General features: G+C 73.4%; 30 protein-coding genes and 1 riboswitch. Of the genes, 9 read left to right on the top strand and 21 right to left on the bottom strand.

All coding sequences use genetic code 11. The features are described from left to right. Positions 1 to 234: 234 nt before the first annotated feature. The 10 genes from fxsT to KUM32_RS10645 form a co-directional block, all read right to left on the bottom strand. Positions 235 to 4,836 (bottom strand): FxSxx-COOH system tetratricopeptide repeat protein, encoded by a 4,602-nt coding sequence (fxsT, locus tag KUM32_RS10690; protein WP_217141602.1) that lies wholly within the window; start codon positions 4,834 to 4,836, stop codon positions 235 to 237. Further along, a complete protein-coding gene (locus KUM32_RS10685; protein ID WP_217141601.1) occupies positions 4,837 to 5,955 on the bottom strand; it encodes a MoxR family ATPase in 1,119 nt (372 codons plus the stop codon). It abuts the gene before it with no gap. Continuing rightward, a complete protein-coding gene (locus tag KUM32_RS10680; protein WP_217141600.1) occupies positions 5,952 to 7,499 on the bottom strand; it encodes a hypothetical protein in 1,548 nt (515 codons plus the stop codon). Before KUM32_RS10680 ends, KUM32_RS10685 begins: the two co-directional genes overlap by 4 nt. A gap of 166 nt (positions 7,500 to 7,665) precedes the next feature. Continuing rightward, positions 7,666 to 10,218: a polynucleotide kinase-phosphatase gene (locus KUM32_RS10675; protein WP_217141599.1), complete on the bottom strand. Its 2,553-nt coding sequence runs from the start codon at positions 10,216 to 10,218 to the stop codon at positions 7,666 to 7,668. After that, positions 10,215 to 11,684, bottom strand: a complete 1,470-nt coding sequence (locus KUM32_RS10670; protein ID WP_217141598.1) for a 3' terminal RNA ribose 2'-O-methyltransferase Hen1 — start codon at positions 11,682 to 11,684, stop codon at positions 10,215 to 10,217. The genes KUM32_RS10675 and KUM32_RS10670 overlap by 4 nt, the downstream gene beginning before the upstream one ends. 159 nt (positions 11,685 to 11,843) lie before the next feature. Further along, positions 11,844 to 12,767, bottom strand: coding sequence for an LLM class F420-dependent oxidoreductase (locus KUM32_RS10665; protein ID WP_217141597.1), 924 nt, complete (start codon positions 12,765 to 12,767; stop codon positions 11,844 to 11,846). A gap of 124 nt (positions 12,768 to 12,891) precedes the next feature. Next, entirely contained in the window at positions 12,892 to 13,416 is a 525-nt protein-coding gene (locus tag KUM32_RS10660; protein ID WP_217141596.1) for a DUF6099 family protein, read from the bottom strand. Between the two features lie 237 nt (positions 13,417 to 13,653). Then, complete coding sequence (locus KUM32_RS10655; protein WP_217141595.1) at positions 13,654 to 14,007, bottom strand: nucleotide pyrophosphohydrolase; 354 nt, start codon at positions 14,005 to 14,007, stop codon at positions 13,654 to 13,656. Continuing rightward, positions 14,004 to 15,167, bottom strand: coding sequence for an ATP-binding protein (locus KUM32_RS10650; protein WP_217141594.1), 1,164 nt, complete (start codon positions 15,165 to 15,167; stop codon positions 14,004 to 14,006). The genes KUM32_RS10655 and KUM32_RS10650 overlap by 4 nt, the downstream gene beginning before the upstream one ends. Before the next feature lie 621 nt (positions 15,168 to 15,788). Then, on the bottom strand, positions 15,789 to 16,178 hold the full coding sequence (locus KUM32_RS10645) for a cell division protein SepF (protein ID WP_217141593.1): 390 nt from the start codon (positions 16,176 to 16,178) through the stop codon (positions 15,789 to 15,791). A gap of 199 nt (positions 16,179 to 16,377) precedes the next feature. On the opposite strand from KUM32_RS10645, the gene KUM32_RS10640 reads away from it, so the two are divergent. The 5 genes from KUM32_RS10640 to KUM32_RS10620 all read left to right on the top strand — a co-directional run bounded on the left by KUM32_RS10640 (position 16,378) and on the right by KUM32_RS10620 (position 23,062). After that, positions 16,378 to 19,512, top strand: coding sequence for an FAD-binding and (Fe-S)-binding domain-containing protein (locus tag KUM32_RS10640; RefSeq protein ID WP_217141592.1), 3,135 nt, complete (start codon positions 16,378 to 16,380; stop codon positions 19,510 to 19,512). Positions 19,513 to 20,233: 721 nt separating this feature from the next. After that, positions 20,234 to 20,419: riboswitch (cobalamin riboswitch) on the top strand. Positions 20,420 to 20,448: 29 nt separating this feature from the next. Beyond that, entirely contained in the window at positions 20,449 to 21,141 is a 693-nt protein-coding gene (locus KUM32_RS10635) for an energy-coupling factor ABC transporter permease (RefSeq protein ID WP_217141591.1), read from the top strand. Beyond that, a complete protein-coding gene (locus KUM32_RS10630; RefSeq protein WP_217141590.1) occupies positions 21,138 to 21,476 on the top strand; it encodes an energy-coupling factor ABC transporter substrate-binding protein in 339 nt (112 codons plus the stop codon). Before KUM32_RS10635 ends, KUM32_RS10630 begins: the two co-directional genes overlap by 4 nt. Further along, entirely contained in the window at positions 21,477 to 22,226 is a 750-nt protein-coding gene (gene cbiQ / locus KUM32_RS10625) for a cobalt ECF transporter T component CbiQ (RefSeq protein WP_217141589.1), read from the top strand. Then, positions 22,223 to 23,062, top strand: coding sequence for an ATP-binding cassette domain-containing protein (locus KUM32_RS10620; protein WP_217141588.1), 840 nt, complete (start codon positions 22,223 to 22,225; stop codon positions 23,060 to 23,062). The genes cbiQ and KUM32_RS10620 overlap by 4 nt, the downstream gene beginning before the upstream one ends. Positions 23,063 to 23,086: 24 nt before the next feature. Here the strand turns inward: KUM32_RS10620 and KUM32_RS10615 are convergent, their stop codons facing one another. Then, positions 23,087 to 24,700, bottom strand: coding sequence for an MFS transporter (locus KUM32_RS10615; protein ID WP_217141587.1), 1,614 nt, complete (start codon positions 24,698 to 24,700; stop codon positions 23,087 to 23,089). Between the two features lie 135 nt (positions 24,701 to 24,835). On the opposite strand from KUM32_RS10615, the gene KUM32_RS10610 reads away from it, so the two are divergent. After that, complete coding sequence (locus KUM32_RS10610) at positions 24,836 to 25,513, top strand: TetR/AcrR family transcriptional regulator (RefSeq protein ID WP_308408632.1); 678 nt, start codon at positions 24,836 to 24,838, stop codon at positions 25,511 to 25,513. A gap of 228 nt (positions 25,514 to 25,741) precedes the next feature. Here the strand turns inward: KUM32_RS10610 and KUM32_RS10605 are convergent, their stop codons facing one another. Continuing rightward, a complete protein-coding gene (locus KUM32_RS10605) occupies positions 25,742 to 26,398 on the bottom strand; it encodes a TetR/AcrR family transcriptional regulator (RefSeq protein WP_217141585.1) in 657 nt (218 codons plus the stop codon). Positions 26,399 to 26,557: 159 nt separating this feature from the next. Between KUM32_RS10605 and KUM32_RS10600 the strand changes: the two genes are divergently transcribed. Beyond that, positions 26,558 to 26,992 (top strand): hypothetical protein, encoded by a 435-nt coding sequence (locus KUM32_RS10600; RefSeq protein WP_217141584.1) that lies wholly within the window; start codon positions 26,558 to 26,560, stop codon positions 26,990 to 26,992. Positions 26,993 to 27,227: 235 nt separating this feature from the next. Here KUM32_RS10600 and KUM32_RS10595 read toward each other — a convergent pair whose 3' ends face one another. From KUM32_RS10595 to KUM32_RS10585, 3 genes are read right to left on the bottom strand one after another with little or no spacing between them, the layout of a single operon-like run. Then, positions 27,228 to 28,343, bottom strand: coding sequence for an aromatic acid exporter family protein (locus KUM32_RS10595; protein ID WP_217141605.1), 1,116 nt, complete (start codon positions 28,341 to 28,343; stop codon positions 27,228 to 27,230). A gap of 34 nt (positions 28,344 to 28,377) precedes the next feature. After that, on the bottom strand, positions 28,378 to 29,811 hold the full coding sequence (zwf, locus tag KUM32_RS10590; protein ID WP_217141583.1) for a glucose-6-phosphate dehydrogenase: 1,434 nt from the start codon (positions 29,809 to 29,811) through the stop codon (positions 28,378 to 28,380). Positions 29,812 to 29,833: 22 nt separating this feature from the next. Further along, entirely contained in the window at positions 29,834 to 31,297 is a 1,464-nt protein-coding gene (locus tag KUM32_RS10585; RefSeq protein ID WP_217141582.1) for a sugar porter family MFS transporter, read from the bottom strand. Positions 31,298 to 31,797: 500 nt separating this feature from the next. On the opposite strand from KUM32_RS10585, the gene KUM32_RS10580 reads away from it, so the two are divergent. After that, positions 31,798 to 33,933 (top strand): RICIN domain-containing protein, encoded by a 2,136-nt coding sequence (locus KUM32_RS10580; RefSeq protein WP_217141604.1) that lies wholly within the window; start codon positions 31,798 to 31,800, stop codon positions 33,931 to 33,933. Positions 33,934 to 34,031: 98 nt separating this feature from the next. Next, complete coding sequence (locus KUM32_RS10575) at positions 34,032 to 35,063, top strand: LacI family DNA-binding transcriptional regulator (protein WP_217141581.1); 1,032 nt, start codon at positions 34,032 to 34,034, stop codon at positions 35,061 to 35,063. A 68-nt stretch (positions 35,064 to 35,131) separates the two neighbouring features. Here the strand turns inward: KUM32_RS10575 and KUM32_RS10570 are convergent, their stop codons facing one another. The 6 genes from KUM32_RS10570 to KUM32_RS10545 form a co-directional block, all read right to left on the bottom strand. Beyond that, positions 35,132 to 37,501 (bottom strand): glycoside hydrolase family 3 N-terminal domain-containing protein, encoded by a 2,370-nt coding sequence (locus KUM32_RS10570; protein ID WP_217141580.1) that lies wholly within the window; start codon positions 37,499 to 37,501, stop codon positions 35,132 to 35,134. Between the two features lie 78 nt (positions 37,502 to 37,579). Further along, positions 37,580 to 38,491, bottom strand: a complete 912-nt coding sequence (locus KUM32_RS10565; RefSeq protein ID WP_308408631.1) for a carbohydrate ABC transporter permease — start codon at positions 38,489 to 38,491, stop codon at positions 37,580 to 37,582. Continuing rightward, positions 38,488 to 39,405: a carbohydrate ABC transporter permease gene (locus KUM32_RS10560; RefSeq protein ID WP_217141579.1), complete on the bottom strand. Its 918-nt coding sequence runs from the start codon at positions 39,403 to 39,405 to the stop codon at positions 38,488 to 38,490. Before KUM32_RS10560 ends, KUM32_RS10565 begins: the two co-directional genes overlap by 4 nt. Beyond that, the gene (locus KUM32_RS10555) at positions 39,405 to 40,673 is read right to left on the bottom strand and encodes an extracellular solute-binding protein (protein ID WP_217141578.1); all 1,269 of its coding nucleotides are present in this window, start codon (positions 40,671 to 40,673) and stop codon (positions 39,405 to 39,407) included. Before KUM32_RS10555 ends, KUM32_RS10560 begins: the two co-directional genes overlap by 1 nt. Positions 40,674 to 41,026: 353 nt before the next feature. Next, positions 41,027 to 42,046, bottom strand: a complete 1,020-nt coding sequence (locus tag KUM32_RS10550; protein WP_217141577.1) for a cytochrome d ubiquinol oxidase subunit II — start codon at positions 42,044 to 42,046, stop codon at positions 41,027 to 41,029. 21 nt (positions 42,047 to 42,067) lie between these two features. Next, a complete protein-coding gene (locus KUM32_RS10545) occupies positions 42,068 to 43,486 on the bottom strand; it encodes a cytochrome ubiquinol oxidase subunit I (RefSeq protein ID WP_217141576.1) in 1,419 nt (472 codons plus the stop codon). Positions 43,487 to 44,187 lie beyond the last annotated feature (701 nt).

Below are 44,187 nucleotides of genomic sequence, written 5' to 3'. Positions count from 1 at the left end.
CGCCCGCGCCCCCTTCGCGCCCCCGCCCTCCCAGGACGGCACGACGACGGCACCGGCGGACGTGGGCTGAGGACCTGTCGTTCGGATCAGGCCGGCTGCGTGTGACTCCGCTTCGCCGCCGACCCGGGCCCCGCGACACCGGCATGATCGTGGCGACAGGCCTGGAGCCGGGCGCCCGGCATGGCCCCGGCCGGCGACCGGGCGAGGCTCCGTGCCCCGCCCGGCCGCCGGAGGCTACAGCGGCATCGGAGCCATGTCGCACTCGATGCGACGACGGCGGCGGGCCGCGGTGAGCCAGGGGTGGTCGGCGCGGACGACCTCGGCGAAGCCCTCGACGGCCCTGCGCTGAAGCTGGTCCGCCTCCGCGCCCCGGCCCAGGCCGCGCAGGTCGAGGGCGAGGTTGGCGGTGCAGGACAGGGTGAGCGGGTGGTTCTCACCGGCGACCTGGGCGAGCAGCGGCAGGTTGGCCTCGTCGATCTCCCGGGCCCGTTCGAAGTCCAGCCGGGCGTAGGCCGTGTTCGCCCGTCCGATCGCGGTGGTCAGCGCGGTGACGTGCCGCTCCCCCACCGTCTCGGCCAGGCGGCGGGCCGCCTCGTCCTCCTCCTCCTGCGCGGCGTCCAGCGCCCCGAGCGTACGCAGCGTGGCGGCCAGGTTGGCCCGGGTCAGCAGGGTGTACAGGTGGTTCCGGCCGAGCCGCTGCTCATAGCGCCGCACGGTCTCCTCGGCCAGTTGCCGCGAGCCTTCGAGGTCACCGGCCAGGCGCCGGTCGACCGAGAGGTTGGCCGCCGTCGCCAGCGAGTCGGAGTGGTCGCTCCCGTAGCGGTTGACGAAGCGCCGCAGCGTCTCCTCGGAGAGCTTGGCCGCCTCGGCGAGCGCGCCGTCACGGCGCCGGCACACCGCGAGGTTGCGGGCGATGCGCAGGGTGAGCGGGTGCTCGTCGCCGAACGCGGTGCGCGCCCGGCGGTACACGTCCTCCTGGAAATCGCGGGCGCCGGGGTAGTCACCGCTCTCGCGCATGTCGATGGACAGGCCGTTGAGGGTGTTCAGGGTGAAGAAGCTGGACGGGCCGAACAGCAGGTCGCGCAGCCGGGCGTTCTCCTGGTCCAGCGGCAGCGCCTCGCGGAACTCCCCGACCAGTCTGAGGTCGACGCCCCACGAGTGCGTCGCGCGCAGGGTGGCGGGGTCGTCGGAGCCGAACAGGGACCGGGCCAGCTCGGTGGCCTCCCGGCTCACGCGCCGCGCCTCTTCCATCCTGCCCTGGTAGCGGCGGGCGTCGGCCATCTCGCACAGGGAGTCGATCAGTTCCTCGGGTTCGACCTCCAGCCGGCGGGAGGTCTCCAGCGCCTTCTCGATCAGCGGGATCGACTCGGGCACCTGCCCGGTCTGCCGCAGCAGGAACGAGAAGCTCTTGGTCATGCGGATGACGTGGATGTCCTCCTCGCCGGAGGCCGCGAGCCAGCGGCTCCAGGCCTCGCGCGCGAAGTCCGCGGCGCCCTGGTGGTCGCCCCAGTAGTAGAGGAACCAGGTGGTGTCGGCGACCAGGTCGCGCACCCAGGTGTCGGAGCTGGTGACGGCCTGTGAGGCCAGTACGTGGGGCAGGAGCGCCTGGTAGGCGGGCCACTCCAGGGAGGAGCCGTACGGGCCCGGCTTGGCCGCCGACAGCAGCTGGTGCGCGGCGCCGCGCATACGCTCGCGTTCCCCCTCGCTCAGCTTGGCCAGGAGCACGGTCTGCAGCAGGCGGTGCATCTGCAGGGTGTCGGCGCGCGGGTCGACCTTGATCAGGGAGAACTGGCTCAGGTCGCGCACGGCGCGGTTCAGCCGGATCGACTGGCGCAGCAGCGGGTCGACCTCGGGGGTGATGCTGACGCCCCGGCTGCCGCGCAGGATCGAGCGCGGAATGGGCTCCGGGGCCATGCTGGCGCAGATGTCGAGGAGCTGGCGGGCGCCCGGGTTGTTGCGCTGGATGCGTTCCAGCGAGAGGTCCCAGGCGGCGGCGACGGAGACCGGGTAGTCGGGTGTCGGGTCGAGTTCCAGGATCTCGGGGCTGCGCTGGGCGAGCAGGTCGAGGTACTCGTCGACGAGCATGCCGGTGACCGCGCGCCAGGCACCGGCCTGCTCGACGGCGAGCGGCAGGTCGCCAAGGGCGTCGGCGAGCCGGTCGGCGTCCGCGACGCTCAGGTCGGGCGAGCGCTTCTGGAGCAGTTCGATGGATTCCGACCGCTCGAAGACGTTCACCGGCAGCGGGGTGGCCACGCGTTCCCAGGCCCGGTTCCGGGAGGTGACGATGACCTTGCCCGGCCCGTTGGTCGGGAAGTACTGGCGCACCGCCTCGACGTCCTCGGCGTTGTCGAAGACGAGCAGCCAGTCGTTGTACGGCGCACCGTTGCGCAGTGCCTCCAGTACGGCGGGGACGGCCGTGTTGGCGGCGGGTGCGCCCAGGCGGTCCGTGCTGGAGGGGGCGACGCCCAGCTGGGCGGCCAGGGTGCCCAGCGCGGCCAGGATGAGGCTCTCGCGTTCGGCGGGGATCCAGCAGATGACCTTGTAGTCGTGCTGGTGGGTGTAGATGTACTCCAGGGCGAGCTGGGACTTGCCGACACCGCCCAGTCCGTGCAGCGCGTGCGGGAGCACCGCGGCCGTGTCCTGGGCACCCAGTTGCTCCTCCACGGCCCTCAGCAGCCCCTGCCGGCCGACGAACGAGGTGTTCCGCAGGGGAACGTTCACCAGTAGGGCGGGCGTCGCGGTCGTGGTGCTCTGCATGAGCTGCTCAGCCTCCGGGGCTTCGGGTGGGGTGTCGTCGGTTACCAGGGGCGGCACGTGGTCTCCAGGTTCGTCGGGATGGTCCGGCCCTGGATCACTGCCTTCTCGGCCGCCGGATGATCCCCCGCCGCCCACAGGGTTCACCTCAGTGGGTGTACCCGCGGGCAAACCGGCGCCCACCCGTTCGGCCGCACCGGGCGGCAGGCGCCCGGAGAGCTGCGGTTCGATGCGCCTGGCCCGTTCGGAGTAGGGCCCCGAGAGGGCGCGCATCACGGCCAGTTCGCTGCGTGCCCAGCCGCGTTCGGCCGGGTCGGGCAGGGCGGCTCCGGCCGGGTCGTGCAGGGCGGCGCGCAGGGCGACGCCGCGCCGTCCGGCGGCCGGGAGCTCGCCCACCACGCTGATGGTGCGGGCGAGTTGGCTGCGGGTCGTGGTGGCGAGCAGCGCCTCGCGGACCCCGTCGGCGAACTCGGGGCGGCCTTCGCCGCCGCTGTTCCAGTCGATCAGCCCGCCCATGAGGATTTCGGCGAGGTGGTCGGGGCCGGTCTCCGGCATGGTGCGCCGCCGCATCTGTTCCACGAGGTCGAACTCGAAGGGGATGGCCGCCAGTTGGGTGGCGAGCCGGCGCGCGGCGGGGGTGGCGAGGGTGAAGAAGCGGCGGACGGCGGCGGTGGCGGCGCGCGGCAGGCGCGGGGCGCGCAGTCCGGGTGCCGGGGCGCCCTTGGCGAGGGCGCCGGCGAGGACGACGGGCAGGGAGCGGCGTACGCCCCGCTCACCGGTGACGAGGTCGGCCCAGGTGCCGAGGGAGCCGGGCTTGAGGGAGAGCACGGGCACCGGCACGGAGCCGTCACCGGCCTCGGGCAGCGGGCGCAGCGGGTCGGGGCCGCCGGGCGGCGTCCAGTGCCCGAGGCCGTCGTTGGGGGCGCCGAACCCGCCGGCCTCCAGGACCGCCGGGTACGGGTAGAGGGAGGTGCGGTGGCGCAGGTGCGGCGGCAGCAGGTGGACGAGGGCCGTGGGGCCGGCGTGGCCGAGGCGGCCGAGCAGGTCGTCGGCGGCCGGGGCCGCCCAGCCGTGGGCGAGCCCGTCGGTGACGACGAGGAAGACCCGCCCGCCCCGGCCGTCCAGGAGTTCACCGGGGTCGGCGGTGGCGCGGCCGGCGGGCCGGCACAGGGTGGCGGTGCCGGTGCGCGGCACGTGCACCCGGACGGCGCGGACGCCGCGGAAGGCGCCGCTGTGCTCGGCGGCCTCGGTGAGGCGGGCGCAGGTCTCCTGCCAGATCCGCATGGTCGGGGCGTCGTCGACGAGGAGTACGAGGTCGAAGGCGGTGGCGCGGGCGGGCCGCAGGAAGGGCAGCCACAGGCCGTCGGAGACACCCTGCTCGGCGGTGGTCTCCTCGTCGAGTTCCAGGGTGTGGCGGGAGGGGATGCGCCGGGCCAGTTGGTGCAGGGCGCGGGCGAGCAGCGCGGTGGCGCGGCCGGGGCCGGGCTGCGACCGCTCCTCGGCGGGCAGCAGCGGTCGCCCGATGTGCAGCGTGAAGGTGCCCGCGGTGTCGGGTAACAGCCGGCGCGAGGCGGCCGGTTCGGTGGGGGCGCCGTCCGGGTGGCCGGTGTCCCGGGGCCGGTCCGCGGGGTCGCGTGGCGGCACGGCCGGCTGGGCGGGACCGCCTGCGTCGGAGCCGGGCGGACGGGGAGCCGGTGCGGGATCGGCGGCGCGGGGGCCCTCCTCGGCCGGGGGCGGGTCCGGGGGCCGTACGTCCTCGGTCGCGGCCGGCTGGGCGGGCCGTGGGCGTGCGGGCGCGGGAGCCGTGTGCGGACGGCCGCCGCCCGGGCCGCCGTGGCGGTCCCAGTACGCGGCGAGCCAGACCGCTTCGGCCACTTCCCGCCAGTCCGGGTCCGAGGGCCCCGGCTCGTCGGGGCGCGGCCCGCCGCGGGCGGGCGCGTCCGGGGCCGGGGCAGCGGTCGGTGCGCCTCCGTACCCACTCGCGCCTTCGACGGACTCGGGGAACACCGAGGGAGGCGACGTCCCCGATACGGGGTCACCGTCGCCCGGTCCGGATGCGCGCTCCCTGGGAAAGCCGGTCATTCAGCGGCCCTTCGCGAGGTCGCGGAGGAGCATTTCCACGAGCTTACGCCCGTCACCGTCCGCCTGGAAACCACCCGCGGTAGTCATCTGGACAGCGTTGAGCAACTGGTCCAGGGAGTGGGTGCCGCCGGACTGGATCTGCCGTACGAACTCGTCCACCAGGGCCTCGGTGCCCTCGGGCCGGACGCCCAGGTGCCCTTCCACCAGGGCGAGCAGCTGCTCACGGCCGGGGGTGCGCATCTCCAGCGGCAGACAGCGCCGGCGGAAGGCGGCGGGGAACTCGCGTTCTCCGTTGCTGGTGATCACCACGACCGGGAACTCCCGGCACTCGACGCGCCCGTCCCGCACCAGCGCCCGGCCGGCGGGGTCGCTGGTGTGGACGTGCGCGGTGTCCGCGGCGTCGCGCACCAGTTCCGGGACCTCATAACTTCCGTTCTCCAGGACGTGCAGCAGGTCGTTCGGCAGGTCGATGTCGCTCTTGTCGAGTTCATCGACAAGAAGTACCCGGGGACGATCGTAGGGCAGTAGAGCGGTGCCCAGAGGACCGAGGGTGATGAAGTCCCCGAGGACGGGCGGAAGTTGACGGGGCGTTGACGCGGCCGCGGGATCGGCGGCACCCCGTCCGGCCGCCGGGCCCTGCGCGTCCGCCGCCGGTTCGGCGCCGTCCGGTCCCCGGGAAGCGGTGCGCAGTCCGGCCTGCCAGGCGGCGATGGCCTGTGCCCGGCCCATGGCGTCGTGGACGTACAGCCCGTCCCGCAGCGTGGTGCGGCTGACGATGCTCCACTCCAGGACCCGGCCGAGGCCCAGTTCCCGGGAGATCACGTAGGCGAGCGTGGACTTGCCGATTCCGGGCGGGCCGGTGATCAGCAGCGGCCGGCGCAGCAGCAGGGCGGCGTTGACGGTGTCGATCTCGTCGGGGCCGAGCTGCGGGGTGACGTCGCCGGGGCCGAGCCGGCGCACCGCGGCCTCCGGCTCGTCCGGCGGGGCGGGCTGGGACGGCGCGCCGAGGAACCGCCGCCAGGGCGGTGCCTGGGGCAGCGGGGGCGGGACGACCGGCGGGCGGCCGGTGCCGTGGAACACGCGCCAGCCGTTCGGGGACGTCTGCTCGTGCGCGTTCATGCCGGTGCCTCCTCGCCGGCGAGATCGCCGGGGTCGATGGTGTGCATGTCGACGATTCGGGTGGGATCGTCCCAGAAGAATCCTATGTGCCGCCCGAGGAGCCGTCCCGGGCCCTGCTGGTTCAGTTCGGCGTTCTGCCGCAGGCGGTGGATGGCGAGCGGGATCTGTCCCGGGGTCGGCACCGCGGCGAACACGGCCGTCACCACCTCCCTTCGCTCCTCGGGGAAGGTTCCCCTCCTGTCCCACACCGCCAACCCGATGCCCTCCGCTATCGCGGCCTTGAGCGCCTCCATGGCCAGGACACCGGCCGGGGCGTCCAGCACCACGGCCGTGTGCCTGGTGTCCCCGGCGAGTGTCGCCTGCCACGCGTCGAGCCGCCGCGCGTCCGACTCGCTCCAGCCGTGCACGCCGACCCCGTGCTGCCGCAGCGCGTGCCAGCGCTCCTGCCACTGGTGTCTCACCAGTGCGTCGTCGGTGCGCATCCGTTCCAGACTCCGTAGATGGACCCCGTACTTCAGCCCGAGCGGCAACGGCCGCCCGTCGCCGACCTGGTACGTCAAACCCGCCACATCGTGGTTGAGCAGGTCGTACGGAAGGACGAACTCCACGTACGCCGACGGCTGCCGGTGTCCATCCGAGGGGGGCTCCCCGGACCCGGCCCAGAGCCGGGCGCCCTGCCGCAGCGCGTCGTCGACGGCCGGGCCCAGCGCGTCCAGGGTGGTCACGGCCGGTGCGCCGGGCTGGGGGTTCCAGTGGCCCGGCACGGTGTTGAGCCAGGGGCGTACGACGACGTCCTCGGACCCGTCCCGGGCGGGCTCGACGGCGACGATCAGGCAGCGGGGGATGTCGGGGTCCCGCACCACCCGGGTGCGCGCCTCGCGGCGGCGCTTCAGCTCCTGGGCGAGGCCGGCCCGCTGTGCCCAGTCGTCGACCCAGCCGGACAGGGCGGTGCGGTGGCCGTGCGTGGGGGCGAGGAGGGCCGCCCGGTCGAGGAGCAGGACGGCGGGCGGCAGGCCGTCCGGCTGGGTGTTCCAGGCGAGGACGTGGAGGAAGAGCTGGTCGGGTGTCAGGCCGGTGGGCAGGTCGAGGCCGTTGAGTTCCTCGGCCAGGTCGTCGCGCAGCCGGCCGGCGTCGAGGTCGCCGCCGGCGAGGACGGCCCGCGCTCCGGTCTCGTCGCCGGGGTCGAGCGGGCCGGGCGGTGCCCCGGGGGCGGCGGGCGGGCCGGGGCTGATGAGCCGGTCCAGTTCGTCGCCGGCGGGTGTCCCTTCGAGGATGCGCACCACCGTGACGAGTACGTGTTCCCCGCCCGCCACGTTCAGCGCGGTGCGGACCAGGGTGACCACGTCCTCGCGCTGCTTGACGCCGCGCAGGTCGACGGGGCGGCCCAGCTGTTCTCCGAGCACCGCCGCGAACTGGCCGCGCCCCTGCGGGTCCTCCGTGCAGCTGAGTCTGCACAGGGCCTCGGTCAGCTCCAGCAGCAGTGCCAGCCCCCGCGCATGCCGGGAGTCGTCGTCGGCTCCGCCGAATCCCGCGCCCGTCTCCACCGACTGTCCCCCATGAGTCGGTACCTCTGCCTGACCGACCTGCGAAGTTAGCACGGCAACTGACGGTTAACCAGGGACCTGTGGGGTCTGGGGGCACAGCGTCCGGCCGAGACGCCCCCTGCGGGGCAACTCGGCCGAAAACGTGTGCCCCGCCCGACGACAGGGCCTACAGCCGCGGGTCCACCGGCTCCGACTCCAGCGCCAGCACGCCGAACACCGCCTCGTGCACGCGCCACAGCGGCTCGCCGTCCGCCAGGCGGTCCAGGGCCTCCAGGCCGAGGGCGTACTCGCGGATCGCCAGGGACCGCTTGTGGTTCAGGAACCGCTGCCGCAACCTGGCGAGGTTGTCCGGGCGGGTGTACTCGGGGCCGTAGATGATCCGCAGGTACTCGCGGCCCCGGCACTTGATGCCGGGCTGCACCAGGCGGCCCTTGTGATCGCGCACCAGCGCGCAGACCGGCTTGACCACCATGCCCTCGCCGCCCCGGCCGGTCATTTCCAGCCACCAGTCGACGCCCGCCGCCACCGACTCGGGGTCGCCGGTGTCCACGTAGAGCCGTCGGGTGGTCTGGAGCAGGCCGGTGCCGTCGTGCTCGACGAGCCGGTCGATGAGGGCGAGCTGCTCGTCGTGCGGGAGGGCGGCGAGGCTGCGGCCCTGCGCGGCCAGGATCTGGAACGGGGCCAGGCGGACGCCGTCCAGGCCGTCGGTGGGCCAGCAGTAGCGGCGGTAGGCGTCGGTGAACGCGGCGGCGTCGGCGGACCGGGCGCGCTGGCGGGCCAGCAGCTCGGTGACGTCGACGCCGCGCGCCGCGGCGCCCTCCAGCGCGGCCAGCGCGCCCGGGAACACCGCGCCGGAGGCGGCGCCCACGGCGGCGTACTGGGAGCGCAGGAGTCCCGAGGCCTTCAGGGACCAGGGCATCAGCTCGGTGTCCAGCAGGAGCCAGTCGGTGGCCAGTTCGTCCCACAGGCCGGCCTCGCCGATCGCGGTGCGCAGCCGGTCGAGGACCGCCTCGGTGACGGACCCGTCGTCGAGGAAGGGACGGCCGGTGCGGGTGTAGAGGGATCCGGTGGGGCCGTCCACCCCGAAGCGGGCACGCGCCGCCTCCGCGTCGCGGCACACCAGCACCACCGCCCGCGAGCCCATGTGCTTCTCCTCGCACACGACCCGCGCCACGCCGTCGGCCGCGTACTGGGCGAAGGCCTCCTTCGGGTGCTCCAGGTAGCCGTCCACTCCCGAGGTGGCGGTCGGTGCCATGGTCGGCGGAAGGTACGGCAGCAGCCGGGGGTCGGTCGCGAAGCGGCTCATGACCTCCAGGGCCGCCGCCCCGTTCTCCTCGCGCACGGTGATCCGGCCGGCGTGCCGGGTCTCCACGGCCCGGCGGCCCTGGACGTCCGCCAGGTCCAGCGGCCGGCCGTCGTGCCCGCCGGGGGCCTCGGTGCGCAGCGGCCTGGCCGGCTCGTACCAGACCCGCTCGGCGGGGACGTCGACCAGCTCGCGCTCCGGCCAGCGCAGCGCGGTGAGCCTGCCGCCGAAGACGGCGCCGGTGTCCAGGCAGATGGTGTTGTTGAGCCAGGTGGCTTCCGGGACGGGGGTGTGGCCGTAGACCACGGCCGCGCGGCCCCGGTAGTCCTCGGCCCACGGGTAGCGCACGGGCAGGCCGAACTCGTCGGTCTCGCCGGTGGTGTCGCCGTACAGGGCGTGGCTGCGGACCCGGCCGGAGGTGCGACCGTGGTACTTCTCCGGCAGACCGGCGTGGCAGACCACGAGCCGGCCGCCGTCGAGGACGTAGTGGCTGACCAGGCCGTCGATGAACTCCCGCACCTCGGCGCGGAACTCCTCGCTCTCGCCGTCCATCTGCTCGATGGTCTCGGCGAGTCCGTGGGTGTGCTGGACCTTGCGGCCCTTGAGGTAACGGCCGTACTTGTTCTCGTGGTTGCCGGGGACGCACAGGGCGTTGCCCGACTTCACCATGGCCATCACGCGGCGCAGGACGCCGGGGCTGTCCGGGCCGCGGTCGACCAGGTCGCCGACGAAGACGGCGGTGCGGCCCTCGGGGTGGACGCCGTCGGTGTAGCCGAGCTTGCCGAGCAGGGTCTCCAGTTCGGCGGCGCAGCCGTGGATGTCGCCGATGATGTCGAAGGGGCCGGTGAGGTGGGTGAGGTCGTTGAACCGCTTCTCGGTGACGACGGTGGCGTGCTCGACCTCCTCGGTGCCGCGCAGGACGTGCACCTTGCGGAAGCCCTCGCGCTCCAGGTGGCGCAGGGAGCGGCGGAGTTCGCGGGTGTGGCGCTGGATGACCCGGCGGGGCATGTCGGCCCGGTCGGTACGGGTGGCGTTGCGCTCGGCGCAGACCTCCTCGGGGACGTCGAGGACGACGGCGATCGGCAGGACGTCGTACTTCCTGGCGAGGTCGATCAGCTGCCGCCGGGCGTCCTGCTGCACGTTCGTCGCGTCGACGACGGTGCGGCGGCCGGCGGCGAGCCGCTTGCCGGCGATGTAGTGCAGGACGTCGAAGGCGTCCCGGCTGGCGCTCTGGTCGTTCTCGTCGTCGGCGACCAGGCCCCGGCAGAAGTCGGAGGAGATGACCTCGGTGGGCTTGAAGTGGCGCCGGGCGAAGGAGGACTTGCCGGAGCCGGAGGCGCCGATCAGCACGACGAGGGAGAGGTCGGTGACGGGGAGGGCACGGGCCCTCGGGCGGGTGTCGGTGGTGGTGCTCATGCGGCCTTCGCCTCCTTCTCGGTCACGGCCTCGGTGGTGAACACGGCCATCTGGGTGGGCGGGCCCACCTCGGGGTCGTCGGGGCCGACCGGGCGGAAACCGACGTCGTAGCCGTGGCGTTCGGCGACCGTCCGCGCCCAGGTGCGGAACTCCTCGCGGGTCCACTCGAAGCGGTGGTCGCGGTGGCGGACGTGGCCGGCCGGAAGGGTCTCCCAGCGCACGTTGTACTCGACGTTCGGCGTGGTGACGACGACGGTACGGGGGCGGGCGGAGCCGAACACGGCGTACTCCAGGGCGGGCAGCCGGGGCAGGTCGAGGTGCTCGATCACCTCGCTGAGCACGGCGGCGTCGTAGCCCGCCAGTCGCTTGTCGGTGTAGGCGAGGGAGCCCTGGAAGAGGTGCACGCGCGCGGCCTGCCGCTCGCCCATGCGGTCCAGCCTGAGCCGCCGGGCGGCGATGGTGAGCGCGCGCACCGACACGTCCACGCCGACGATCTCGGTGAAGCGCGGCTCCTTGAGCAGTTCGCGCACCAGGTGTCCCTCACCGCAGCCGAGGTCGAGGACGCGGGCGGCGGCGTGGTCCCGGAGCGCGGTGAGGATCGCCTCCCGGCGCTGCACGGCGAGCGGCGTCGGCCTCTCCTCCTGCTCGGCCTCCGCCTCGACGGCGTTGTCGATCTCCTCGACCTCGCTGTCGTCGGTCTCGGCCAGCCGGACCAGCTCCAGCCGCTCCATCGCCTCGCGCGTCAGCGACCAGCGGCGGGACAGGTAGCGGCTGGTGATCAGCTTCTGTTCCGGGTGCCCGGGCAGCCAGCCCTCGCCGGCCCGCAGCAGCTTGTCGACCTCGTCCGGGGAGACCCAGTAGTGCTTGGCGTCGTCGAGCACCGGGAGGAGGACGTAGAGGTGGCGCAGGGCCTCGCCGAGGGTGAGCGTCGTCGACTCCAGTGCCAGCCGGACGTAGCGCGAGTCGCCCCACTCGGGGAACTCGGTGTCCAGCGGCACGGTCTCGACGGTGACCGTCCAGCCGAGCGGCTCGAAGAGGCGCCGTACGAGGGCGGGGCCACCGCGGGCGGGGAGCGCCGGCACGTCGACACGCAGCGGCAGCGGCGCGGCGGCGCGCTCGGGGCGTGCCTTGCACACGCCGCGCATCGCGCTGGAGAAGACGTTGCTCAGCGCGACGGCGAGGAGCGAGGAGGCCGCGTAGGGGCGGTCGTTGACGTACTGCGCGAGTGCCGCGTCGGGGGCGCCGCCCCGGCCCTTGCCCTTGCCGCGCCTCACCAGCGCCACCGCGTCGACCTCCAGCAGCAGCGCGGCCGTGCAGCGCTGCTGCTCCGCCTCCGGGTAGAACACGTGGGCCGTGCCGAAGGAGGTGGAGAACGCCTGCGCGTTGTCGGGATGCTTGTGCAGCAGGTATCCGAGGTCGGTCGCGGGGTTCTCGGGGGTGCCTGTGGTGGTGAGGGTCAGGAACATGCGGAGGGCCTCTCCGGCTGGGTGGTCGGTGACGAGGTGCCGTACACACGGGAGCCCCCAGGGCGGCTGATCCCGGGGGCTCCGGCAGGACGACGGTCACACCATCGCACAGGGCGGGTGACCGGCGCCTTCGGTTATTCGGCGGACGGCGTCACGGCGTCACGACAGCTGGGTCCGGACCTGGGAGGAGATCAGCTCCAGGTGGTCCAGGTCGTCGAGGTCGAGGATCTGGAGGTAGATGCGCTGCGCTCCGACGGCGGCGTAGCGGCCGATCTTGTCGACGACCTCGGCCGGGGAGCCCGCCAGGCCGTTGGCCTTCAGCTCGTCGACCTCGCGGCCGATCACGGCGGCCCGGCGGGCGACCTCGGCGTCGTCCTTGCCGACGCAGGCGACGAGGGCGTTGGAGTAGGTGAGGGCGTCGGCGCCGCGGCCGGCCTCCTCGGCGGCGGCCCGCACGCGGCCGAACTGGCGCTCGGTGTCCTCGATCGAGGCGAACGGGATGTTGAACTCGTCGGCGTACCGGGCGGCCAGACGCGGGGTGCGGGTGGCACCGTGGCCGCCGATGAGCACGGGGACCTTGGCCTGCGCCGGCTTGGGCAGCGCGGGCGACTCGGTGAGGTCGTAGAACTTGCCGTGGAAGTCGAAGGTCTTGCCGGTCTGGGTGGCCCACAGTCCGGTGACGATCGCCAGCTGCTCCTCCAGGCGGGCGAACTTCTCCTTCGGGAAGGGAATGCCGTACGCCTTGTGCTCCTCCTCGAACCAGCCGGCGCCGAGGCCCAGCTCGATGCGGCCGCCCGACATCTGGTCGACCTGCGCGACCTGGATGGCGAGCACGCCGGGCAGCCGGAAGGTGCCGGCGGTCATGAGGGTGCCGAGGCGGATGCGCTTGGTCTCGCGGGCGAGGCCGGCGAGGGTGATCCAGGCGTCGGTGGGGCCGGGGAGGCCGTCCACGGAGCCCATGCGGAGGTAGTGGTCACTGCGGAAGAAGGCGTCGAAGCCGAGGTCCTCGGTGGCCTTCGCCACGGTGAGCAAGGTGTCGTAGGTGGCCCCCTGCTGGGGCTCGGTGAAGATACGGAGATCCATGTCTCCATCCTGCCTGCTCGGTGGGGGTGTGCCGGACAGGCTCTCCCCGGACCGGCGTATCCGGCACGTCCGGCGCGTCGACCGGGGTGCGAGGGGGAGCGGTCGGAGGCTCGCCGTGTCGTGGCTAGCCCGCCTCCCGCCCCGGTAACACGGCGTCCCGGTCCGGGCACGGGGGCCCGGCGTCCCGGTCCCGGTCCGGGGGCCCGGCGTCCCGGTCGGCCAGCTTGCGCAGCATCTCCAGGACGCGGTCACGGGACTCGTCCGCCGCGTCGAGGGCCTCCATGCACTGCCAGTACGTCGCCTCGTCGTCGGCGGCGCAGGCGACCCCGAAGAGGGCGATGCCGCTCTCGCCGAGCAGGGTGCCCAGGCGCATCAGGGTCTGGCGGGCGTCACCCAGTTCGGTGAGCTGGGCGGCGCGCAGGTCGCCCGGGGCCAGCGCCGGTGTGCGCAGCACTCCGCAGCCCCGGCCCGCCAGCTCCGTCAACCCGATGGCCTCGCCGCGCAGTTCGGGTGGTCCGTTGACCGCCAGCCGGCTGCCGATCGCCTGCGCCAGCGCCTGGACCTGCCACACCTCCGTCAGGATGTCCGGCACCCGGCCGCCGGCGGCCAGGGCGCGCCCACTCGTCGCGATGAGCCGCACAGCGTCCATGCGCTGCCCCCGTCTGTCCGACGCGCTCGCGGCGCGTCCGCCCGAACTTCGCTGCTCACTACCCAGAGTGAAGGTGTGTGGGACGAAAAGCTAGAGGAAGGCGGAAATCTTCGGACAACAAATTGGTTTCTGGCGTGTAATCGAATGCGGAGAGTGATAACGGAGGTGGCGGCTCCTCCCCCGTGGGCCCGCCACCCCTGCCCGCCGCGTGCCGTCCCCGGCGTTCGGCCGCCGCGCTCAGTCCTCCCGCTCCCCCGGTACGGGGAACCGGGACTCGTTGCGTTCGATCTTCGCCTCGAGTGCGGCCAGCGGGTCGACGTCGAGCACCTCGCAGAACTGGAGCAGGTACGCCAGCACGTCGGCGACCTCGTCCCGGACGCGGTGCGCGGTGTCCGGGTCGGTCATCACGCGGGCCGACTGCTCGGGCGTCAGCCACTGGAAGATCTCGACGAGTTCCGCCGCCTCCACGCTGAGCGCGGTGGCGAGGTTCTTGGGGGTGTGGTACGGCTGCCAGTCGCGCGCGGCGGCGAACTCGGCCAGCCTGCGCCGCAGCGCGGCCAGGTCGGGCGAAGGGCGGGGATGATCGGTCACGCGTCCAGGTGTACCACCGTGACGCCGTCCGCCCCGTCCGCCCAGGAGGCGTCGGCGACCGCCGCGACGAGGCGGATGTGGCCGCGGTCGCACATGCGGGCCGCCAGCCGGAGCAGTTCGGCGCGCTGCCGCACGTCCAGGCCGCGGTCGAAGCCGTCGGCGAGGACGGTGAGCGTCTGTAACGCGGCGGGGACCTCGCCGGCCGGGTCGACCTCCAGCACACCGGGGCCGGTGAACAGCACCAGCGCGAGGGCGAGGTAGCGCAGCTCGCCGTAGCCGAGCCGCGCGAGGCCGGTGCGGACGCCGTCGCCCCGGTCCAGCAGGGCGCGGACCACGCCGCCGACGGCCGGTTCGGCCAGGACGTCCGTGACGGGGCCGGCGCACCCGGTGCGGACCGCGGCGACGAACTGCGCGTGCCGTCGGCCGCACTCGGCGCGGGTGCGCCACAGCACGTCGGCGAGGTTGTCGCAGCCGCCGAGCAGGTGCCCGGAGCCGGTGGGCACGGGCTCGCGCATCCGGCCCGGCCGCGGATCGCAGGCGAAGACGGAGCGCAGGGCGACCACCATCTGCTCGGCCGCGGCGAGCACCCTGCGCTGCCCGTCCGTCTTGCCGGCCACCCGCAGCGGCAGCAGCGGGGTGCCGAGCCGGTCGTCCGGCAGCGGGGCGCGGGTCACCGGCGCCGGCCCGGCCGTGTGCCAGGCCGCCTGCACGGCGCGGCGGCCCGGGTCGCGCAGCGCGGTCTGCAGCAGCACGACACCGTCCGCCGTCAAACGCTCCCCCACGATGCGCAGCTCGGGCTCCGCCTGCACGGCGACGTCCAGGTGCACCGGGCCCTCGGCTCCGTCGGCCGTGCAGCCGATGCGGAAGCCGCGGCGGCGCTGGGCGTCGGGCCGGGCCCGCTCGGGCACGCAGGCGACCGGGTCGGGGAAGACCGCGCCGAGTTCGGCGCCGCCGCCGAGCCGGGCGAGGGCGTCGTAGGCCCGCAGGGCGGTGGTCTTGCCGCAGCCACTGGGCCCGGCGAGCACGGTGAGCGGACCGAACCGCAGCACGGCGCTCCGGTGCCCGGCGAAGGCGGACAGCCGCAGCTCCGTGACGCGGGGCCGGTCCGGGTGGGGCCGAGCGGGGGCGGCGGACACCAGTGACGCAGTTGACACGGCCATGGGCGGACCGTAGGAGTCCGTCTTCCTGGCGAACCGTTCCGTCGGGACGACGTTCCCACGATCGGGGGACGCGACCGTCAGGCCGGACGCCGCCCGTCACACCTGGGAGCCCGTGACCCGGGGGCCACGTGGCACCCGGCGGGCCCGTCGCGCCTGCGGGCCCGGCGCGTCCGGGAGCCCGTCGCGTCCGAAAGCCCCGTCACGCCCGAGTGGCGTCGCGCCGGCCAGCCCCTTGCACCCGAGAGTCCCGTCGCGTCCCCGGGCCGGGGCAACCGGGAACCCGTCACGTCCGGAAGTCCCGTCACGCCGAGCGGCACCGCGCCGACCAGCCCCTCACACCGAGAGTCCCGTCGCGCCTGCGGGCCCGTCGCGTCCGAGAGTGTCCCGTCACATCGAGCGTCCCCTCACACCTGCGCGTCCGGACGTCTGCGAGCCCGGGGCGCCGGGGAGTCCGCGGCCCCTGCGAGCCCGTCACCCCGAGTGCCCCGTCACACCCGCCGGCCCCGGACGCCCGCCGGCCCCGGGACACCCGCCGGCGCCCGGGACGCCCGTCGGCCCGGGAGACCCGGGGGCGGCGGGAGGCGTGTCGGGCGCCGTGGGGCGGTGTCCCGCCGGGGCCTGTCACAGACCGGGCACGCCCACGCCCTCCATCAGCCCGTTGACCTCGGTCCCGGCCGGGGTCAGCAGGAAGACGTTGCGGTCGACCCGGTGCATACCGCTGGCCAGGCCGAAGACGACTCCGGTACTGAAGTCCAGTACCCGCTTGGCGACCTCGCCCTCGGCGCTGGTCAGGTCCAGGAGGACCGGAATGCCCGCCATCAGGGTCTCGGCGACCTCGCGGGCGTCCGCGAACACATTGACCCGCAGGACGACGAAACGGCGACGTGTCTCCGTCTCCGCCTCCGGCAACGCCCGGTGGCCGACCGCGGACGGCCAGGCGTCGCGCCCGCGCAACGGAACGACCTGGGCGAGCCCTTCCCACTGTTCATCGGTGACGTCGTGGCTGTTCACCGGCTCCCCCCGATCTCACTCGCCATCATTGCCTGCACCAGCCAATTCTTACGCCAAGTCACCCGTTCGGCCCAACAGCGACACGGACCGCGACACTCCGTGTCCGGAGGTTGCCGCGGCGAGCACCGGGGTACTCAGCGACCGCCGCGCCACACGCGCGGGTCCCGTCGCCGCGCCGACACCTGACTGGAGGGCCCTCATGGGTGCGCTGGAACTGCCCGAGCCCGTTGCCCGCGAAGGCGCGCCGGCGCCCTTGGACCTGCGAGGGCTGGAGGCCGCGCTGCGCGAGCGTGTCGACGGCGAGGTCCGTTTCGACGCCGGGAGCCGGGCCGCGTACTCCACGGACGCCTCGAACTTCCGCCAGACGCCCATCGGCGTCGTCGTCCCGCGCAGCCCGGACGCCGGCGCCGAGGCGGTGGCCGTGGCGCGGGAGTTCGGGGCGCCGGTGCTGTCGCGCGGCGGTGGGACGAGCCTGGCCGGACAGTGCACCAACGCCGGAGTGGTCCTCGACTGGTCGAAGTACTGCACGCGCCTGGAGTCCGTGGACGCCGGCGCCCGCACCTGTGTCGTGCAGCCCGGGATCGTGCTGGACGACCTCAACCGGCGGCTGGCACCGCACGGCCTGCGCTTCGGTCCGGAACCCGCCACCCATGCCAACTGCACCCTCGGCGGCATGATCGGCAACAACTCCTGCGGCGCCACCGCACAGGCGCACGGCAAGGTCGTCGACAACATCGCCCGCCTGGAGGTGCTGCTCTACGACGGCACCCGCTTCTGGTGCGGGGAGACCGACGACGAGGAGTACGCCGCCATCGAGCGGCAGGGCGATCTGCGGGCGACCGTCTACCGGCGGCTGCGGGCCCTGCGCGACACCTACGCGGAGGAGATCCGCCGCCGGTTCCCGGACGTCCCGCGCCGGGTCTCCGGCTACAACCTCGACTCGCTGCTGCCCGAGTACGGCTTCGACGTGGCGGGCCTGCTGGTGGGCAGCGAGTCGACACTGGTCACCGTCCTGCGGGCGGAGCTGGAGCTGGTGCCGGTGGTGAGGGAACGGGTCCTGGTGGTGCTGGGTTTCGACAGCATCGACAAGGCCGCGGACGCGGTGCCCGACATCCTGCCGCACGGGCCGATCGCGCTGGAGGGCGTCGACGCCCGGCTGGTCCGGGACGAACGGATCAAGCACCTCGACGAGAAGGCGCTCGCCGGGATGCCCGACGGGAACGCCTACCTGATGGCGCAGTTCGGCGGCGACACCGTGGCGGAGGCGGACGCGCGGGCGCACCGGATGCTGGAGGCGGTGCACCGCTCCGAACACGACGCCGACTGCGCCTTCCTGGACGACCCGGCGCACGAGCAGGACCTGTGGCAGGTCCGTGAGGCCGGTCTCGGCGCCACCGCGCACATCCCGGGCCGGCCCGACACCTTCGAGGGCTGGGAGGACTCCGCGGTCGCCCCGGAGAAGCTCGGCGACTACCTGCGGCGGCTGCGCGCGCTGTTCGAGGAGTTCGGCTACCTGAGCGACACCGGGCCGAGCCTGTACGGCCACTTCGGGCAGGGCTGCGTGCACACCCGGATCCCCTTCGACCTGTACACGGCGGCGGGCGTGGCGGCGTACCGGCGGTTCATGGAACGGGCGGCCGACCTGGTCGTCGAGTTCGGCGGGTCGCTGTCCGGTGAGCACGGCGACGGGCAGAGCCGGGGCGAGCTGCTGCCGCGGATGTTCGGCGACGGGCTCGTCGAGGCCTTCGGGCGGCTGAAGGCCGTCTTCGACCCGCTGGACCGGATGAACCCGGGGAAGGTGGTCGCGCCGTACGGGCTGGACGAGAACCTGCGTCTGGGCGGTGACTGGGCCCCGTACGAGCCCCGTGACCTGCACTTCCGCTTCCCCCACGACGGCGGGTCGTTCTCCGCGGCGGCCAACCGGTGCGTCGGGGTCGGGAAGTGCCGGCAGCACACCAGTGACGGCACGGTGATGTGCCCGTCGTACCAGGTGACCCGGGAGGAGGAGCACTCGACCCGAGGGCGGGCCCGGCTGCTGTTCGAGATGCTCGACGGGCACGGGGACGGCGCGATCCGGGACGGCTGGCGCTCGGAGGCCGTCCGGGACGCCCTCGACCTGTGCCTGGCCTGCAAGGGGTGCAGGAAGGACTGTCCGGCGGACGTGGACATGGCCACGTACAAGGCGGAGTTCCTGTCCCACCACTTCGCGGGCCGGCCCTGGCGCAGGCGGCGCTCCGACTGGTCTCTGGGCTGGCTGCCCGTGCTCGCCCGGGTGGTGGGCCGCACCCGCCTCGCGCCGGTCGTCAACGCGCTCACGCACGCGCCGCTGTTGTCGGGGGCCGCGGTGGTGGTGGCGGGGGTCGCGGACCGGGAGGTGCCCCTGTTCGCCGAGGAGACGTTCGCGCAGTGGTTCGCCCGTCACGAGCCGCAGGGGGACGGGGGGCGCGGCACCGTGCTGCTGTGGCCGGACACCTTCACCAACCATTTCCACCCGCACATCGGACGTGCGGCGGTCCGGGTGCTGGAGCAGGCCGGCTGGCGGGTGGAGCTGCCGGCCGAGGCGCTGTGCTGCGGGCTGACGTGGATCTCCACCGGGCAGCTCGGGACGGCGGAGCGGGTCCTCGCCCGGACCGTGCGCGCTCTGGCCGCCCACGTGCGGGCGGGCGGTCTGGTGGTGGTCCTGGAGCCGAGCTGCGCGGCCGTGTTCCGGTCGGACGCGGTGGAGTTGTTCCCCGGCGACCAGGACGTGCGCCGGCTGCGCGAGCGGACGGTCACCCTGTCGGAGCTGCTCACCGAGCACTCCCCGGGCTACGACCCGCCGCGGGTGCCCGAGCGGTCGGCGCGGGCGCTGGCGCAGGTGCACTGCCACCAGCACGCGGTGCTCGGCTGGGACGCCGACCGGGAACTGCTGCGCCGCGCGGGGGTGGACGCCGAGCGGCTGGACTCCGGCTGCTGCGGGCTGGCCGGCAACTTCGGCTTCGAGCGGGGCCATCTGGAGGTCAGCGAGGCCTGCGCGGAGCGGGTGCTGCTGCCGCGGCTGCGGGCGGAGGACGAGGCGACCGTGGTGCTCGCGGACGGGTTCAGCTGCCGTACGCAGATCCACGAGTTCGACAGTGGTGGTCACGAGGGCGTGCACCTGGCGGAGTTGCTGGCCTCGGCGCTGCCCGGCGCCGCGGGCGGCCCCGACGTCCCGGGCAGCGCCTACGGCACCGCTCCGGGCGCCCGCCCGGCGTCCCCGGGGCCCCGCGCGAAGGTTCTGGCCCTCGCGGCCACGGTGCTGGCCGCCGCCGGCGCGACGGCGGCACTGGCACGGGGCCTGCGGCGGCGCCACTGAGGCGCGGGGACACGGGGCGGCTGCCGGAGCCGGGCACGAGGACGCCGGGGCGGGACGCGACGCCGCCACCAGGCCGAGGCGGTCCAGGGCCCGCGGCGCCACACAGGTGGTGGCCGCTGCCCGCGCTGGTCCTGGCCGGGCTCGTCCTGGCACCGATCGTCACCCGGCTGCCGGGCGCCGGGGGCCACCTCCCGGTGAACGGGCTCGGCGCAGCGCCCGTCGGCCCCGTGCGCTGCCCGGCGCCGTGCTGGCCGCGCTGCCGCTCGGCGTGGTGCTGGGCCCCGAGGCACCCCTGATGGCCGTCGGCAGCGGACTCGCCCTGCCGGCGGTGCGGCGGGCGGGCGCGGCCCGTGACCCGAGGGCGGGCGCGATCCTCGCCACGGCCGGCTCCACCGCCGCGATCTCCACCATCCTCGGCGGCCCGGTGGTGGCGGCGGTGCTGCTCATCGAGGGGGCCGGACTCGGCGGGGCGCAGCTGGTCGCGCTGCCGCTGCCCTGTCTGCCGGCCGGCGCGGCGTATGCCGGGACCTGTCCGACGAGGAGCGCGGGTGCTCCGCCGCGGGCGCGCGGGGGGCGTCGCCGCGCTGGGCGAGGGCGACCGGTGACGGCCGGCGGAGGGGGCGCCCGCCGCCCAAGGCCCGCGCGGTCCTGCGGCCTGTTCACCGGACGGGCGGGGGCCCGCCGGCCCGGAGGCATGCTTGTCACCACCCCCGTGGGAGCACTACTGTCGCCTCGCCTTGGTGAACGGGAAATCCGGTGTGATGCCGGTGCGGCCCTCGCCACTGTGAATCGGGAAGTCCGGCTCCGGCCCTCACGGGCAGCCACTGGGTCCCAGCGACCCGGGAAGGCGGAGCACGGGCGGTGGTACCCGTCAGCCAGGAGACCGGCCAGGGCGCGTCGTCCATCCACGAGGTGCTGGAGAGGGTCTGCCGAGTCATGCACATAGCCGAGGGCTTTCTGCCGCCGGCGCACGCGATCGCCTGGGGTGCCGCGTCCGCGCCGTTCGTCGTCCACGGAGTACGGTCACTCACCCGTGAGGTCAGGGAGCACCCGGAGAGCACGTTGCTGCTCGGTGCCGCCGGGGCCTTCACGTTCGTGCTGTCGGCCCTGAAACTCCCCTCCGTCACCGGGAGTTGTTCGCACCCCACCGGCACCGGGCTGGGCGCCATCCTGTTCCGGCCGCCGATCACGGCCGTGCTGGGCACCATCACGCTGCTCTTCCAGGCCCTGCTGCTCGCCCACGGCGGGCTCACCACGCTCGGCGCCAACGTCTTCTCGATGGCGGTCGTCGGCCCCTGGGCCGGATACGCGGTGTACGCGCTGCTGCGGCGGTACGGCGTGCCGCTGATGGTCACGGTGTTCTGCGGGGCGTTCGTCGCCGACCTGTCGACCTACTGCGTCGCCGGCGTGCAACTGGCGCTCGCCTTCCCCGACCCGGGCAGCGGCTTCCTGGGCGCGCTCGGCACGTTCGGGTCCGTCTTCGCCGTCACGCAGATCCCGCTCGCGGTGAGCGAGGGCCTGCTCACGGTGGTCGTGATGCGGCTGCTGGTGCAGTCCAGCAAGGGTGAACTGACCCGGCTGGGCGTCCTGTTCACCGAGGCCGGCAAGCAGCGGGCGGTGGCCCGGTGAGCCGCAACGCGAAGATCAACGCCGTGCTGCTGCTCGCCGTGGCGGCGCTCGCGGTGCTGCCGCTGGTGCTGGGCCTCGGCGACCACAAGGAGGAGCCGTTCGCCGGTGCCGACGCCGAGGCGGAGGCGGCGATCACGGAGATCGAGCCGGACTACGAGCCGTGGTTCTCGCCGCTGTACGAACCGCCGTCCGGGGAGATCGAGTCGGCGCTGTTCGCCGTGCAGGCCGCGCTCGGCGCGGGCGTGCTGGCCTACTACTTCGGGCTGCGCCGGGGCCGGCGGCAGGGCGAGGAACGGGCCGCGGCGGCGCTGCGGAACGACCCCGGAGGGGACTGAGTGCTGCCGATCGACGCGGCGGCGCACAGCAGTCGGTGGCGCGGCCGCCATCCCGTGGACAAGGCGGTGCTCGGGCTGGGCCTGACCGTGCTGGCGATCTCGCTGCCGGCCTGGCCGGGCGCGGCGCTGGTGCTGGTGACGGCGCTCGCCGTGCTGCTCGGCCCGGCGGGCGTGCCCCGCCGCCGGCTGTGGCGGGCCTACCGGGTGCCGCTGGGCTTCTGTGTGACCGGGGCGTTGCCGCTGCTGGTGCGGGTCGGGGGCCCGGGCGGGTTCCTGACGGCGGCGGACGGCGGGCCGGTGCGCGCCGCCGAGCTGCTGCTGCGCACCTCGGCGGCCTCCCTGGGGGTGCTGCTGTTCGCGTTCACGACGCCCATGTCCGACCTGCTGCCCCGCCTAGCGCGGGCCGGGGTGCCGGCCCCGGTGGTCGACGTGGCGCTGGTGACGTACCGGATGAGCTTCCTGCTGCTGGACTCCGTGCGCCGGGTCCGTCAGGCGCAGGCCGCGCGGCTGGGGCTCACCACCCGGGCCGCCGTCTGGCGTTCGCTCGGCGGGCTGGGCGCGACGGCGTTCGTGCGGGCCTTCGACCGGGCGGCGCGGCTCCAGTCGGGCCTCGCCGGACGCGGGTACGACGGCACCCTGCGCGTTCTGGTGCCCGAGGCGCGCGTCTCCGTGTCCTTCACGGCGGCGAGCGTCGCGCTGCTGGCGGCGCTGGCCGCTCTCACCCTCGTATTGAAGGGGCCGCTGTCGTGAGCGAGTCGACCGGGCCGGCGCTGGTCGCCCTGCGGGGCGCGTCCTTCGCGTACGAGGAGGGCCCGGACGTGTTCGCCGGTCTGGACTTCGAGGTGCGTGAGGGGAGGGCGCTCGCGCTGCTGGGCCGCAACGGTGGTGGCAAGACCACGCTGATGCGGCTGCTCAGCGGCGGACTCAGGCCGCAGGCCGGGACGTTGACGGCCGAGGGGGTGCCGGTGGCGTACGACCGCAAGGGGCTGACCCGGCTGCGGACCACGGTGCAGCTGGTGGTGCAGGACCCGGACGACCAGTTGTTCGCCGCCTCGGTCGGCCAGGACGTGTCCTTCGGGCCGCTGAACCTGGGCCTGTCCGACGCGGAGGTCCGCTCCCGGGTCGCGGAGGCGCTCGCCGCGCTGGACATCACCGGGCTGGCCGACCGGCCCACCCACCTGCTGTCGTACGGGCAGCGCAAGCGGGCCGCGATCGCCGGGGCCGTCGCGATGCGGCCCCGGCTGCTGATCCTCGACGAGCCGACCGCCGGGCTCGACCCGGACGGCCAGGAACGGCTGCTCGCCACGCTGGACCGGCTCCGCGCGGGCGGCACCACCGTGGTGATGGCCACTCACGACGTCGATCTCGCCCTGCGATGGTCCGACGACGCGGCGCTGCTCACCACGGCCGGGGTGCACACCGGCCCCGCGGCCCCCACCCTGGCCCGCACGGACCTCCTGCGACGGGCGGGGCTGCGCCTGCCGTGGGGCGTGGCGGCGGCCGGACTGCTGCGTGCGCGGGGGATGCTGGCCGAGTCGGCGACGGGCCCGCGTACGCCGGAGGAGCTGGCCGCGCTGACCGGCTGAGGGCCCGTCGGCAGCCGGGGCGGCTCAGCGCGGCGCGTCGCTGTACTCCGCGTCCCGGGCTTCGGCCGGCTGGTCCTCGGACCGCTTGCGGGCGCCCCCGCGGCCGGGCAGGACGGCGAGGACGACCAGGGTGCCGGCCGCCATGATGATGCCGCCGACGAGGCTGGTCGTGGCGACGCCGTGGGCGAAGGACTGGTTCACGGCGTCGGCCAGGGCCTCGGCCTGCCGCGGTCCGGCGGAGGGGTTGGCCGCGAGCCGTTCGGCGACGGCCAGTCCGCCGCCCACGGAGTCCTGGGCGGTGTCCAGCGCGGCGGCCGGGAGCCGGTCTCCGACCAGACCGGACAGCTCGTCGCGGTAGGCGGTGCCGAGCAGGGAGCCCAGGACGGCGATGCCGAGCGAGCCGCCGAGCTCCAGCGCGGTGTCGTTGGCGCCGCCGCCGACGCCCAGTTCGCTCTCCGGGAAGGAGCCCATGATGGTGTCGGTGGCCGGGGAGACGCTCAGGCCGATGGCGAGGCCGAGCAGCAGCATCGGGGCCAGGAAGTCGGTGTACGTCGAGTCCTTCTCGATGAGGACCAGCAGGAAGACGCCGACGGTGCCGATCACCATGCCGGACCCCACCATGGCCTTCACGCCCAGCTTCGGGGTCAGCCGCCCGGTCACCGCGGCGCCGACGAACACGGCTCCGGCCAGCGGGAGCAGCCGTACGCCGGTCTCCAGCGCGCCGTAGCCGAGCACGAACTGCAGGAACTGCGTGGCGTAGTAGATGGCGCCGTAGGTGCCGAAGAAGAAGAACAGCACCGCCAGCATCGAGCCGCTGAAGGGCCGCAGCAGGAACCGGCGCACGTCCAGCATGGGCTGCGGGTGGCGCAGTTCCCAGGCCACGAAGGCCACCAGGCCGACGCCGGCGACGACGGCGGCGACGACGGGGCCGGTGCCCCAGCCGAAGTGCGGGCCCTCGATGGCCGCGTAGACCAGGCTGCCGACGGAGACGATGGAGAGCAGGCCGCCCACGTAGTCGATCCGGCCCATGCCGGCCGCCCTGGACGGCGGGACGAGGAAGAGCGCGCCGACCACGGCGGCGACCGCGATGGGCACGTTGACCAGGAAGGTCGAACCCCAGGCGTGGTCCTCCAGGAGCCAGCCGGCGACCAGCGGGCCGACGGCGATGGCGAGACCGGAGGTGGCGGTCCACACCGTGATGGCGCGGGCCCGCTCACCCTTCGGGAAGACCGCGACCAGCAGGGACAGGGTGGCCGGCATGACGACGGCGGCGCCGACGCCCATGATCGCCCGAGCCGTGACGACCAGCGCCGTCTCGTCGACCAGACTGCCCATCACCGAACCGCCCGCGAAGACCACCAGACCGGCGATCAGGGCGCCGCGGCGGCTGTACTTGTCGCCGATCGCGCCCAGCACCAGCATCAGGGCCGCGTACGGGACGGTGTAGCCGTCGATGACCCACTGCAGGTCGCTGCTGCTCAGGCCCAGGTCGGCCGTCATCGCCGGGGCGGCCACGATCAGGGACGTGTTGGCCATGACGACGATCAGCAGGCTCAGGCAGAGCACGACGAGGGCCCACCAGCGCCGTGCGTAGGGCCCGTTCATCTTCTCGACGGGTGTGGTGGCTAGGAGAGGCATCGGGAACTCCCGGGGGACGTGGCCAAGCGGGGCAAGTTAATTGCCCACGGATGTGCAGACGGCGTCACAGTAGTTTGTTGCACAGTGCTGTGCAAATATTGCGTGTACCCCCTTCCGAACGAGGTACGTACCGACGTGACCACCACACGCGCCCGCATCCTGCGCGCGGCCGAGCGGGAACTGCTCCGCGACCCCGACGCCGGTCTCGCGGAGATCGCCGCGGCGGCCGGCGTGGCCCGCCGCACCCTGTACGGCCACTTCGCCGGCCGGGACGCGCTGGTCGAGGGGCTCGTCGAGGAGGCCGCGGAGGCGGTACGGCGCGCGATCGCCGGTCCGGACGCGCCGGCCCCGCGGGACCCTGCGCGGGCCCTGGCCCGCTTCGTCCTCACCCTGTGGCCGGTCGGCGACCGCTACGGCACGCTGATCGCCCTCGCCCGCCGCCGGGGCCTCGGCCCCGACCGGGTGAGCACGATCCTCGGCCCGGCCCGTGACACGGTCGCCCGGATCCTCGCGCGCGGCCGGCGCACGGGTGTCTTCCACACCGGCCTTCCCTCCGGGGTGCTCGGCGCCGCGCTCGAGGCCCACCTGTTGGCACTCCTGGCGTGCGCGCGTGCCGGGTCCTGGGACGACGACGGCACGGGCGCCGCCGTCGCCGCGCTGATGGTCGCGGGCGTGGCCGACGACGCCGCGACGGAGACGGTGCGCGGACTGCGCGGCGCGGGAGGGGCCGCGGGCGGGAGCACCGGCCGCGGCGGGACGCGCCCCGCACCGACGGAGACGGAGCAGGGGCCCCACCACGAGGGACAGCCCTGACGCGGGAACACCCCCCACCGCAGAACACGCCCCGCACCGACGGAGACGGAGCAGCGGTCCCACCACGAGGAACAGCCCTGACGCGGGAACACCCCCCACCGGAAAACACGCCCCGCACCGACGGAGACGGCGGGCGGGCCGCGTCCGGGACCGCCTCACGGAGGAACCACACCGCACGGGACACGCCTTAGGCGGGAGCACCCACCCTGCGAAGGCGCGCCGTGCGGCTCACTCGCCCGGGGCGGGCTCCGCGGGGGTCGTCGCGGCGACGTCCTCGACCACGGCCCGGGCCTGCTCCTCCGGCACGCCGGCCGCGATGAGCTGGGCGAGGGCGGCCCGCGTGCCGTCGTCCTCCAGTGCCCCGGTGTTGACCTGCTCCAGCAGCGCGACCGTCATCGCTTCCAGCCCGGCGCTCAGCACGGCGGGCGGCAGATGGCCGGGGAAGACGCCGTCCCGCTGCCCGCGCTCCAGGATGGCGGTGACCTCCGCACGGGCCGGTGCCAGGATCTCGGACACCCGCTCCACGCCCAGGTCGTGCCGGGCCAGTGACAGGAGCATCCGGTAGCGGTCGCCCACGGGCCACATCAGCAGCACGAAGTGCGCCAGCGCGCGCTCCGCCGGTTCGGACGGGCCGACCCGCTCCGCCCCGGCGGCCATCGCGCTCCGCAGCACGTCGGACGCCTCCTCGGCGAGGGCCTCCAGCAGCGCCGCGCGCCCCGGGAAGTGACCGAAGAGGGTACGCCGTACGACGCCGGCGGCCCGGGCCAGCTCCTCCAGGGTCGTGTCCGGGTTGCGCCCCAGCTCCCGGCGGGCCGTGGCCAGGATGCGCGCCCGGTTGGACCGCGCGTTGCGGCGCTGCGGCTCACGGGCGACGGGCTTGGACACGGGAGACCTCTGGCACGGAAGGGCGGGGCGGGAACGGGACGGTCCGGCTGCGGGGCGTCCATTCTGGCACGGAGACCGCTCCCCGGCCCGACGGGTGGCCCGTCCCCGCCGCGCGTCGGAATGACCGCACGCAGTCCCACGAGAGACGAGGATCCCGCGATGCACTCGACCTCGGCAGCCGTGGCGGGCGCCGTCACCTTCCGCTGGCTCGGCATGGTGCCGGCGATCTCCTTCCTGGAGGCGCCGTTGACGTTCCGGGCTCCCGGGGTGACGATCCCGGTCGGGCTCGGCATCGGCCGGATCGTCTTCCGCGCGCTGAACCTCGCCGAGGCGGCGCTCGCCGTCACCGTGGTCGTGGCGGTCGCCACGGGCGGAGCCTCCGCGGCCGTCGTCACGCTCACCGCGATCACCGTGGCCGTACTGGCCGGACAGCTCGGTGTCGTCCGCCCCCGTCTGAACCGGCGTTCCGACGCCGTGCTCGCGGGCGAGGACCCGGCGCTGCGCCGCTCCCGCGCCCACCTCTCCTACGTAGCGCTGGAGGTCGTGAAGGTCCTCGCCCTGCTCACGCTGGGCCGCGTGGTCCTGGCCGGCTGAGCGGGCCCGACCACCGGCCGCACCCGGTCCCGGTCCGCGCGAGCGAGCACGACGCAGGGCACGGCTCCCACCGCGCGAGACACGGTGCCGGGCCCGGAGGCGGCCGGCCGCACCGGGGTCGGCCGGGGGCGCGGCGGAGCGCGGGCACGGCCGTGTCGCCGAGGGGATCCACCGGACGGCCTCGCGCGCGGTCCAGGCCGACGCCGTCCGCGCGCCGCCCCTCCGCCCCTGCTCCTCAGGCCGAAGGCCCGCGGGGTCGCCGGCGCCGCGGCCGGGGCGGCCACCGTAGCCGCGGCGGGGCACCGATGCGCACGTCGGTGGCTCCCTCGCGCAGGGCGCGTGCGGCCTCGTCCACGTCGGCGCCCGCGAAGACCAGGATGTCCTCGGCGACCAGCCGTACGCTCTCCCCCACGGCGACCGGGAGGGCCTGCCCCCCGTCCGCGTCCGGGGCGCCCCGGACGATGTCGAGGGCCCGCCTGGTCGCGCGCAGGCGGACGGCGTGGTTCGCGGGGGCGGCCGCCAGGGCTGCCAGGACCCCGGACAGCCCCCGTACCGTGCGGGCGAAGGTCCGCCGGTGCCGCGTGTCGAGCGCCGAGGCGCCCCGGATGAGGGTGAGGCAGCTGTTGCCGAGCAGGTCCAGGTACTTCGTGCTCGCGATCTCCTCGTCCACGGGCTCGCGCCGGCCCCGCCACAGCAGGGTGCGCCGGGCTACGGCGATGGTGTCGTCCCGTGTTCCGCCGAGATCGTCGAGCAGGGCGTAGACGGGCCGCAGCTCCTCCCACGGCTGGAGGTCGCGTTCCTCCTCCGGCTCGTCCAGCGCACGCGCCGTCAGGTCCAGGGCGCGGCTCAGCCCCTCCAGCGTGGCGGCCTCGGCTCGGCGCAGCAGGGCCAGCGGGTGCGGCGGGAAGAGGAGCTGGCTGAACACGAGCGCCACGCCGGCTCCGAGCAGGGCGTCCAGCACACGGTCGACGGCCGCCTGCTGTCCGGCCGCCACGGAGATCACCGCGCCCACGGCGGCCTGGGCCATCGTGATGCGCTCCCCGTCGATGACGAGCGCGACGAGCAGCGCGCACAGGACGGCCACGCCGACGGACGGGGCGTCGTGGCCGAGGAAACGAAAGGCCAGGTGCCCGACGACGACGCCAGCGACGACCCCGGAGAGAACCCGTACGGCGTTGGTGCCCCGCCCTCCGACGGGCGTGTTGAGCGCGATGAGGGTGGCGATCGGGGCGAAGAGCGGGACGTGGTGGTCGAAGACGTTCCTGGCGGCCCACCAGGAGAGCGCGGCGGCCGTGGCCTGCTGGAGCACAGGCCACAGGGCGTCCCTGACGCGCGGCCACGCCCCGTGCATCGTCGTCAACGCTCGTGATCAGAACACGTGGGCGTCACAACCGGCCCTCGTCGAACAGGCGGTGGCCCAGCGGGTGCCAGCACCGCAGGCCGGGGAGCCGGTCGGCCGGCTGCGGGCCCCAGCTTCCCCGGGCGTAGGTGAGCGGCGGACCGGCCGGGTCGAGCACCGGTGCGACGATGCGCCAGCACTCCAGGATGGCGGGGAAGAAGGCGAAGCACTGGGGGTCGCCTGCGACGGCTCCGTCGAGGATGTTCTCGTACGGGAGCTCCTGCCGTCCCAGCACCCGCGCGTAGTCGACCCCGACGGGGACGGTCATCGGCCCGGTGCCCTTCTCGGGCTTGCTCACCACCAGGTCCGTCCGGATGCCGGTGTCGCCGTCGATGCGGAAGCGGATGAGGTTCGGTGGCGTCGGCGTGTTCTCGCCGCCGAAGAGTTCCAGGGGCGGTTTGCGCAGCTCGACCACGACCTCGGTGGCGGTGACGGCCAGTGCCTTCCCGCTGCGCAGGTAGAACGGCACGCCCGCCCAGCGCCAGTTGTCGATGAACATACGGGTCGCGAAGTACGTCTCGGTGGTGGAGTCCGGCTCGACTCCCTCGACGTCCCGGTAGTCCTCGTACTGGCCGCGAACGGTGTCGGCGGGGTCCATCGTGCGGGTGGCGTGCAGCACCCGCCACTTCTCCAGGCCCTGTGCCCGGGCGTTGCCGGCGCTCGGCGGGTCCATCGCCAGGAAGGCCAGGACCTCCAGCATGTGGTTCTGGACCACGTCGCGCAGGCAGCCCACCTTGTCGTAGAAGGAGCCCCGGTCGGCGACGTCGAAGTCCTCGGCGAGGGTGATCTGGACGTTGTCCACGTAGGAGCGGTGCCAGATCGGCGCGAGCAGCGTGTTGGCGAACCGGGAGACCATCAGGCTCTCGACCGCACGGTTGCCCAGGAAGTGGTCGACGCGCAGGAGGTGGTTGTCGTCGAAGTGGGTGCTCAGCTCGTCCTGCAGCCTGCGCGCGGAGTCGAAGTCGTCGCCGAACGGCTTCTCCACGACCAGGCGGGCGTCGCGGTTCAGGCCCGCCGCGGCCAGCGCGGCGGCGACCACGGTGAACAGCGACGGTGGGATCGCCAGGTAGTACGTGACGAAACCGAACCCCGCCACGGCCTCGCGCAGCCGGGCGAAGGTGGCCTCGTCGGCGAAGTCTCCGGTGATGATGGACAGGCTCGCCGCGAACCGCTCGAAGACCGCCTCGTCGATGTCCGTGCCCGCGGCGACGAGCGCCTCTCGCGCGTGCCGGCGCAGCGCCTCGTCGTCCCAGTCGCCGGCCGCCACCCCGATGACGGGCACGGACAGCCTGCCGGAACCGGTGAGCCGGTACAGCGCGGGCAGCAGCATCTTCTTGGCGAGGTCGCCGGTGATGCCGAAGAGCACCAGGGCGTCGGCGCGTTCGAGGAGGTCGGGACGGCTGAGGAGGGTGTCGCTCATCGTGAGCGTCCTTTCTCGGGAGTCACTGCGCGTGGGTGTCCGGGGCCGCTGCCGACGCGGCGGGCTCGCGTCCGAAGCGGGACCGCAGGGCCGCCTGGATCTGTCCGGAGTCGCGATTGCGGGTCTCGGGCAGGTAGCGGCTGACGAAGAAGAACGCGAGCACACAGATTCCGGCGAAGATCCAGAAGGTCTCGCCCTGGCCGATGGCGGCCGCCAGGGGCAGGAAGGCGAGGCTGACGAGGAAGTTGGACACCCAGTTGACCGCCGTGGCCACGCTCGACCCCTCGGCCCGCACGGACGGTGGGAAGATCTCGCCGAGCAGCGTCCAGAACACCGGCCCGAGGCCGCCCGCGTACGCGGCGATGTAGACGACCATGAACAGGAGCGTCAGCAGCGAGTTCATGCCGACCACGAACGCGAGGCCGAGCAGGAAGATCGTGACCGCCATGAGGGCCAGGGAGACGAGGACCATGACGCGGCGGCCCGCCCGGTCGACCAGGCGGATCGCCACCAGCGTCATGACCAGGTTGATCACGCCGATGAACACGGAGTAGAAGATGGAGTTCGACGCGGTCAGACCGGTCTGCTGGATGATGGTCGGCGCGTAGTAGATGATCGTGTTGATGCCGCCGAACTGCTGTACGGCGGCGAGCGTGAGCCCGACGACGAGTGCCGGACGCACATCGGGTGCGAGGAGTCTCCTGGCCCCCTGGTCGTCCGCCCTGGAACTCCGCGCCCGCTTCTCGCGCTCCTCGGCGATCCGGCGCCGGGCCCGCGCGGTCAGTTCGTCCGCCGTGGCCTCGTCGGTGACCGAGGCGATCACCCCGCGCGCCCTGTCGACCTGGTCGTGGGTGATGAGCCACTGCGGCGATTCGGGAAGGAGCCACAGGGTGGCCGCCACCATGAGGGCGGCCGGAACCGCGCCGACGGCGAACATGGCGCGCCACATCTCGCTGCCCGAGAAGGCGAGGTTGACCAGGTAGGCGACCAGGATGCCGAGCGTGATCATCAGTTGGTTCATCGTGAGCAGCCGTCCGCGGATCTTCGTCGGTGAGATCTCGGACAGGTAGACCGGCACCGTCGCCGACGCCGCTCCGACCGCGAGGCCGAGGACGACACGGCCGGCCATGAGGGCCGGGTATCCGTTCGCCGCGCTCACGATCGCCGTACCGATGATGAACACCACGCCGATCGCGCCCAGGGCCTTGCGCCGGCCCAGCCTCTCGGACAGCCGGCCGGCCGAGGTGGCGCCGATCACCGCGCCGATGAGCAGCACGCTGACCACGCTGCCCTGCTCGAAGGAGTTCAGATGGAAGTCCTTCTTGACGTAGAGCAGGGCGCCCGACACGACGCCGGTGTCGAAGCCGAAGAGGAAGCCGCCCAGAGCGATCGCGGCGGCCCAGCGGGTGATCTCGCGCTGGGCGGACGGGGAGACCTCGGTGAGTGGTCCGTGGGTGCCTGGTTCCTTGGAGAAGCCCTGAACCATGTCGCTTCCTCATGTCTCGCTCGTGTCGCGCCCGTGTGCCGGCGGATCCGTCCGGTCCACGTCATCACCCTTCGGAAACACATGGAGACAGAAGCGGAGCAATCGGGTGGTTCGGGGAACACCGAGCGTGACGTCGCGGGCGGGTGAACCGCCGTCACCGCTGCCTGACGCGCAGGCGCGGTGACGGTGGGCCGGCGGGCAGCGGCGGGCCTGCCTCGTCAACATCCGGGCACGGCCCGCCGCGAAACAGTTTCGGAGACCAGCCGGTGACACGGCGGTGCCCCGTCCCGATACTTTCCAGCAGCCCGCCCGTGCCGCACGGGTACAGCCGCGCCCCTGCCCGACCGGCGGAGCCGCTTCCCCCCGCTTCGTTCCCCATGCCGCCCGCACCGGGGCGACAGGACGACCACGCCCCGGTACCCGCATTCCCCGAGGAGCCGCAGTTGCTGAAGGAACCGATACGCAAGGCGTTCGCGGCGGTGACGGCCGCAGGTGCCGTGATGGCGCTCTCGGCGGCCGTCGCGCCGAGTGCGTCGGCGTACCAGCCGAACCCCTCCGACCTGTACGTGGCCGAGAACCCGACGTGCAACAAGAGACCCTGCGTCCTGTACCCGAAGTCGGCTCAGCTGCCGAGCGGCCGGATCGTGGCGGCGTTCGAGAACAGTCAGGGCGACCCGGTGGGGCAGACGATGCCCCTGTACAAGAGTGACGACGACGGCACGACCTGGCAGAAGCTCACGGACGTCAAGGCCCCCGCCCAGCTGTCCGGCGATCCCCGCTACGCCAGGTACACGAGCAACTGGACCAACCCCCACCTCTACGTCCTCCCGCAGGACGTGGGCCGTCTGAAGGCCGGCACCCTGCTCCTGGCCAGCGTCGTCTCCGGCGACGACCACTACTACCGCGAGCGGAAGGCCGCCGACCCCCACTGGCAGCCCTCCGGCGACGGTGACCGCAGGGACGTCTCGATCGCCCTGTACGCCAGCACCGACGACGGCGCGACCTGGAGGTTCGAGAACATCGTCGCGGCCGGCGGCTGGCAGGGCGGGGGCGGCACGAACCGCTCGGCGGCCAACACCCACAAGCAGCAGGATCCGGTCTGGGAGCCCCACCTGCACGCCCGGGACGGCAAGCTGATCGCCTACTACTCCGACGAGAACGAGTTCACCGGGTACGACGCGTCCACCGGGAGGCCGGTCCCCGCCCCGGACAACGACACGGCGCCGGAGCCGCACCACCAGATCCTCGCGCACAGGACCTGGGACGGCACCGGCGCGTCGTGGAGTGCCCCGGTGGTCGACGTCCCCGGCAGGACGGTGTCGGTCGACGGCACGTCGCTGATCGGCGGCGGACGCCCGGGCATGACGACGATCGCCCCGACCACCGACGGCAAGTGGCTGCTGACGTACGAGTACTGGGGCGGCGGTGCGGACGTCCGGTACCGGACGGCGGACGACCCGCTGAGGTTCCACGCGGCCGGTGACGGTGCGATCAGCGCCCTGCCCGTGCCGTCCGGCGGCAGGGGGCTCGCGACGGGCGGCAGCCCCGTGCTCTCGGCGATGCCCGACGGACGGATCGTCTACAACGCCGCCGGCAGTGGCAGCGTGTGGGTGAACGAGTCCGGCAGGAGCACGGGTGAGTGGAAGCAGTACCAGACGCCGATCGCCGCCGGTTACAGCCGCACCCTCCAGTATGTCGAGGGCACCGGCCGGATGCTGGTCCTCCAGGCGTCGTGGGCCGGCGGAAGCATCGGGCCCGTCAGGTACGCCGAGGTCGACCTCGGGCACTCCGACGGTGCCTACCACACCCTGGTCAACCGCCGCACCGGCGAGGCGCTCAGGCCCCTGGCCGGCAGGACCCAGGACGCGAACCTCACCGGCGACACCCCCGACCTCGTCACCGGTCCGGTGTCCGCGGCCGACGACACCCAGCGCTGGCACCTGACGGCCAAGGACGACCGCGTCACGCTGCTCAACAAGGCAGGCGGGCGCGCGGTGGGCATCTGGGGCGGCACCGCGACCGCCGGGCAGAGGCTCGCCCAGTGGGTCGACGACGGCGCCACCGACAAGCAGTGGACCCTCGTCCCCACCGGCGACGGCCACTACAGGATCCGTTCGGCGCGCGACAGCGGCCTCTACATGACCGCGGGTGCCCCGGGCGGCGCCGTCGGCCTGGCGAGCGCCGTCGACACGTCCGGCGGGGCCGCGGCGGACGACGCACAGGAGTGGCGCCTGGTCCGCGAGCCCCTGCCGACGGACTCCGCCTTCGCCCTCAGGGGCGGCCACTCCGGCCGCTGTCTGGACGTACCCGGCGGGGTGTCCGGTGTGCAGGTGCGGATCCACGACTGCTCCGGCAGTCCCCACCAGGCCGTCACGCAGACCGGCGCGGGGGAACTGCGCGTGGCCGGCGGGTGCCTCGCCGCGGACGGTGACGGCACCGCCGCCGGCACCAGGGTCATCACCTGGCCCTGCAACGGGAGGACCAGCCAGAAGTGGTGGTTCCGGCTGGACGGGTCGGTGATCAACCGCTCCAACGGCCTCGCGCTCGACGTCGCCGGCTGGGCGACGGCCGGCGGATCCCCCGTACAGCTGTGGACGGCACTCGGCAACGCCACCCAGAAGTGGAGCCGGGCGTAGTCCCGTCGCGGCGGGCGCCGGAGACTTGTCTGCCGGCGCCCGCTCCTGTTGGCTGGCGGCCGAACGACCGGTGCGGGACCGGCGGAGAAAGCGGGACAGTGACCGTTCAGGACAAGGGACAACTGGAGGCGCAGTACGGGCTGCTGACGGCCATCGCCCAGGAGGCGGGTGTGTCTCTCAGCACCGTCTCCAAGGTGGTGCACCGGCGGAGCGACGTGGGGAGGGCGACCCGGGAACGGGTCGAGGAGTTGCTGGCCCGGTACGGCTACGTCCGCCCGTGGGAGCGGGATCCGCAGGTGCCGCGGCAGATCATCGCGGTGTTCCGGGACCTGTCGGGCCCCTACACCCTGGAGGTGGTCCGCGGGATCGTGGACGCGGCCGGTGAACTCGGGGTGCACGTGGTGACCGGCACCACCAGCCGGCGCTCCATCTCGCAGTGGTTCCAGGAGTGCGTGGCCCTGGGCGCCGCCGGGCTGATCGTCGTGATCTCGATGCTGGCGGAGGAGGACCAGCGGCGCATCGTCGAGCAGGGGCTTCCGGTGGTGCTGGTGGATCCGCTGAGCGCTCCGTCGCCGGACATCCCCAGCATCGGGGTGACGAACTGGAGCGGGGCCAGGGACGCCGTGCAGTACCTCATCGGCCTCGGTCACACCCGGATCGGCATGGTCGCCGGGCGCTCCCACTCGCTGGCCGGCGCGGCCCGTCTGCACGGTTACCGGGCCGCGCTGGAGGAGGCGGGGATCGGCTTCGACCCGGCGATCGTGCGCTCGACGGACTTCGACTACGACGAGGCGCTGGCCGCCACCCGGCACATCCTCGGGACCGGGCAGCCGCCCACCGCCGTGTTCGCGGCCAGCGACGCGCAGGCGCTCGGCGTGCTGGAGGCCGCCCGGCAGCACCGGCTGCTCGTCCCGGACGAGCTGGCGGTCATGTCCTTCGACGACACCCTCGTGGCGTCCATGGCCAGTCCGCCGCTCAGCGCGGTGCGCCAGCCGTTCGAGGAGCTGGGGCGCGAGGCCACCCGGGTGCTGCTCCAGGTGGCCGACGGCCGCCCACCGGCGTCACCGCGCGTGGAGCTGGCGACGAAACTCGTCCTCAGGTCCTCGACGTCCGCTCCCGCGGGCAGGTGAGGGCGGAAAGGCGGCCGGCCACCCGGGCCTGCCGCCTTCCGCCTTCCGCCTTCCGCCGGGTGCGTCACTCAGCCGCGGTCGACCGTGACCGGCACGCCGTGATGCCGGATGACGGGCACCTGCCGCTCCTCACCCACCAGGCTCACCACCGCCTCGGCGGGAGTGTCGGCGCTGGAGGAACCGGCGTACAGGAGGATCTCGCCGGGCTCGACGATCCGGTGACCGGCCAGACCGGTGAAGGCCAGGCGGTCGGTGTGGACGTCGAAGCGCACGGTCGCCTCCTCACCGGGTTCCAAGGGAACCTTGGCGAAGGCCAGCAGGGCCCGCACCGGCCGGGTGACCTGGGCGAGCGGGTCGGTGAAGTACAGCTGGACCGTCTCGGCGCCGGCGACGGCCCCGGTGTTCCGCACCCGCGCCGACACCGTGAACCCGCCGTCGGTGCCGACCCGCCGGAGGTCGGTCTCCAGCTCCCCGACCTCGAACGAGGTGTAGGACAGCCCGTGTCCGAAGGGGAACGCGGGCGTGGGGTCGAGGTTGGACAGCCAGCTCTGCCGGTCACCCAGGGGCGGGTGCAGGTAGGTGTAGGGCTGGCCGGCGGGTGAGGCCGGGATCTGCACGGGCAGTTTCCCGCTGAAGTTGGCGGTACCCGCGAGGAGTTCGGCGACGGCACGGCCGCCCTCCTCGCCGGGCAGGAAGACCTGGACCATGGCCGCCGCGTCGGCCGCGAAACGCCCCACCGCGTACGGACGGCCGCTGTTGACCACCAGGACGACCGGCCTGCCGGTGGTGAGGACGGCCTCGACCAGTTCCTCCTGCACGCCCGGCAGGCGCAGGTCCTCGACGTCGCAGCCCTCGCCGGAGGTGCCGATGCCGAACATGCCGGGCTTGTCGCCGACGACCAGGACGGTGAGGTCGGCCGCCGCACTCGCCTCCACCGCGGCCCCGATGCCCGAGCGGTCCGGCTCACGGATCGGGCAGCCCTGCACGAAGTCCCAGGTGACGCCCGGGAGTTGTGCCGCGAGCGCGGAACGCAGGGACACCGCGTCGACGCCGTCGCCGAGGTCGTCGCGGTCGGAGAGGACGTGGTTGGGGAAGCTGTAGCAGCCGAACATCGTGCGTACGTCGTCGGCGCACGGGCCGATCAGGGCGATCCGCCCGGCGGACGGCAGGGGCAGGCTCCCGTCGTTCGACAGCAGGACGGCACTGGACCGGGCGACGGCGTGGGCCAGGACGCGGCTCGACGGCTTGTCCAGGTCGAGTTCCCCCGTGCGCAGCGCCGCGGGTTCCGGGTCCCAGTCCGCGTCGAGGAGACCGAGGGCGGCCTTCTGCCGCAGTACCCGGCGCACCGCCCGGTCGACGTCGGCCTCGTCGGCCTCACCGCGTCGTACGGCGTCGACGAGGGCGTCGCCGAAGCCGCGCTGGTCGGGCAGTTCGACGTCCATGCCCGCCTTGAGGGCGAGGGCCCCGGCGCCCGGGAGGTCGGCCGCCACCCGGTGCGCGTTCACCAGGAACGGCAGTGACCAGTAGTCGGAGACGACGGTGCCCTCGAATCCCCACTGCTCGCGCAGGAGGGTGGTCAGGAGCCACCGGCTGGCTGCGGGCGCCTCGCCGTCGATCTCGGCGTAGGAGTTCATGACGGAGCCGACGCCGGCGGCGACGACCCGCTCGAAGGGGGGCAGGATGACGTCGGCCAGCTCACGCCGTCCGATGCGGGCGGGTGCGTGGTTGCGTCCGCCCATGGAGTCGGAGTAGCCGGCGAAGTGCTTCAGGGTGGCGTACACGCCGGCGCTCTGGAGCCCCAGGACGTATGCCTCGCCCATCTCGCCGACCAGGTGCGGGTCCTCGCCGTAGGTCTCCTCGCAGCGGCCCCAGCGGTAGTCGCGGACGACGTCGACGACCGGGGCGAGTCCCTGGTGCACTCCGGCTTCGGCCATGTCGGCGCCGATGGCCGCGCCGACCCGGCGGATCAGGGCCGGGTCGAAGGTGGCGGCCATGGCCAGGGAGGTGGGGTAGATCGTGGCGCCGTAGGCGGTGAAACCGGTCAGGCACTCGTCGTGTGCCATGGCCGGGATGCCGAACCTGCTCTGCGCCATGATCTGCCGCTGGCGCCCGGCCAGGAGGCGGGAGTGCTCCAGAGCCGGCCGGGGCACGGTGCCGTAGGGGCGGGTGAGCTGGCCGAGGCCGTGCCGGGCGGTCTCGGTGAGGGGGCCGACGGGGGCGAAGAGGCTGGTGCCGGGGGCGACCTCCGGGCCGGCCGGCTCGACGTCCTCCCAGCCGCTGCTGAGCTGGGCGGCCTTCTCCTCGAGGGTGAGACGGGCCAGCAGCGCCTCGACGCGTTCCTCCACCGGCAGGGCGGGGTCGGTCCAGGGCCGGTCGTCCGTCGCGGGAAGAGGGCTCTCACGGTCCGGCACGGCGTGTTCCGGCGTGGTGGTGCTCATTCGACTGCTCCTCGTGGGGGCTCGGGGCATGCCGAGGCGGGCCGGGCGGGCGGCCCGGCCGTTTCCTCGCGCACTGCGCTACTTGGAGAATCCGGCGGTCAGTCCGGCGACGAGCTGCCGCCTGGCGAGGACGAACACCACCAGCATGGGAAGGGTGGAGAGGACGACCGCGGCCATGGTCGCGGGCACGTCGATGCCGAACTGGCCGCGGTAGAGGGTCAGGGCGAGCGGCAGCACGGCCTTGTCGCCGCTCTGGGTGAGGATCAGCGGGAAGAGGAAGCCGTTCCAGACCTGGAGACCGTCGTACACCGCGACCGTCATCAGGGCGGGGCGGGCCATCGGCGCGGCGAGCGAGAACAGCATGCGCCAGTCGCCGGCGCCGTCGACGATCATCGCCTCGAACAGCGAGCGGGGGATGTCCCGCAGGAAGCTGACCAGGATCATCACCGTGACCGGCAGCGCGAACGCCGCCGAGGGCAGCACGATCGCGAGCAGGCTGTCGTACATCTGCATGCGGATGATCAGCAGGTAGACCGGGATGATCACCGCCTGCAGCGGGATCGCCAGGCCCAGCAGGTACAGCCGGAAGGACAGACGGGACCACGGGTTGCTGTAGCGGACGATGCAGAAGGCGGCCATCAGGGCGGCGACCACGGTGATCGCGACGGTCGCGACCGTGACGACGGCGCTGTTGAGCAGGTAGGTCGTGAAGTCGCCGTCCAGAACGGTCCGGTAGTTGTCGAGCGTGGGGTCGCCGGGCAGGGACAGCGGACTGTCGGTGGTGAAGTCCGTGCGGTCGCGCAGGCTGGTCACGACCAGCCAGTACACGGGGACGACGACGAGCGCGGTCCACACCAGCGCCGCGGCACCGGAGAGCGCGCGGCGCAGCGGTGTGCGGGCACGTCGTCGGCGGGCGGCCGCCGGCGCCGGGCGCCGGGGGGCGTGCTGCGGCCGGTGCGCGGTGCGTGCCTTGGTCATGGTGGTGGTCACAGGCCCTCCTGCTGGCTTTCCATCCGGGTGAAGCCGGACAGGCGGGTGGTGAGCAGCGAGAGCGCCAGGCCGAACACCACCAGGAGGGTGGCGAGCGCACTGGCCCGGCCCATGTCGTGCGCCTGGAAACCGGTGATGTACATGGCCAGGGGCAGCACGCGGGTCGCGGTGCCCGGGCCGCCCGTGCCACCCGACAGGACGAAGATCAGGTCGAAGTAGGTCAGCGAGCCCACCAGCATGAGCGTGCTCGACGTGACGAACGTGTACTTCAGCTGCGGCAGCGTGATCCGCAGCAGGCGGGTCACCGGCCCGGCACCGTCGATGGCGGCGGCCTCGTACAGGGACACCGGGATCTGCCGGATGCCGGCCTGGTAGAGCAGCGCGTGGAACGGCACGAACTGCCAGGCGATCACGAAGATCACCGTGTAGAGCGCCAGGTCGGGCGAGCCGAGCAGCGGCCGGGCCAGCCAGTCCAGTCCCGGGGTGGCCCCGATGCCGAAGGACGGGTCGAGCAGAGCCTGCCAGGCCAGGCCGATCGCCACCGCGGACAGCAGGAGCGGAAGGAACCACAGCACGGCGAGGAACGCGCGCGTCCGGCCCCGGGGAGCCTGGAAGAGACCGAGCGCCAGGGCCAGCGGCGTCTGGACCAGCCAGCTGACCAGCATCACCTTGACGGTGAGCCACAGCGCCTGCCAGGTGGCGCCGTCGGTCAGGACGCCGCTCCAGTTCCCGAAGCCGGCCCAGCTCAGGGAGCCCAGGCCGTCCCAGCTGGTGAGGCTGAGCACCACCACGCCCCCCAGGGGGACGAGGCCGAACAGGCCGAACAGGAGCAGGGCGGGCGCGGCCATGAGCAGACCGCTGAGGCCGCGCCGCCCGCCACGCGCCGGGTGCGGCGTACGAGCAACCGAGGCCATTACTTCGCCGCCTCGCTCATGTTCTCACCGAACTGCTCGGGCTCGATCTGCCCCAGGAACGACTTGTCCACGTTGGTCAGCAGCGGGTCCGCCTGGTCCGAGGGCAGGTCCTGGTCCCAGGAGAGCTGGAAGCTCGGGGCGTCCTCCACCAGGCCGTGGACGAAGGTCAGCCACTTCCTGTCGTCGGCCGACTCCACCCGCGCCAGCCTGGAGTCCAGCTTGGTGACGGGCGGCACGCTGCCGGTGGCGAGGTAGGCGTCGATCTGGTCCTCGTTCATGACGTAGTCCTTCAGGTACGTCAGCGCCGCGGACTTGTGCTTGCTCGCCGAGTTCAGCGACAGGAAGTTGGACGGGTTGCCGACGATGCTCTTCGGGTCGCCCGCGCCGCCGGCCAGCGACGGGAAGGCGACGTAGCCCAGGTCCTTCTTGACGAAGTCCGGTGCCGCCTTGACCAGGTTGGCGTACTCCCAGGTGCCCATCAGCTCCATGCCGGCCTTGCCGGTGTAGAGCAGGGCCGTGGAGGCGCCCTGGTCGTAGGTGACGGAGGAGGCGTTGTCGCCGAAGGCGCCGGCCTCGGCGAGTTCCTGGAGGCGGGTGTTGGCCTTGGTGACGGCCGGGTCCTTCCAGCCCGCGGCGTCCCCGGAGGCGATCTTCTCGAACACCTGGTGCCCGCCCTCGCGGTCGAGCAGGTACTCCAGGTGCATCAGCGTCGGCCACTTGGAGTTCGCCGCGAGGGAGATCGGGGTGACCCCGCTGCCCTTGAGCTTCTTCACCGCCGACAGGAGCTCGTCGTAGGTCTTCGGGGGCTGCACACCCGCGTCCTTCAGGACCTTCTTGTTGTAGTAGAGGACGACCGGGGCGAGACCGTTGGCCGGGACCCCGTAGACCTCCCCCTGGAACTCCGCGCTCTGCAGCACGCTGGGCATGAACCGCAGAAGGTCGACCTGACGGTCGGTGACGGGGTCGACCTTGCCCGCGTCCACGTAGTCGTTCAGGGCGCCGCCGCCCCAGTTGAAGAACAGGTCCGGGGCCTGGTTCGCGCCGAAGGCCACCCGCAGCTTCTGCTTGTAGTCGTCGTTGGCGAACAGCCGCAGGGTGATCTTCTCGTCCGGGTGATCCTTGTTGTACGCGTCCACGGACTCCTTGAGGATGGTCTGGTCCGTCAGCGCCCACATCGTCAGGCCCGACGACGAGGCCGCGGAAGGTCCCGAGGACCCGCAGGCGGCGAGACTGGCGGCGGTCGCCAGCCCGACCACGGACGCGGTCACCGGTCGCATCCGGGACCGGGCGGGGTGACCGGAGGTTCTGCGTATCTGGAATCCGTGCATGCTCTGTCTCTCTTCTCTCGTCCCGCCGCTCGTGCGGCCCGGTCGGAGGCCAGGGGTGCGACGCCTGCGAAAGCCTTTCGCCCCCTCGGGTCCGCCCCGTCACGGCAAGCGACCCGCCTGTTCGTCGGGGACACTGGCACGGGATTCACAGCCTGGACAAGGAGTGGAAAACGCTCGGTTACGAAAGACTTTCGCACCCGCTCCGCCCGGCGGCGGTCCGCCGCGGCCCCTCCTCGTCACGGCGTGCGGGCACGCCCTCGGGGGGGGCGGCCGAAAGCCTCCCGGCGCACCGCTCAGTGCAGGGCGCGGTGCCGCGGGTCCGGGGAGTCCGCGCGCTGGAAGGTCGCGTACAGCAGCCACAACGCCGGGACCAGGATCAGCGCGCCGACGGCCAGGGAGATCAGGCAGGCGGAAAGGACGGCGGGGTGGGAGGCGGCCTCGGTCACGGTGAGGCTGCCGACCAGCATGGCCGGATACTGGGCCGCTCCCCAGGACCACAGGATCGAGGCGACGGCCAGTGCGGCGGCGGCGCGGGCGGCGACGTAGTGGCGCGTCACCAGGAGTGCCAGTCCGGTGATGCCGCTGACCGCGCTGAGCACGACCGGCCCCAGGGCCCGGTGCGTGAGCCCGTGGAAGAGCACCGGCGCGTCCTCGCGCAGCACCGCGATGCCCGCCAGGGCGACGGCACCGCTGGCCAGACCGCTGACGACGGCGCGCCGTGCGAACACGCGGGCCAGTTCCCGTTCGTCCGCGCGGGCGGCGTCCGCACACAGGTACACGGCGGCGAGGTGGGCGCAGGTGAGGACGGCCAGCACGCCGCCGAGCGCGGACGTCGGGTTGAGCCAGCTGGTGGCCACGTCTCCCTCGGCGAGTCCGGGCGGCACCCGGCCGGAGGCGACCGCGCCCGCGACCGCGCCGAGGAACAACGGCGTGACCAGCGAGGAGAGCGCGAAACACGCCCCGAACAGCCGTTGTTGCCACAGCTCGGTGCTGGCCTTGCGGAAGGCGAAGGCGGCGCCGCGGGCGATGATGCCCAGCGCGGCGAAGGTGAGGGGCAGGTAGAGGGTGGACATCAGGGCGGCGAACACCGGCGAGAAGCAGGCCCACAGCAGGACGATCACGAAGATGAGCCAGACGTGGTTGGCCTCCCAGACCGGCCCGATGCTGTGCTCGATGAGCCGGCGCTGTTCCCGTCCCCCGCGCGCGCCTCCGGCGAGCAGGTCCCACACGCCCGCGCCGAAGTCGGCGCCGCCGAACAGGGCGTAGCAGGTCAGTCCCACCCACATGACGGCGAGAGCGGTGTCGGCGAGCACGGGACCTCCAGCGGTGTCCGGTCAGACGACGGGGTAGTCACGCACGTCGGCCTCCTGGGGAGCGGCCGGTACGGGGGTGCCCCGGGCCAGGCGGCGCAGCACGTACACGGTGGCGACGGTCATGGCGGCGTACACCACCAGCACCAGCCACAGCCCCGTCATCAGGCCCGGTGCCGGATTCACGGCGTCCCGCACGCTCATCACACCCCATACGATCCAGGGCTGCCTCCCCAGCTCCGTGACGGTCCAGCCGCTCTCCAGGGCCACCACGGACGCCGGGCCGGCGAGCGCGACCAGGGCGAGCAGGAGCCGGCTGCCGCGCCGGTCCAGCAGTACGCCGCCCAGGCGCCGGGTGCGCCACCAGGCCAGCAGCAGCCACAGTCCCAGTGCGAGCAGGAAGAAGCCGATGGCGACCATGAGGTCGAAGGCCCAGTGGACCCCGGTGACGGCCGGCCACTGGCTGCGGGGCACCCGGTCCAGGCCCTGGATGACCGTGTCGGCGCGGTAACCGACGAGCAGGGACAGCCCGTTGGGGATCTCCAGGCCGTACTCCAGGCCGTTCTTCCCGGCGACCCCGCCGATGGTCAGCGGGACGTGCGAACCGGTGCGGTAGACGCCCTCGATCGCGGCGAGCTTGGCGGGCTGGTAGTCGGCCAGGAAGCGGGCGGCCCAGTCCCCCACCACGATCTGGAAGGGTGTCACCACCGCGCCGACGGTGAACGGGATGGCGAACCCGGCGCGATGGTAGGCGTCCCGCCGGCCTCGCAGCAGGGCGACCGCGTAGACGGACGCGGTCAGGAACGAGGCGACCATGAAGGCCGCCAGGATCATGTGGAGGGTCTGCGGCGGGCCGGCCGGGTTGAACATCGCCGCCCAGGGGTCCACGTGCACGATCTCGCCGCCGCGCAGGGTGAATCCGCGCGGCTGGTTCATCCAGGCGTTGGCGCACACGACGAAGAACGCCGAGGCGACACCGGCGATCACGATGGGGACGCCGGTGAGCAGGTGCCTGCGCGGCGGGAGCCGGTCCCACGCGTACAGGTAGATGCCGAGGAAGATCGCCTCGATGAAGAACGCGATCCCCTCCAGGGCGAACGGCAACCCGATGACCTGGCCGAACCGTCCCATCAGGCCCGGCCAGAGCAGCCCCATCTCGAAGCTGAGGATCGTGCCGGACACGGCCCCCACCGCGAACAGGACGCCCATGGCCCGCGCCCAGCGCCGGGCCAGCAGCTTCAGCGCCGGGTTGTTCCGGCGCACGCCCAGCCACTCCGCCAGGAGGGTGAGAGCCGGCAGCCCGACGCCCAGGCAGGCGACGACGATGTGCCAGGCGAGGGAGAAGCCCATCTGCGCCCGCGCGGCGGACAGGTCGCCCTCGGTGGCGGCCTCCGCCAGGATCAGAGCGGGCCAGGGACCGTGGGCTGCGGCGACACTGATCACCAGGGTTCTCCCTGATCCGGGGCGCGCGTTGCGGGGGCGGCACGCGGTCTCTTGGAGGTAACCCCCGGCCGCTCCTGACAAACCAGCCGAGGGAAGCGGAACCATCCTCGGCAGGCGGCGTGCGCGGAGTCCGCGCCGCGTACACGGCACACCGGCCGCGTCATCCCTTCGTACCCGCCGCACGGCCGGACGGGTGGCACCACGGGACCCGTGGGCCGCCACCCGATCGATGGATCACATCTGAAAGCTTGAGCACAAATTCCTCACATCCTCTCTTCATACCGGGTTCGATGGTCTAGATTGACCATGCTTCAGCTGTTCGGACACGAGGCGACCATTAACGATCTCCGAGTTTTCGATCTTCGAGTTTGCGATCTTCGCTTGTCGGTCTTCGAGCTTTCGATCTTCAGGCGATCTCCAGGTTGTCGATCTTCAAGGTAATGATCTTTAGGAGGGGGCCTTGGGTGCGGGGAGCACCCGGGGTTTCCGACGGGTTTCCGTGCGCCTGCGAAGTCCGGCGGGAACGAAGTCCGGCGGGAACGCGAGTCCACAGCCGCCGGGGCGGGTTGTTCACGTAGCTCCGCAACAGCCGGGATGTCGTGTGCGGGGGAGGCGGGGGCCTTCCGCGGGGAGGAACAGCGCGGCGCGGGGGGCGGGGGCCTCCCGGGGGGAGGAACAGTGCTGGGCGAACACGTCGACTC

This window comes from Streptomyces sp. AC627_RSS907 (assembly GCF_019049165.1).
This window is presented reverse-complemented; position numbering and strand designations above follow the sequence as displayed.

What these genes read in the sequence shown, in the direction of transcription:
- fxsT (WP_217141602.1), bottom strand. Translation starts at nt 4,836, where the DNA reads ATGACCGGCTTTCCCAGGGAGCGCGCATCCGGACCGGGCGACGGTGAC.
- KUM32_RS10685 (WP_217141601.1), bottom strand. Translation starts at nt 5,955, where the DNA reads ATGAACGCGCACGAGCAGACGTCCCCGAACGGCTGGCGCGTGTTCCAC.
- KUM32_RS10675 (WP_217141599.1), bottom strand. Translation starts at nt 10,218, where the DNA reads ATGAGCACCACCACCGACACCCGCCCGAGGGCCCGTGCCCTCCCCGTC.
- KUM32_RS10670 (WP_217141598.1), bottom strand. Translation starts at nt 11,684, where the DNA reads ATGTTCCTGACCCTCACCACCACAGGCACCCCCGAGAACCCCGCGACC.
- KUM32_RS10665 (WP_217141597.1), bottom strand. Translation starts at nt 12,767, where the DNA reads ATGGATCTCCGTATCTTCACCGAGCCCCAGCAGGGGGCCACCTACGAC.
- KUM32_RS10660 (WP_217141596.1), bottom strand. Translation starts at nt 13,416, where the DNA reads ATGGACGCTGTGCGGCTCATCGCGACGAGTGGGCGCGCCCTGGCCGCC.
- KUM32_RS10650 (WP_217141594.1), bottom strand. Translation starts at nt 15,167, where the DNA reads ATGGCCGTGTCAACTGCGTCACTGGTGTCCGCCGCCCCCGCTCGGCCC.
- KUM32_RS10640 (WP_217141592.1), top strand. Translation starts at nt 16,378, where the DNA reads ATGGGTGCGCTGGAACTGCCCGAGCCCGTTGCCCGCGAAGGCGCGCCG.
- KUM32_RS10635 (WP_217141591.1), top strand. Translation starts at nt 20,449, where the DNA reads ATGCACATAGCCGAGGGCTTTCTGCCGCCGGCGCACGCGATCGCCTGG.
- KUM32_RS10615 (WP_217141587.1), bottom strand. Translation starts at nt 24,700, where the DNA reads ATGCCTCTCCTAGCCACCACACCCGTCGAGAAGATGAACGGGCCCTAC.
- KUM32_RS10600 (WP_217141584.1), top strand. Translation starts at nt 26,558, where the DNA reads ATGCACTCGACCTCGGCAGCCGTGGCGGGCGCCGTCACCTTCCGCTGG.
- KUM32_RS10595 (WP_217141605.1), bottom strand. Translation starts at nt 28,343, where the DNA reads ATGCACGGGGCGTGGCCGCGCGTCAGGGACGCCCTGTGGCCTGTGCTC.
- zwf (WP_217141583.1), bottom strand. Translation starts at nt 29,811, where the DNA reads ATGAGCGACACCCTCCTCAGCCGTCCCGACCTCCTCGAACGCGCCGAC.
- KUM32_RS10585 (WP_217141582.1), bottom strand. Translation starts at nt 31,297, where the DNA reads ATGGTTCAGGGCTTCTCCAAGGAACCAGGCACCCACGGACCACTCACC.
- KUM32_RS10580 (WP_217141604.1), top strand. Translation starts at nt 31,798, where the DNA reads ATGGCGCTCTCGGCGGCCGTCGCGCCGAGTGCGTCGGCGTACCAGCCG.
- KUM32_RS10570 (WP_217141580.1), bottom strand. Translation starts at nt 37,501, where the DNA reads ATGAGCACCACCACGCCGGAACACGCCGTGCCGGACCGTGAGAGCCCT.
- KUM32_RS10560 (WP_217141579.1), bottom strand. Translation starts at nt 39,405, where the DNA reads ATGGCCTCGGTTGCTCGTACGCCGCACCCGGCGCGTGGCGGGCGGCGC.